The following is a 57,671-nucleotide window of genomic DNA, read 5'->3' as shown; positions in this document are numbered from 1 at the left end:
CAGATCATTCGCAGCGCGGCGATGGTGCAACTGCTGCTGGGTAACGTCGGCATGCCCGGCGGCGGGGTCAATGCTTTGCGCGGGCACTCGAACATTCAGGGCCTGACCGACCTTGGTCTGCTGTCCAACGCGCTGCCGGGTTACCTGACCTTGCCGACCGACGCCGAGCAGGATTACGCGGCCTTCATCCATAAACGCACGCAAGTCCCGCTGCGGCCGGGGCAATTGTCCTACTGGCAGAACTACAGCAAATTCCACGTCAGCCTGATGAAAGCCTGGTACGGCGCCAATGCCACCGCCGAGAATCAGTGGGCCTACCACTACTTGCCGAAACTCGACATCCCCAACTACGACATCCTCAAGGTGTTCGACCTGATGGGGCAGGGCAAGGTCAACGGCTACATGTGTCAGGGCTTCAACCCGATTGCCGCGCTGCCGGACAAGAACCGGGTGATGGCGGCACTGGCCAAACTGAAATGGCTGGTGGTGATGGACCCGCTGGCCACCGAAACTTCGCAGTTCTGGGAACACGTCGGGCCATTCAACGATGTGAAGAGCGCCGACATCCAGACCGAAGTCATCCGCCTGCCAACCACCTGTTTTGCCGAAGAGGACGGCTCGCTGGTCAACAGCAGCCGCTGGCTGCAATGGCATTGGAAAGGCGCCGACGGCCCCGGCGAGGCGCGCACCGACGTGCAAATCATGAGTGCGCTGTTCCTGCGTCTGCGTGAGCGATATCAGGCGGAGGGCGGCAAATTCGCCGACCCGCTGTTGAAACTGTCGTGGCCGTACAAGATCGCCGAAGAACCCTCGCCGGAAGAGATCGCCAAAGAGGTCAACGGCTACGCCACCACCGATTTCACCGACGCCACGGGTGCGGCGATCAAGGGCAATTCGCAACTGGCCGGGTTCGCCCAGCTCAAGGATGACGGCAGTACCGCGTCCGGCTGCTGGATTTTCTGCGGCAGCTGGACCGAAGCCGGCAACCAGATGGCCCGCCGCGACAACAACGACCCTTACGGCATGCATCAGCATCAAGGCTGGGCATGGGCCTGGCCGGCCAACCGGCGGATTCTCTATAACCGCGCTTCGGCAGACGTCGCCGGCAAGCCGTGGGATCCGAAAAAGCGCCTGGTCTGGTGGAACGGCAAGGCCTGGGGCGGCACCGATGTGCCGGATTACAAGGCCGACGTGCCGCCGGAAGCCGGGATGAACCCGTTCATCATGAACCCCGAAGGCGTGGCGCGGTTCTTCGCCGTCGACAAGATGAACGAAGGGCCATTTCCCGAGCATTACGAGCCGTTCGAAACGCCGATCGGCATCAACCCGCTGCACCCGGACAACAAGAAAGCCACCAGCAACCCGGCGGCACGGATCTTCGATTCGGTGTGGGACAGCCTCGGCGTGGCCAAGGATTACCCGTACGCCGCCACCAGCTACCGGTTGACCGAGCACTTCCACTTCTGGAGCAAGCACTGCAAGTTGAACGCGATTGCTCAACCCGAGCAATTCGTGGAAATCGGCGAGGTGTTGGCCAAAGAGAAAGGCATCGTCGCCGGGGATCGGGTTCGCGTGAGCAGCAAGCGCGGGTTCATTGAAGCGGTGGCGGTGGTGACCAAAAGGATCCGGCCGTTGCAGGTCAACAACCAGGTGGTGCACCAGATCGGCATTCCGCTGCACTGGGGCTTCACCGGCCTGACGCGCCACGGTTACCTGACCAACACCCTGGTGCCGTTTCTCGGCGATGGCAATACACAGACCCCGGAATCCAAGTCATTCCTGGTCAACGTGGAGAAGCTCTGATGGAGAATCTTTAGATGGCCAGCCAAGACATCATTGCCCGCTCGGCCACCACCACGCCGGCGCCCTCGATACGCGGCCAGGAACAGGTGGCCAAGCTGATCGACACCACCAAATGCATCGGCTGCAAGGCCTGTCAGGTCGCGTGCTCGGAATGGAACGAGTTGCGCGACGAGGTCGGCCACAACCACGGCACGTACGACAACCCGCAGGACCTGAGCGCCGATTCATGGACGCTGATGCGCTTCACCGAGCACGAAACCGACGCCGGCAACCTCGAATGGCTGATCCGCAAGGACGGCTGCATGCACTGCGCCGAGCCCGGATGCCTGGCGGCGTGCCCCAGCCCTGGGGCGATCATCAAGCACGCCAATGGCATCGTCGATTTCGATCAGGACCATTGCATCGGCTGTGGTTACTGCATCACCGGCTGCCCGTTCAACATCCCGCGCATTTCGCAGAAGGACCACAAGGCCTACAAATGCACGCTGTGTTCGGACCGGGTGGCGGTGGGGCTGGAACCGGCCTGCGTGAAAACCTGCCCGACCGGCGCCATCGTGTTCGGCACCAAGGACGACATGAAAACCCATGCCGCCGAACGCATCGTCGACCTGAAAAGCCGTGGCTTCGACAACGCCGGTCTGTATGACCCGGAAGGCGTCGGCGGCACCCACGTCATGTACGTGCTGCATCATGCCGACACCCCGAAAATCTACGCCGGCCTGCCGGACAACCCGGCCATCAGCCCGTTGGTGGGCCTGTGGAAGGGCATCAGCAAACCCTTGGGCCTGCTGGCCATGGGCGCGGCAGTGCTGGCCGGGTTCTTCCATTACGTGCGGATCGGCCCGAACCGGGTCGAGGAAGATGAACATCCCGATCCGCCCGACACCTCGGTGCACGTCGTCGATCCGGCGGTGCACACCTTCGACCCACGCGGGGAGGGCCGGCCATGAGCAACAAGACGATCCTGCGCTACACCGCCAACCAGCGTACCAATCACTGGCTGGTGGCGATTCTGTTCTTCATGGCCGGGCTGTCGGGACTGGCGCTGTTTCATCCGTCGATGTTCTGGCTGACCAACCTCTTTGGCGGCGGGCCGTGGACGCGGATCCTGCACCCGTTCATGGGCGTGCTGATGTTCGTGTTCTTCCTGGGGCTGGTGTTTCGCTTCTGGCGCTCGAACTTCTTCATCGACAACGACTGGAAATGGCTGCGGCGCATCGACCGGGTGCTGGTCAACGACGAAGAAACCGTGCCGGCGGTGGGCAAATACAACGCCGGGCAAAAGCTGCTGTTCTGGACTTTACTGCTGTGCATGCTCGGATTGCTGTTCACGGGACTGGTGATCTGGCGCGCGTATTTCAGTCATTACTTCGGCATCACCACCATTCGCTGGGCGATGTTGCTGCACGCTCTGGCGGGGTTTGTGCTGATTTTGAGCATCATCGTTCACATCTACGCCGGAATCTGGATCAAGGGTTCGGTGGACGCGATGATGCACGGCTGGGTCAGTCGCGCCTGGGCCAGGAAACACCATGCACTCTGGTATCGCGAGGTGGACAGCAAGGATCCGCCAGAGCGACCGGTCACGAAAAAGGGCTGACGTTTGCCAACCATCCTCGAACCCGGAGAAATCGAAGCGGCGGCCAGTTCGCCGCCGTTTCTGCACCTGCCGCCGCACAACCTGTTCATGTTGCGGGCCCAGCGTCTTGAGCGTCTGGCCGAAGGGCATCCGCTGGCCGATTACCTGCATTTGATCGCCGGTTTGTGCCGTGTCCAACAGCAAATCCTCGATGATCCGCCCTCGACCGCGCCGCTCGATGAACAGCGGCTGGAAGTCTGCCGGCAACACGGCATGCCACCGTTTGCGGCCGACACATTGGTTCGCGAAGACAGCTGGCAGCTGTATCTCGAGACCTTGCTCCAGCGCTATGTCGCCCCCGAGCAACCGGCGGTGGTCGAGGCCGTGACCACGCTGCGCATCGCCAGCCCCGGCCAGTTGCGCGCCTGGGCGGTGGCGTTGGTCAGCGGCCAGTATTCTCTGGTGCCGGCGGCGTTGGTGCCATTTCTCGGGGCGGCGCTGCAAGCGGCGTGGAGTCATTGGTTGCTCAGTGCGCAAAATCTGCAACTGACGCCCGGCGACAGCCTTAGCCAGTGCCCGGCCTGTGGCTCGCCGGCCATGGCCGGGGTGATCCGCCATCGCGGCAAGCACAACGGCCTGCGTTATCTGGTGTGTTCGCTGTGCGCCTGCGAATGGCATGTGGTGCGGGTCAAGTGCGTGTATTGCGAGCAGAGCAAAGGGCTTGAATACCTGAGCCTTGAGGATGACCGTCACGCTGCCAATCAGGCGCCGTTGCGCGCCGAAGTCTGTCCGGGCTGCAACAGCTACCTGAAGTTGCTGTATCTGGAAAACGACGGGGAGGGCGAGGCGCTGTCGGCGGACCTGGCCAGTCTGCTGCTCGACATGCGCCTGGCTCAGGACGGTTATCAGCGTCTGGCGCCGAATCTGCTGCTGGCGCCCGGCGACGGATAGACCTCAGCGATGCGGCAATTCAACCCGTGCGCGTAAGCCGCCACTGCGGCGATTGCGCAGACTCAGCTCGCCACCCTGTTCACGAATGATTCCCCGGGCCGCCGAAAGACCGAGCCCGACCCCGCCGGTGTCGCGGTTGCGCGAGGTCTCGAGTCGGAAGAACGGATCGAACACCCGCTCCAGCGCGTCCTCGGGAATTCCCGGCCCCTCGTCAATGACCTCGATGCGAATCGACGTGTCATTGCTGCTCAGCACCACGCTCGGACGCTGTCCGTATTTCACCGCGTTATCCAGCAGATTGACGATGACCCGCTTGATGCCCAGCGGCCGGCCGTCGTACACCACATGCGCCGGGCCGATGAAACCGATGTCGATATGCTGGTCGCGGTAGTCATCGACGATGGTTTGCAGCAACTCCGACAGATCGAACGCGGTGGATTGCTCCAGGTGGGTGTCTTCCCGGAAGAACGCCAGAGCGGCGTTGATCATCGATTGCATTTCCTCGATGTCACGGATCAGCTTGCCCTGATGGTCGAGGTCTTCCATGAACTCGCTGCGCAGGCGCATTCGGGTCAGCGGGGCGCGCAAGTCGTGGGAGATGGCCGCCAGCATGTGGGTGCGCTCGCCGATGAAATGCTGGATCTGCGCCTGCATCGTATTGAACGCGACGATGGCCTGACGGATCTCGTGCGGGCCTTCGAGGTGGATCGGCGGCGCTTTCAGGTCCCCGCCGAAACGCCGCGCCGCATGGGCAAAGCGCTGTAACGGCTGGGCCAGTTGTCGTGTGGCCAGCCAGGCGACCAGCAGCGTGGCGACCAGCCCCAGGGCAACGATCACGGCAATCCGCACGTTCAGGCTCAAGCCCCAACTGCGCTCCGGCGGCGTGAACGACAGCCAGCTGTCATCGGCCAGCCGCACCAGTGCCATGTAATGCGCGCGAGGGCTGCCGGCGGGCCAGTCGTCGGGGTTGAACACGTCGATCTGTCGGTCATCGCCAAGCAATTGCCGCAGCGCCGGCACTTTTCCGGCCTCGACCTGTTCGCCATCCCCTGGCAGACCGAAGTCGGCTCGACGGGGTTTCCACACCACTTCAAGCATCGGGCTGCTGGCGGCACTGGCCAGTTGCGGGCGCAAGGTCGCCGGCGCTGCCTCGATCACTCGGGTGGTGGCGGCAATCTGTTCCAGCAGCCCGGTGCGCTCGATCGGCGGCCGAGCCCAGATCCCCGCGACCTGAACGAACAGCGCATTGAGCAGCAGCGACGCGAGCATGGCCGCGACGATTGTCAGGGCAATCCGCCGGCTGAGGGTGTCGCGCCGCAGCATCCGGCCGATCATGAGCGGCTGACCTTGGCAGTGAACATGTAGCCGCCGTTACGAACCGTGCGGATCAGGTCCGGACGTTTGCTGTCCGGTTCGATCTTGCGTCGCAGCCGACTGATCTGCACGTCGATGCTGCGGTCATAGGCGTCGTGGCCCTGACCGTGGGTCAGGTCGATCAGTTGTTCGCGGGTCAGGATGCGTTGCGGATGTTCGAGCAATACCAGCAGCAGGTCGAATTCGCCGGCGGACATCGGAATCATCACGCCCTCCGGCGAGCGCAGTTCACGGCAGGTGATGTCCAGATGCCAACCGGCGAAGGCCATGACCGGCCGTGAAGGCTCGGCGCCGGACGGCGTGCTCTCACCGACCCGCCGTTGCAGGGCGCGCACCCGGGCCAGCAGTTCCTGCGGGGCGAAGGGTTTGGTCAGGTAGTCGTCGGCGCCCAGTTCAAGGCCGACAATGCGGTCGCTCAACTCGGCCATGGCCGTGAGCATGATGATCGGGATGCCCATCTGCGCCCGGACCTTCTGGCACAGGCTCAGGCCACCCTCGCCGGGCAGCATCAGGTCGAGGATGATCGTGTCCGGTCGCGCCTGCGCAATGGCCGCCCACATGGCCTCGCCATGGGCGGCGACATCGACCTGATAGCCGTGCTGAACGAAGAACTTCTTCAGCAAGGACAGAATTTCCCCGTCGTCATCGACGATCAGCAATCTGCTCACGTTTGCGCAATCCATGAACCCAAAAGAAGCGCATCTAAAACCATTTCGATGCGTCGGTCATATATTTCAATCCTGCAACATTCCTTCAGCGCGGACATCAGCCGGACATCGTCGGGCAAACATCCGCAGGCACTCTGCACGCCTTCCAACCAAGGGGGCTCAACATGAAGGACATGAACAGCGGCTACATCACCCGGGACCATGGCGCCGTGCGCCCGTTGATCCTGACCCAGCGCACCACCGCACCGGGCCCGGACACGCCGATCCTGTTCCAGGAGACGTGCCTGGGGCTGGCCAACGATCAGAGCCAGTTGATCCTGCGCCGCTATTTCGAACGGTTCAGCCCGACCGAGGCCCATTGGGTCGAATACCTGCACACGATTCCTACCGCCGAATTCATCCAATGGATCATGACCCACGGCCAGTTGCGCATCGAATGCTCCGACAACACCCCGGACAACCACGTCCACGCCTGAACAAGGAAACACCATTGATGAGTAGCCATCGCTCACTGGCCGTGTTGTTTGCCGCCACCCTCAGCCTGTCGGGGTGCAGCAGCAAGAAGCTTCCGACCGAGCCGCAGGCCGGGTTTTTACGGGATTACAGCGTGCTCAAGGAAGGGCAGACCGCTTCGGGGCAAACAATATTGAGCTGGGTCAGCCTGGCATTGGCGAGGGGCCGTTACACCCAGGTTTACCTGGCGCCGAGCCAGTTCTATCCACGGCCTCAGCCTTCGCCGCGCATTCCACAAAGCACCTTGTCGGGCGTGACGCATTATTACGACGCAGCCCTCAGGCTGGAGCTGGGCAAGGTGCTGCCGCTGGCGTCGAAGCCTGGCCCGAACACGCTGATCGTCAAACCGGCCATCACCCAGGTCGCCGCCAGTACTCAGGGTCTGCGCTTTTATGAATGGCTGCCGGTGACGCTGGTTGCGGCCGGGGTGAGCAGCGCCACCGGCATTCGTGACCGCGACAGTGAAATCGCCACGGAAGTGTCCTTCGAGGACGGTTCGACCGGGGAAGTCGTGGCCGAGGTGGTGCGCAAGGGCAAGGGCGTGCCGCTGGAGAACGACAAACAGGTCATGACGCCCGATAACGTGAAAGCCGTGCTCGATGGCTGGGCGACGGACTTGAGTCAAACCTATGTGCCGGTTCAGCGGGCCGCGCTGCGCTAGAAGCAGGGTGGTCTAACATCATCAGGCGTATTTCGATTTCGGGAGTGCCTGATGTCCGTAAGTGTTGCCCTGCGGTTACCGTCGATTGACAGCCTGTTGCGCCACCCGGCGTGCCAGCCATTGGCCGAGCGTTACGGGCGTGAGGCCTTGTTGACGGGGTTTCGCCAATTACTGGATGACTTGCGCGAAGCGGTGGTGGCGGGGCAATTGACAGCCGTTGAAATCAGCCCCGAAGCGCTGGCTGGAAGGGTCGCCGAACGTCTGGCATTGAAGCAGCGCAGCCAGGTGCGCCGGGTGTTCAACCTGACCGGGACCGTGCTGCACACCAACCTCGGCCGGGCCTTGTTGCCCGAAGAAGCCATCGATGCTGTGCAACTTGCGGCGCGCCATCCCTTGAATCTGGAGTTCGATCTGGCCAGTGGCAAGCGCGGTGACCGCGACGATCTGATCGAAGGCCTGATCCGCGAGCTGACCGGCGCCGAAGCCGTGACCGTGGTCAACAACAATGCCGCCGCCGTGCTGCTGACCCTCAACAGCCTCGGCGCGCGCAAGGAAGGCATCATTTCCCGGGGCGAGCTGATCGAGATCGGCGGCGCGTTCCGCATCCCCGACATCATGAGCCGCGCCGGCGTGCGCCTGCACGAGGTCGGCACCACCAACCGCACCCATGCCCGCGACTACGAAGCGGCGATAGGCCCACGCAGCGGCCTGATCATGCGCGTGCACGCGAGCAACTACAGCATCGAAGGCTTCACCGCCCGGGTGCCGACCTCCGAACTGGCGGCGTTGGCCCATCGACATGACTTGCCGCTGCTCGAAGACCTCGGCAGCGGCAGTCTGCTGGACCTGACCCGCTGGGGCTTGCCGGCGGAACCGACGGTGCGTCAGGCGCTGCTCGATGGCGCTGACATCGTCACTTTCAGCGGCGATAAACTGCTTGGCGGGCCCCAGGCGGGGTTGATTGTCGGGCGCAAGGACTTGATCGCGAAGATCAAGAAAAACCCGCTGAAACGCGCATTGCGGGTCGACAAACTGACCCTGGCAGCGCTGGAAGCAGTGCTCGGACTCTATCGCGACCCGGATCGTCTGGCCGAGCGCTTGCCGAGCCTGCGCCTGCTGACCCGGCCGCAAGCTGACATTCTGGCCCAGGCCGAACGCCTGCAACCGGCCTTGTCTCAAGTGTTGGGCGAAGAGTGGAACGTCACGGCAGAGCCCGCGTTGGGCATGATCGGCAGCGGCAGCCAACCGGTGGCGCGCCTGCCGAGCGCAGCGCTGTGCCTGCGCCCACAGGTATCGAAACGCCTGCGCGGACGTTGCCTGCTGAATCTGGAAACCGCGTTGCGCGCCTTACCGATCCCGGTGCTCGGGCGCATCGATGACGACGCGCTGTGGCTGGACCTGCGGCAACTCGACGATGAACCGGCGTGGCTGGCGCAACTCGGGCAGTTGCAAACGTGATCGTAGGCACGGCAGGGCACATCGACCACGGCAAGACGTCACTGCTGCAAGCGCTGACCGGGCAAACCGGCGACCGCCGCCCGCAGGAACGTGAGCGCGGGATGACCATCGACCTCGGTTATCTGTACGCCGAACTGGCGCCCGGCGCCGGGCTGACCGGCTTCATTGACGTGCCGGGGCACGAGAAATTCACCCACAACATGCTCGCCGGCGCGCAGGGCATCGATCTGGTGTTGCTGGTGGTGGCGGCGGATGACGGCGTGATGCCGCAGACCCGCGAGCATCTGGCGATCGTCGAACTGCTGGGCATTCCACGGGCGCTGGTGGCGATCACCAAGTGCGACCGGGTCGAGGCGGGCAGAGTGGAGGAAGTTCGCCGACAGGTTGAAAGCCTGCTAGCAACCGGGCCCTATGCCGAAGCGCCACTGCTGACGGTTTCCAGCGTGACAGGTGAGGGCGTCGATGCGCTGCGCGAAGCGTTGCGGCAGATAGAAGGCGAGGAGCGCAGTCGCGAAGGCGGTTTTCGCCTGGCCATCGACCGGGCGTTCAGTGTCGCCGGCGCCGGGATCGTGGTGACGGGGACGGCGCTTTCGGGCTCGGTCGCCGTGGGTGACAAGCTGAGTCTCGGGCCGGCGTGCAAAACCGTGCGGGTCAGGGGCCTGCACGCGCAGAATCAAGCCGCCGAACAAGCCTTCGCCGGCCAGCGCGTGGCCCTGAACATCAGCGCGGATCGTCTGGAACTCGGGCAGATCCATCGCGGCCAATGGTTGCTCGCCGAATGGCTGCACGCACCGACCCAGCGGCTGGATATCGAATTCCGGTTGTTGCCGGGCGAGCGGGTTTTCGAGCATTTCCAGCCGGTGCATCTGCATCTCGGCACTCAGGACGTGATCGCCCGAGTCGCCTTGCTGCAGGGTTCAAGCCTGTCGCCTGGCGAGCGCATGTTTGCACAACTGCTGACGAACGTCCCGGTGCACGGCGTCCACGGTGATCCGCTGATCCTGCGTGACGCCAGCGCCCAGCGCACGCTCGGTGGCGGGCGCGTCCTTGATCCCTTCGCCCCGGCCCGCCAGCGGCGCAGCCCGGAACGGCTGGCGCAACTGCGTGTGCTGGCGATCAGCTGCGAGCTGGAACAGGCCTTGCCGACGTTGCTGGAATACAGCGCAAGCGGCCTCGACCCGCAACGCCTGGAACGTCAGTTCAATCGTCCGCGTGACGGCTGGACGCTGCCGGACAACGTCCGCCTGATCGAAACCCGTCAGGGGCCGGTGCTGTTCAATGCGCAGCGCTGGGGGATGCTCAAGTTCAACTTGCTGGAACAACTGGCGCGCTTTCATGAACTGGAACCCGATCAGATGGGCCCGGATCGTGACCGTCTGCGGCGTTTCAGCGGTTTGAGCCTCGAACGCGCAACGTTTATCAGCCTGCTGGAAGAACTGCTCGGCGCCGGTTCACTGGTCGCCAGTGGCCCGTGGCTGCATTTGCCCGACCATCAAGTGCGCCTGAGTGCCGACGACGAAACCCTGTGGCAGGCGCTGCAGCCATTGTTCGAGCAGGCCGGTTTCGATCCTCCGTGGGTTCGTGACGTGGCGAAAGTCGTCGGTCAGGAAGACGCCACCGTGCGTTTGCTGCTGCGTAAACTGGCGCGCCTTGGCGTGATGCATCAAGTGGTGCGTGACCTGTTTGTCACCGACATCACGCTGCGGCAAATGGTGGCGGTGCTGCTGCGCCTGGCCGAAGAAAATCCGCAGATCGAAGTCACGGCCTTCCGCGATGCGCTAGGCTTGGGACGCAAGCGCAGTATTCAGATCCTCGAATACTTCGACCGGCTGGGCCTGACCCGGCGCGTCGGCGAAGGCCGGCAAATCCGCTCCGACAGTGCGCTGGCCAACCCCGGCGCGGACTGAGTTCATGGAAGGCAATCGCGCCCGGTGGCGCGGCCGGGCTTCAAACCCGGTTGGGGACGGCATCCGTTCCCGGGCAGGTTCGACTCCGGCTGCCTTCCGCCAATTTCCCTCAAAAGCCCAACGGGTACTGGATCACCACATAGATCCGGTCAATGTCATCCCCGGCCTGGGCGCTGTTGGCCCGGTGCGAAACGTGAGACAGCTGCACCGACAGATCCTTGGCCGCGCCGGACTGGACGATGTAGCGCAGATCGATGTCGCGTTCCCAGTGTTTGCCGCCGTCCCCTTGCTGCGGCTGATATTCACCGGAGTCCGCGTCGAACGGGTTGTAGGCGCCGCCCTTGGGCGCGTGAGTGCCGTCGATTTGGCTGCCGGAAACGTAACGGGTCATGAAGTTCAGCCCGGGAATGCCGAAGGCGCCGAGATCCAAGTCATAACGCGCTTGCCAGGAGCGCTCGTGAGCGCCGTTGAAGTCGGCGTATTTGATCGAGTTGGCCAGGTAGATGGAATCGCCACCGACAAAATCGAACGGCGTGTCGCCATTGATGCGTTGCCAGCCGAGCATCACCGCGTGGGCGCCGAAGGTGTATTTGCCCGAGAGGCTGAACGCGGTGTTGTCGATGTCGCCGGCCAGTGCCTGCCCGGTGTCGCGGGTGTGGTAGACGTTGGCGTCGAGCAATAGACCGGACTGTTTGAAATGCAGGTTGGCGTAGTACTGGCGCCAAGTGTCGCTCAGATCGGACGCATACAGCGCGCCGCCGACCGGGCTGTCGCTGAACAGATCGGTGCCGACAAAACTGATGCTTTCGCCTTGGGTGCTGGCGCCATAGCCTTGAAAGTCGCCTTTGCCGGAGGAACGGTCCTGGTTCTTGAACGCCGTGAAGCGCCCGGCCACGACGCGTGCGTTTTCGATCTCGTGGCTGTCGAGCAGCAACCCCGTGGCGTATTCCGGTTGCAGGCGTTTGTCCGAGGTGTCGAAGACCGGCGTTTCCACGGTCATTTCACCGAAGGCGAGGGTGGTTTTCGAAGTCTTCAACTTCAGCGCACCACCGGCGCTGGAGTATTCGCTTTCGCTACGGCCATCACTGTCCACCGGCAAAAGTCCGGTGCCGGAGTGCCCCTTGCCGCCATCGAGTTTCAGCCCATAAAAGGCGTGGGCATCGAGACCAACCCCGACGATTCCTTCAGTGAAACCGGATGCGAAAGTGCCGATAAACCCCTGAGCCCACTCCTGTTTGTAGTTTTTCCCGGCGGGTGAGGGCGAGCGGTAGTCGTTGCTCAGGTAGAAGTTGCGGCTGAGCACTTCGGCCTTGGCGTCGTCGAGAAATCCGCTGGCAAATGCCGAGTCGGCCATTGCGCAATACAACAGTGCCAGGGCGAAACGCGGTTGCATGAAACCTTTCATGTGTCAGTGACCGGCCGTGATGGAAGTTGCCGGATACTGAAGCAAACCGTCGTGCTGCGATTGAGCGGATGTGCTGAGTCAGCGTCCTCAGGTCACCCGGCCTTTTCGTTGCCTGGAAGGATCGACAGCGGCGGCTCTTGATGCCTGCAAAAGACTGGCGAAGGCCGCCCTGTCGATCGGGCGACTCATGTAATAACCCTGGACTTCGTTGCATTGATCCTTGCCCAGAATGTCCAGTTGTTCCTCGGTTTCAACGCCTTCAGCGGTCACGGTCAGCCCCATCGCTTTACCCAGTCCGATGATGGCCTGCACCACCGCCCGATCATTGGCGCCGGTGCTGATTGAAGCAATGAAACGTTTGTCGATCTTGATGCCATCGAACGGGTAGGCACGCAGATAGCCAAGGGAGGAATAACCGGTGCCGAAGTCATCCATGTTCAGGCGCACGCCCAGTTCCTTGAGCGCGGTCATGGTGGTCAACGCGCCGTCCGTGTCGTTGAGCATTACGTTCTCGGTGATTTCCAGCTCCAGCCGGCTGGCCGGGAAGCGAGTACCCACCAGCACTTCGCGTACATCTTCGACCACATCGCTGATCGCAAACTGCGCAGGTGACAGGTTGACCGACAGGAGAATATCCGCCGGCCAGGTCAGTGCCGTTTCACAAGCCTCACGCAGGACCCAGCGACCGAGGGGAACAATCAGGTCGGTCTGTTCGGCCAGCGGAATGAATAAATCCGGTCCGAGCAACCCTTTTACCGGATGCTGCCAGCGCACCAGAGCCTCGACCGAAACGATTTCCTTGCCATCGACCTTGTATCGGGGTTGAAAGTGCAGCACGAACTCATTGTTCGTCAGGGCCCTTCGAAGGTCGTCCTCCATCTGCCGACGGGTTTGGATCTGATCGCTCATGTGCGCTTCGAAATAGCACCAGGTGTTTTTGCCTTCGGATTTGGCCTGGTACAGCGCAATGTCTGCGCAACGGATCAGCTCACTGGCGACGTACCCGTGACGCCGGCTCAGAGCGATGCCGACACTGGCGCCGATGTGCAACGGTTGCTGTTCGAAGAGGATGGGTTGATGCAGGCTGCCGATCAGGCGTGTGCAGAACCTGTCGATCTCCTGATGCGTGTCCATGCCGCAGAGCACCACGACGAACTCGTCACCGCCCAGACGGGCGACGATATCGTGGTCGCGCGTGCATTCGCGCAGTCGGCCGGCAACCTCTTGCAACACAGCATCGCCGGCGGGGTGCCCGAGCGAATCGTTGATCGGCTTGAAATTGTCCAGGTCAATCATCAGCACCGATAAAGGCGGGGCGTGCTCCTTGAGCAGCAGAGCGTCGTCCAGATAGCGCGACAGTTTGTTGCGGTTGGGCAGGCCCGTCAGCGCGTCATGCAAGGACAGGTGCTGGATCTGCGCATGGGCGGCGACCTCATCGGTGATGTCGCTGGCCGTGCCGCGATAGCCGACCACTGCCGTACTTTCCACGATCGGCCTGGCCGAGAGACGGCAGTGGCGCTGTTGCCCCTCGCGGTCACGGTAGGTGCAACGCAGGTCGCTGGCGTTGCTTTCCTCATCGAGTTTCTTCAGCCACAGATCCAGCGGAGTGGTGTCGCAGACAAGCAAGTGTCCGATGTGTTTCCCGATCCACCGGGCCTGCGGATAGCCGGTGACCGCGCTGAACCGGGTCGACAGATAGGTGATGGACAACGCTTCATCCACCTCCCAGATCCAGTCGGACGCCGCTTCGGCAACCGCCCGAAAGCGCTCCTCGCTGGCTTCCAGTGCGCGGTTGGACGCCAGCAATGCCTGATTCGACGCCTGCATTGCTTCAAAACTGTCGTCGACATACCGCGAGGAACGTAGCGCATGGCGAAAGAACCAGACCGTCAGGGCCATCAACACGAGCAAAGCGGGGCCGAGCGTTGGCAGCAACGACCAGAGCAGATGCCGGCCCGGTCGCTCCAGATCGGCAACGAGGCTGTATCCGGTGCTGTCCAGCGGGACGCGAGGCTGGCCCGGGTCGATGTTGCCGTCCGGTGCCAGCGACAGATTGTTCAGCCCGTACCCGCTGCCGATCTTGCGCAACTTGGTGGGTGTCAGTTTGTCGACGAATACCAGTACCGAAGTCTTTTGTGGATCGCCTACCGGGCGCTCATCGTTGGGAAGGATCGCCGCCGCGGTGACCAGCGCCGGCCAGTCTTCGAACAATGAATAAGTACTGACGGGCCTGGTCAGGTCGGGCTGACTCTGCACTTGCTCCACCAGACTGTTCGCCGAAAGCTGAAGGAACTGGGGCAGTTGCGCATCGAGCATTTGCCCGCGAACGACGGCGTATTTGGTGCGTTCTCGATCCAGCACGAACAGACCGTCATAGCCGTCGCTGGTAAACAGGGTCTTGCCCATGTTCTGCTCGGTGTAGGCCCAGTTCGTGTCGACCGTACCGCTCAAACGCTCATAGGCTGTCGTCCAGTAGGCGTAACTGGTGATGTAGTTCTTCGATGCCGTGATTCGGTTCTCCAGTGCCCGGGCCGAATAGAACCGGACGTCATTGACGTCATCCTCATCCAGTTGAGTGGCAATGCCGAGCAACGCAGCGGTCGCCGCCATCACTCCGGCAATGAACAGCGCACCCACCGCGACGGCCAGACGCCGGGTGACAGAGCCCTGCAGGGTGGGTAACGACGTCGCACGGCTGGAGATGTCCATTTGCTCGTCCTTGATCCGGTATTTCTTCAATCTAGAACATCTTCGGCTTCGAGATGTTCAGAAGTTGCGCCAAGCGTGTCTGCCCGCTCAGGTCCCCTTGCGCAAAAGCACAAGACTTCACGCTCAAAAGCCGGATAATGGCGGCCAATTTGTTTAGCCCGCTATTCTGGTAACCCGCATGGAAATCAAGGTCAATTTTCTCGACAACCTCCGACTCGAAGCCAAGTTCGATGACTTCACGGTGGTGGCCGACCAACCGATCCGTTACAAGGGCGATGGCTCTGCTCCGGGTCCGTTCGACTATTTCCTGGCGTCTTCGGCCTTGTGCGCGGCTTACTTCGTAAAGTTGTACTGCAGCACCCGCAATATCCCGACCGAAAACATTCGTCTGTCGCAGAACAACATTGTCGATCCGGAAAACCGCTACAACCAGATCTTCAAAATCCAGGTCGAGCTGCCGGCGGACATTTCCGAAAAGGATCGCCAGGGCATCCTGCGCTCGATCGACCGTTGCACGGTGAAGAAGGTGGTGCAGGCCGGGCCGGAGTTCGTGATCGAGGAAGTCGAGAACCTCGACGCCGATGCCCAGGCCTTGCTGATGCCGGCGTCCACGTCCGGCGCGGGCACCTGCATTGCCGGCAAGGACCTGCCGCTGGAACAGACCATCGCCAACATGTCGGGGATTCTGGCCGACCTGGGCATGAAGATCGAAATCGCTTCGTGGCGCAACATCGTGCCCAACGTCTGGTCGCTGCACATCCGCGATGCGCAGTCGCCGATGTGCTTCACCAACGGCAAGGGTGCGACCAAAGAGGGCGCGCTGGCCTCGGCGCTGGGCGAGTTCATCGAGCGGCTGAACTGCAACTTCTTCTACAACGATCAGTTCTGGGGCGAAGAGATCGCCAATGCCGAGTTCGTGCATTACCCGGACGAGCGCTGGTTCAAGCCCGGCGCCAAAGACGAGTTGCCTGCGGAAATCCTCGACGAATATTGCCTGGGCATTTACAACCGCGACGGCGAACTGCGCGGCTCGCACCTGTACGACACCAACTCCGGCAACACCCAGCGCGGTATCTGCTCGCTGCCGTTCGTGCGTCAGTCTGACGGCGAGGTGGTGTACTTTCCGTCCAACCTGATCGAAAACCTGTTTCTCAGCAACGGCATGAGCGCCGGCAACACCCTGGCTGAAGCCCAGGTGCAGTGCCTGTCGGAAATCTTCGAGCGGGCGGTCAAACGCGAAATCCTCGAAGGCGAAATGGCCCTGCCGGATGTACCGCAAGAGGTGCTGGCGAAGTACCCGGGCATCCTCGCCGGGATCAAGGCGCTGGAAGAGCAGGGTTTCCCGGTGCTGGTCAAGGACGCGTCGCTGGGCGGTGAGTTCCCGGTGATGTGCGTGACGCTGATGAACCCACGCACTGGCGGCGTGTTCGCCTCGTTCGGCGCCCATCCGAGCTTCGAAGTGGCACTGGAACGCAGCCTCACCGAGTTGCTGCAGGGCCGCAGCTTCGAAGGCCTCAACGATCTGCCGCAGCCGACCTTCTCGGGCCAGGCCGTGACTGAGCCGAACAACTTTGTGGAGCACTTCATCGATTCCAGCGGCGTGGTGTCGTGGCGTTTCTTCAGCGCCAAGGCCGACTTCGAATTCGTCGAGTGGGATTTCTCCGGCAACGGCGAAAACTCCAACGCCGAAGAGGCCGCGACACTGTTCGGCATCCTTGAAGACATGGGCAAGGAAGTCTACATGGCGGTCTACGAGCACATCGGCGCCAAGGCGTGCCGCATTCTGGTGCCGGACTATTCGGAGATCTACCCGGTAGAAGACCTGATCTGGGACAACACCAACAAGGCACTGCAATTCCGTGCCGACATCCTCAACCTGCACAACCTGAGCAAGGTCGGCCTGCGCAACCTCGTCAAAGGCCTGGAACACAGCGAGCTGGACGATTACACCGACATCACCACGCTGATCGGCATCGAGTTTGACGACAACACCCCATGGGGCAAGTTGACCATTCTCGAACTGCGCCTGCTGATCTACCTCGCCTTGCAGAAGTACGAGCAGGCCAAGGATCTGGTCGAAGCCTTCCTGCAATACAACGACAACACCGTCGAGCGCGGCTTGTTCTATCAAGCGGTCAACGTTGTGCTGGAAATGGAGCTGGACGAGGATCTGCAGTTGGAAGACTACGAAGCCAACTTCCGCCGCATGTTCGGCGACGAGCGCATGGATGCGGCGATCGGTTCGGTCAACGGCAGCGTGCGCTTCTACGGCCTGACGCCGACCAGCATGAAGCTGGAAGGGCTGGATCGGCACCTGCGCCTGATCGAGAGCTACAAGAAACTGCACGCAGCGCGGGCCAACTTCGCGGGTTGATTCCGTTGGCAGCAGGCACAAAAAAAGCACCTTCGCGGGTGCTTTTTTTGTGGTCGGCAGATGATGGTGTCAGAGCGCGGCCTTCACCTGCAATCCAAACACCAATGCATTGTCGATGTCCTGCCCGGAGAACGCGCCTGGCTCGATGATGTACTGCACATTCGGACGCAGCGTCAGCCATGGAGTGGCTTGATAGCCGTAGCCGAGTTCGATCAATTGCTCGGCGCTGTCCAGATTGGGGAACGCGGCGCCATTGGCAGTGGCGGTGTCCTGCAGCACATCGCGGCTGCGCGGGTTCGGCACTGCGCGGCCGTAACCGAGCGCCACGGTGTCGCGAGGGCGGCCTTCAAAGGGTTTGTACAGAACCAGGCCGGTGCCGTACCACTTGCTGAATGGCGAGGCCGCTTCGCTGGCCGCCGAGTATTGGCCGAAGGCGTGCAGGCTGCGGCCTTCGGAGACGTCCGAAGCCCACACGGCCTGGTCGATCAGGACGTAATGGCCGCCGCGCCCGGACACTTCCTTGTCACTGCCGATGCGTTTGACGTCGGAGCTGTCGTAGTAATAACCGAGCTTGTACTCGCCGGGCAGTTTGCCGGCCTGCTTGTAGACCAGCTCAATCGGCACCACGGTACCGGTGGTGTGTTTCGGGCCCAAGTGCCAGGCACGGCTGGAGTTGCCGTTACTTTCCGGATCGACATTGAACGCGGCTACGCGTAGTTGCCAGGCCGGGGAGAGGTCATATTTCACCCGCACACCGAGGTGGGCGTTGGGGTAGTTGGTCCAGCCGCTGCCACCGGACATGTTCAGCGGATGGCCGCAGAAGCCGGCGTTCATGAAATTGCAGAGAATGCCGCTGTCGAGGCCGCCGAGGTCGTTGCCCATGGCCATGTAGCCGAGTTTGACGTTCAGCGCCGGGGTAAACAGGCTGCGCTCGTAGCTCAGCTCGGTCAGGCGGGTGTAGAGGCCGCCGTAGTTTTCCTGGATGGGCAAACGGTTGCCGACCAGATCTTCAGAAGCACTGTTGCCGCGACGGTCGTTGATGGTCAGTTGGATCTTGCCGGCGTTATCGACGCCGTACAGTTTGCTCAGGTCGAACTGCGCGCCGAGCTTGATGTTCTGCGAATAGCGCGCCGAGCGATGCAGACCGCCGTCGGCGTTGTAGGCGGTTTCGCCGGTGTAATCGCCGGTGAACTTGATGCCGTCTTTATCGAGCTGGTGGCGCAGGCCGCCCCAGTCGCCGGTCAGGGTATTGCGGGTGAACACGTTCGAATCGGTATCGGCGAGAGCGGGCAGGGCAGCGCCGCAGGTGAGACCGAACAGCATGCCGGTGAAGACCCCGGCGTGGGAAAAGCGAACAGCCAATGACATTGCTGAAATCCAGAGCGAAGGACATGAAACGACGCGGCACCCGAAGGTGCCGCGCACAAGTGAAGTGAAGGAGGGCGCTGCGGTTTACGGCAGGGCGTACGCCATCACGTAGTCGCCACGGTCGGTCGACTGGCGAGCACCACCGGCGGTGATGACCACGTATTGCTTGCCGGTTTTCGGCGACACATACGTCATCGGGCCGCCCTGGCTGCCGACCGGCAGACGCGCTTTCCAGATTTCTTCACCGTTGCCGCTGTTGAACGCGCGCAGGTAGAAGTCCTGGGTGCCGGCGATGAAGATCAGGCCACCTTGGGTCGACAGGGTGCCGCCGAGGGTTGGCAGACCGATCTTGATCGGCAGGTGCATGCGGATGCCCAGGGGACCTGTGTCTTCAACGGTGCCGACCGGAACTTGCCAGGCGACTTTCTGGGTTTTCATGTCGATGGCGGTCAGCGTACCGAACGGTGGGGCCTGGCACGGAATGCCGGCAACCGACAGGAAGCGGTTCTTGTTCACTGCGTAAGGCGTGCCTTTCAGCGGAACGGCGCCCATACCGGTGTTCAACGCTTCACCACCGGAGGTTGCCTGGCCTTTATTCTGCGACGGGATCATCTGAATCCACAGGCCCAGACGCATGTCGTTGACGAAGATGAAGCCGTGCACCGGGTCAGTGGAGATGCTGCCCCAGTTCATGCCGCCCAGCGAACCCGGGAAGCTCAGGGATTTGTCAGTGCCCGGCGCGGTGTACAAGCCGTCGTAACGCATCGACTTGAAATCGATCCGGCACAGCAGCTGGTCGTAAGGCGTGGCGCCCCACATGTCCGATTCGGTCAGGTGCTGGGCACCGATTTGCGGCATACCGACCGATTTAGGCTGGGTAGGCGAGTACGGCTCGTTGGGGATATTGGCTGCCTTGACCGGCACTTCTTTTACTTCGGTCAACGGTTTGCCGGTGGCGCGGTCGAGCACGTAAATCTGCCCGGCCTTGGTGCCGATGACCAGCGCCGGCACGGTTTTACCGTCCTTGGTGAAGTCGATCAAGCTTGGCTGCATCGGCAGGTCGAAGTCCCAGAGGTCGTTGTGGACGGTCTGGTAGACCCACTTTTCTTCGCCACTGTTGGCGTCCAGCGCCAGGATGGAGGCACCGTAGGTGTGATCGAGTTTGCTGCGCTCGACACCATAGATGTCGGTGGACGAACTGCCCATCGGCAGGAATACGGTGTTGGTCGCCGGGTCGTAGGACATCGGCGCCCAGCTGTTCGGCGTGCTGCGCACATAAGTGCTGCCGTCTGCGGGTGCCTTGCGATCGGTTGGATTGCCCGGGTCGAATGCCCAGCGCATGGCACCGGTCATCACGTCGAAACCACGGATCACGCCGCCCGGCATGTCGGTCTGCACGTTGTCGGCCACACGACCGCCAACCACCACAGTGGTGCCGGCCATCAGCGGCGCGGAGGACAGTTGATAGTAGCTGTCCGGAACATCACCCAGACCGGCCTTCAGATCCACTTGGCCGTTGTTGCCGAAACCCCGGCAGAACTCGCCGGTGTCCGCATCGACCGCGATCAGGCGGGCGTCGATAGTGTTGGTGAGCAAGCGACGTGTGCAGTTGGCGATTGGAGCGGTCGGGGTTTCGCTCACTGGCGCGCTGGCCGGTTTGGCGACGGCGGTGCTGGCGTCGAAATACGCCATGCCCCGGCAGCGCTGCCAGACTTTGGACTGAGCGTTGATCGCGTTTTTCCAGAGTTCTTTACCGGTATCGGCATCGAGTGCGATCAGGTTGTTGTGCGGGGTGCAGATGAAGACTTTATTGCCGATCTGCAGCGGAGTCAGCTGGTCTTCGGCACCATTGCCATCGCTCTCGGCGATGTCGCCGGTGTGGTAGGTCCACGCGACTTTCAATTTGTCGACGTTGCTGCGGTTGATCTGGTCCAGCGCGGCGAAGCGGCTGCCACCCTCGGTATTACCGTAGTGGGCCCAGTCTTTCTGCGCCTTTTCCGGCTCGACCGGCGTCAGGCCCGGGCCAGTGCCGGTAGGGGCGACGGTCGGGTGCGCGACGAACATGTTGCCGGCAGCTACCGCGAGTCCAACCGCCAGAACAGCCGCAACGCCGTAAGCGCCGCGACCTGCAACGTCACCATTGGCGCGTTTGAGCAGCGGATAGACCAGCGCAACCACCAGACCCACGGCGCTGAACATGAACAGGCGCGAGAACACCGGCCAGAACACCAGCCCTGCATCGATCACGGCCCAGATAGCGGTTCCAACCAGAAACGCCGCGAACAGCCAGGCACCGGCAGGCTTGCGCCGCGCGATCAGCAGACCGGAGACGGCCATCACCAGACCACCCACCAGGAAGTACCAGGAGCCTCCCAGGCTGACCAATTTCACACCGCCAGCAGCCAGTGCCAGGCCGAGCAGGGCGATGATCACGCCCAGCCCGACCAGAATGAATGTTGATATGCCCGAGAGGCGTTGACTCTGCTTCACGTTGAATGTCCCGTTGAAATGAGGCGAGCATTATATAGTTAGGTAACTACCTAGTTAAATCACTAAATCAGAATGAAGTGTAGTTTGCTGCTCAGCGGAGCGTCGGATCAGAGAACGGTTTGCGCCTGTTAGGCTGCAAGCGATATTGAAATGCGGTTGAAAGTCGCTTTTCTGTCAGGGGAAGTGGGATTTGTGACAGGCATGGCTCGCGCAGTGAATACGCCGGTGCCTGGGCTGATTAGACTAATGGCTAACAGCGCCGCCGTCTGAGCGACGGCTGGGCAATGATCACTTTTCTCATTACGCTGAAAAACTTCGTCCGACCCTACAGAATTTCGTGATCGTGAAGAAAATAGTCCGCGTAGATGACCTTCAGGTATTCGTCACCACGGCTGCGGCCGGCAGTTTCTCCGCCGCTGCCCGATTGCTGGACATTTCTCCAGCCTTGGCCAGCGGAGCGGTTCAGCGTCTTGAGGGCAGTCTTGGAGCAAGGTTGTTCGTTCGCTCGACCCGGCGCTTGAGATTATCGGACGATGGCGAACGCTACCTTTCCCATGCCCGGCAGGCACTCGAAGCGCTTGAAAATGGCGAGATCGCACTCAGTGAAGGTCGCGGTGAAATCGCCGGCACGATTCGCTTGTCGATACCGTCGGATATCGGCCGAAACGTGCTGTTGCGATGGCTCGACGAGTTTCAGCAACTGCATCCGAAGGTGCTGTTGCAGTTACGGGTCAGCGATCAGATTGCCGACCTGGTCGGCGAGCAACTGGATGCCAGTATCCGCTATGGTTTGTTGGCCGATTCCAGCCTCGTCTCTCTGGCCCTGGCGCCGACGAACAGAAGAACGGTCTGCGCCTCGCCGGACTATCTGGCCCGCCACGGCCGGCCTGCCGCACCGGAAGAATTGGGCAACCATAATTGCCTTCGGTTTGTGATGGGCGAGCAGACCTACGAACGCTGGAGCTTTCATTCGGCGGACGGTGTCAGGACCGTTCAGGTGACCGGCGACCGGGTCAGTGATGATGCCGATATCGTCCGGCGCTGGGCGGTTGCCGGTTTCGGAATCGTCTACAGGTCGAAAATCGATGTGCTGGATGACTTGCGCAGCGGTCGACTGGTGGAGCTTTTCCCGGCAGACGTCGGACAGCCGGCGCCACTTCAGCTCGTGTGTCCCCATCGCACCTCACTCACACCGGCTGTACAGGCGTTGAGAACTTTCCTGGCGCAACGATTCGAACGTTACGTAGCTGAATGAGAACCTGACGAGGCTGGGGTGCCGCGTCAGGTTCAGGCCGTTGAGCCAGACCTCAATGCTCTGACGGTGCTCTAGTACGTCGCTGCAGGCTTGGCGCCGATCTTCACACGCATCAGGCTGTACGGTTTGACGCGTTTGTCCTGACCGTCATTAAAACCTGCCGAGCGATGAAGCTGGTTGGCGGTGAAATACAGGTAGCCGTCCGGGCCGATCGACAACGTATCGGGCCAAAGCACTCGCGAGTCTTCGACCAGCGTCTGCCAGCGACCGTCCGGCAGGCGTTTGCGAATCGCGTTGTGCTCGTAGTCACCGGCGTACACGGCACCGTCGGCATCGGCTTCAAGACCGTCGGAAGCACCTTTTTCACCGAGGTCGACGACGGCTTTTTCCAGTTCGGCATCGCTCACACCCGGATCACGCAACAGGGCAGTCGGCACGGCGTACAGGCGTCTGCTCGATAACGGGCAGAAGTAGAGCGTCTTGCCATCACTGGACAGGGCAATACCGTCAGACGCCACCGTCAACAGGCCGGTTTTGCCTTGAGCATCGCGCGTCACCAGTGCGGGCTTGCCTTCAACCTTCGGGATAAAGGACGGGTCGGCCGAGGTGGATTGGGCACCAGTCAGTTTGCGGCTTGCCTGGCCACTCGCGAGATCGACCACAATGATGCCGCCAGGGCCGCTGACCGAAGAGTCGGTAATGTAGGCGGTCCCTTCCTTGCCTGTACGGAAGTCAAAGCGCACGTCATTGACATAGGTGGTCGGCAGGATGACGTCGTCAGGGAACACAATCGTTTTTGTGATCTTGTTGGAGGTCAGGTCGATCGCCACCAGCTTGGCTCCGCCCGCCTGAGGCGCGGAAAACTTCGGTGCTGCCGTGTCGAGCACCCAGACGCGGCCTTTGCCGTCGGCAACCACACTTTGCACGCTGATGAATCCCTTGGCCGGGTTCTGCGGATCCGCGACATTGGTTCTCAGATCAGGGTAGGGCACAAGCTGACCGTTGGAAATTTCCGCAACGGTGTAGGGCACGTCATCACCCCACCGGGGGAAGTTCACGAAGATACGGCCGGTTTCGGTTACCGTCACGCCTGTCGGCATGGCCCCGTTGAACGCGTAAACACGTTCGATGGCGGCGCCTTTGCCCGTATCACTTTGCGCGACGGCCAGGCCGCTTACGGATACCGCAAGGGCCAGGCCTGCGATTTTAAATAATCTGTTCATGTTCAAGTCCTTGAGCGCCAGTGATGTGAGGAGCCTTCAAGCACGAGTCGCGATAAATCAGTGAGCACGAGAAGGCAGTGACAGGCTATGCGCGACGACCTTCTTCAGACAGAAGCAGATCGCAGGAAGACTTTCCGCATTTTGCGGAAAATACAAAGCTGCCAGCCTTCCATCAGGGAGGGCTGGCAGCTTGACGACAGATGGCTTTAGCGATCAGTTGGCGTTGTAGCGCGGTGCGAGCCGGTTGCTCGAGAGCTCGGAGAACAAGGCCTGGCGGCTGGCTTCGTAACGCTCGTAACCTTGCAGGTCGTGCATCGAGGGGATGGAGATCAGCACGCCGTTGTCGAAATCCTGCAGAGCGCCGGCGACCAGGTCCTGGGCCGACATCACGATGCCCGGATCCAGATGCTCGACAGGCAATCCACCGATTTGCCAGAAGTCCGTCGCGGTTGCGCCGGGCAGGACGGCCTGGATCCGGATGCCTTTATCCGAGAGTTCCTTGTGCAGGGACTGGGTGAACGCGGTGACGTAGGCCTTACTGCCGCCGTACACGCCGTTGAGCAACTCCGGCGCCAGGCTGACGATCGAGGAGATATTGATCACGGCGCCTTGTTCGCGGGCGACAAAACCTGGAATCGCGGCGTAGGTCAGGCGGGTAAGGGCGGTGACGTTCAGCGTGATCATCTCGGCCATCCGCTCGACATCACTCTCCAGCAGGCCGGTATGGGTGCCGATGCCGGCATTGTTGACCAGCAAGGTGATGCTGGCGTCCTCACGCAACTTGCGTTCTACCTTGGCGAGGTCCTCGGGGCGGCCAAGATCGGCCTGCAACACTTCGATGTTCTGCCGGGTTTCGCTGGTCAGACGACTGGCCAGTGCGTTCAGACGTTCGCGGTTGCGTGCCACCAGCACCAGGTCGTACCCGCGACGGGCAAGGTGTTCGGCGTAAATCGAGCCGATTCCGGTGGACGCGCCGGTGATGAGCGCAGTGCCTTTGTATTGTTGCGTCATGATCAAGCTCCGTGGGTTGTGTGTGGAGCCATGATGAAGGAGGGGACTGATGTCTTAAACGACGTATATGGTAGTGTTTAAGGACATTCAAAAAGGAGTTCAGTCATGCATCGCGTCGGCTATCTGATTACCGAGGGTTTTCAGGTGATGTCCCTGGCAACCCAGGCTGTATTCGAGTTCGCCAACATCGTTGCAGGGGAAGAGATCTACAAGGTCCAGAACTTCTCGATCGGCGGTGGAACCGTGCGTTCTTCGTTGGGCATGTACATCGACACGCTCCCTCTGGGCGCCCCGGGATTGGCCGACACGTGGATGATTACCGGTACGCTGACCCCCTTGAACCCGCCAGGTGAAGAGGTGCTGGCCAGCGTGCGCGCCTTCGTCGATGGAGCCCGACGCACAGCAGGTCTGTGCACCGGCTCGTTCGTTCTGGCGCAGGCAGGGGTTCTGGACGATCGAAGGGCGACCACCCACTGGTCCTATGCGAACAAGCTCCGTGAGCTGCATCCAAGAATCGAGGTCGAGGAAGACCGGATCTTCATCGTCGACGGTCCCGTCTGGACGTCGGCAGGCATGACAGCTGCGCTGGACATGGCGTTGGGCATGGTGGAAAAGGATCTGGGCACCGACATGGCCCGGTCGGTGGCGCACAAACTGGTCATGCATCAACGGCGTTCGGGTGGGCAATCCCAGCATTCGGAATTGCTCACGCTTGCTCCAAAGTCGGACCGTATTCAGAGTGCGCTGGAGTATGCGCGTACGCACCTGAGCCGCCCGCTCAGCGTGGAGGAACTTGCCGACGTCGTGCACTTGAGTCCCAGACAATTCACCCGGGTATTTACCGCCGAGACAGGCCAGTCACCGGCCAAGGCTGTTGAAAGCCTGCGTCTGGAGGCCGCTCGCGTGATGATCGAGCAAAGTCGTCACAGCCTTGATCGCGTGGCGAAGGAAACGGGGTTTCGAGACCGTCGCCACATGCGCGAAGTATTCATGCGAGGGTTTGGCGTTCCGCCGCAGGCGGTTCGACGAGATGCCAGGCGGATTGGCTAAGGCAATACGTCTGATCGGAGCGCTTGTTCCTATGCACCCCGATCAGCCAGCGGTCATAGCCAGGACTTGATTTGCGCGCAGACGGCGTCGGTGGAAATGCCGTAGCGATCATGCAGTGTCGGCAGTGCGCCGGCGTCGAGGAACGCGTCGGGCAATGCGATCTGCCTGAACGTCGGCGTCACTCCGTTGCGCAGCAGTACCCCGGCAACCGCTTCACCCAGCCCGCCAATAATCGAGCTGTTTTCTGCGGTAACCACCAGCCGGCCAGACTTGCGGGCCTCGGCGAGAATGGTCTGTTCATCCAGCGGTTTGATCGTCGGCACATGCAGCACCGCGACATCGACGCCATCGGTCTGCAGCGCCTTGGCGGCCTCCAATGCGCGCATGGTCATCAAACCGGTCGAGATGATCAGGACATCGTTACCGGTGCGCAGGGTCTTGGCCTTGCCGATCTCGAATTGATAGCCGTATTCATCCAGCACCAGCGGCACGTTGCCGCGCAGCAGGCGCATGTAGACCGGGCCCTGATGCGCGGCAATGGCGGGCACGGCCTGTTCGATTTCCAGCGCGTCACAAGGGTCGACGATCATCAGGTTGGGCATCGCCCGGAAGATCGCCAGGTCATCGGTGGCCTGGTGGCTGGGGCCGTAACCGGTAGTGAGGCCGGGCAATCCGCAAACGATTTTGACGTTGAGGTTTTCCTCGGCAATCGCCATGCAGATGAAGTCGTAGGCGCGACGCGAGGCGAACACCGCATACGTGGTGGCGAACGGCACGAAGCCTTCGCGGGCCATGCCTGCGGCAGCGCTCATCAACAGTTGTTCGGCCATGCCCATCTGATAGAAACGATCCGGGTGGGCCTTGGCGAAAATATGCAGGTCGGTGTACTTGGACAGGTCAGCGGAGAGGCCGACGATGTCCGGACGCTGATCCGCCAGTGCAGCCAATGCATGGCCAAAAGGTGCTGAGCGGGTGGCTTGGCCTTCAGAGGCAATCGAGGCAATCATCGCCGAGGTGGTCAGGCGCTTCTTGATCGGTTCGCCAGTCGAGGTCGGTGTGTTGGCGGCGTTGCTCATTGGTTTTTTCCTTCTTCAAGCGTGGTCAGTGCCAGATCCCATTCGTGTTCGTCCACGCGGATGAAATGGGTCTTTTCGCGGTTTTCGAGGAAGGGCACACCTTTGCCCATGGTGGTGTCGCAGATGATCACCCGTGGCTGAGTACCGGGGTGGTGGCGGGCGGCATCGAAGGCTTTGACCAGTGCGTCCAGGTCGTTGCCGTCGACGCGCTGGCTGAACCAGCCAAACGCTTGCCAGCGATCAACGATGGGTTCGAACGACAGGATCTCGCTGGAATGGCCGTCCGCTTGCTGGTTGTTGACGTCGACGATGGCGATCAGGTTGTCGAGCTTCCAGTGCGAGGCCGACATCACGGCTTCCCAGGTCGAGCCTTCGTTCAGCTCGCCGTCCGACAGCAGGTTGTAGACGAACGATGTCGAGCCCTTGCGCTTGAGACCCAGGCAAGCCCCGACGGCGATACCCAGCCCCTGACCCAGCGAACCACCGGTGATTTCCATGCCCGGTGTGTAGGCGGCCATGCCCGACATCGGCAATCGGCTGTCGTCCGAGCCGTAGGTTTCAAGCTCATCGAGCGGAATGATCTCGGCTTCGATCAGCGCCGCGTACAGCGCAATCGCGTAGTGACCGATCGACAGATAGAACCGATCACGCGGCTCCCACGCCGGGTCTTCGGGGCGATAGCTCAGCGCATGGAAGTAGGCGACCGCGAGCAGGTCCGCCGCACCGAGGGCCTGGCCGACATAGCCCTGGCCCTGCACCTGGCCCATGCGCAAGGCATGGCGGCGAATGTTGTGGGCGCGCTCGGCCAGCGTCTGGGGTGTTGTGAATGAAAGGTTGGCAGTCATGGTGAATTCTCCTGTGAATCAACGATTGACCAGGGCGGCGGGAATGCGCAGGACCAGCGAGGCGCCGATCAGCAGCACGCCGGTGATCAGATACATGCCGATAGCGCTGGAGCCGGTGAGTGTGGTTATCCAGCCAATCAGGTAGGGCGAGCAGAAGCCGGCAAGGTTGGCGAAGCTGTTGACGGCGGCGATGCCGGCCGCGGCGGAGACACCACCAAGCAGCGTGGTGGGGAGCATCCAGAACAGCGAGGTCGCGGAAAGGATGCCGGAAGCCGCCAGGCACAGACTGAGAATGGACAGCATCACATTGCCTCCCATCAGCGCCGCGAGGGTCAGGCCGATGGCCCCGGCGATCATCGGGACGATGAGATGCCAGCGGCGTTCGCGATGTTTGTCGCCACTGCGTCCCACCAGCAACATGGCGGCGATGGCACAGAGGTAGGGCAGGCTGGTCAGCAAACCGATCTTCATCGGATCGGAGACCCCGGCATTACGCACAAGGGTCGGCAGCCAGAAGGTAATTGCGTACTGCCCCATCACCACACAGAAATAGATCCCCGCGAGCAGCCAGAGGCGACGGTCACGAATGAATTCGCCCACGGATGCATGCGTCACTTTCTGCTGGTCATCCTCCGCCAGCTCACGGGTGATCAGGGCTTTTTCGTCGTCGTTGAGCCAACTGGCCTGATGCACGCCATCCTTGAGGTAGCTGAGCACCAACAGTCCGACAACCACCGTAGGCACGGCCTCCAGCACAAACATCCATTGCCAGCCGGCCCAGCCGTGCATGCCGGCGAAGTGGTTCATGATCCAGCCGGAGAGCGGGCCGCCGACCATGCCCGACAACGGGATGGCGATGAACCACAACACCGTCATGCGCGCACGCCGGTAGGACGGAAACCAGTAGGTGAGGTACAGCAGCAGACCCGGCGCCAGGCCGGCTTCGGCAATGCCCAGCAGAAAGCGCAGGGCGTAGAACTGCCAGGCGGTTTCGACGAAGGCGAAGAGGGCGGAGACAATGCCCCAGGTGATCATGATGCGCGCGATCCAGACCCGCGCGCCGACCTTGTGCAGGATGATGTTGCTGGGCACTTCGCAGAGAAAGTAGCCGATGAAGAACATGCCGGCGCCCAGCCCGTAGACTGTTTCGCTGAGCGCCAGATCGTTCATCATTTGCAGTTTGGCAAAGCCGACGTTGACGCGATCGAGGTAGGCGCACAGGTAGCACAGCATCAGGAACGGCATCAGGCGCCAGGCGGTTTTACGGTAGGCGTTGGAACGCACCGCCGAAACGGCTTCGAGCGACAGGGTAGTCATGGTCTGATCTCTTGTTTTTATTGACCGCCGGGCAAGTCTGCCCGGCCGTATCATCGATCCAGAACCGCACGGGCCGCGAGGCCCGCCACGTGTGTCAGTGAATCAGCATGCCGCCGTTCACATCCAGGGTGATGCCGGTCAGATAGGAGGACAGGTCGCTGGCCAGGAACAGCGCCGCATTGGCCACATCCTGCGCCTCGCCCAGACGTCCCAGCGGAATGCCGTCGATGATCGCGTGGCGGCGTTCGTCCTGCATCAGGCCGCCCGTAATGTCGGTGTGAATCAGGCCGGGGGCGATGGAGTTGACGCGCACGTTGTCCGGCCCCAGCTCACGCGCCATGGCCTTGGCCAGACCCAGCACACCGGCCTTGGCGGCGCTGTAATGAGGCCCGCCAAAAATGCCGCCGCCGCGCTGCGCGGAAACCGAAGACATGCACACAATGCTGCCGCTGGCTTGCTGGCGCATCAGCGGAATCACCGCCTGGGACATCAGCAACGTACCGCGCAGGCTGACGTCCAGCACCTTGTCGTAATCACCGGGGCGGATATCGAGGGTCTTGAGGGGTTGGGTGATGCCGGCATTGTTGACCAGTATGTCGATACGGCCAAAGTGTTCGATGACGGTCGCGACAGCCTGCTGCACCTGAGACTCGTCGGCGACGTTGGCAGCCAGGCCGAGATGACCCTCGCCCAAAGAGGCAGCGGCATCGCGGGCAGCGGATGCGTCCAGATCCAGAATCACCACCCGGGCGCCATGTTGAGCGAAGGTCGTAGCTGTCGCGCGGCCGATACCACGTGCGGAGGCAGCACCTGTGATGATCGCGACTTTGCCTTGAAGAAGCATGGGAGAAACCTCTGATTGTTGTTATTGAGTCGGTCCGTGCAGAACCGATGACTCAGCTTGTCTCCCGGAACGACCCTGAGCAATAACGCGAACTTCACTGGATACTGAAAAAAATTCAGCACTCGCCAACATGCGAATGCGGTGTTTGAATAGCCGAACGCCCGGCCTCAGCCACTTGCAGCGGAACAACCCTCATCATGAGTTCATCTGGCGAAACACCGCCAATCCTGCCACCCCTGAAAGCCATTCAGGCCTTTGAGCAAACTGCGCGCTTTGGCAACGTCGCGCGAGCGGCCGAAGTGCTGGACCTGACGCCCTCGGCAGTCAGTCACCAACTGGCCAAACTCGAGGCGATGATCGGGCGGCAGCTGTTCCTCAGAACGGCCAGGGGAGTGACGTTGACGCCCGTGGGCGAGCAATACCTGTCCGAGATATCCGGCATCCTGCACAGCCTGGCGGTGGCAACAGAGCGCGCGACCAGTGATGTCAGCCTCGACTGTCTGCGATTGCATTCATCACCCAGCTTCGGCCTGTTGTGGCTGATGCCGCGCCTGGAACAGTTTCGCGAGAGCCATCCCGACATTCAGCTCAATCTCTCATGCTCCTATGAGTCGCTGCACTTCAGTCGGGACAAGATCGACGTGGACATCCGCCACGGCATGCCGAACTGGCCAAGTTTCGAAGTGCGCACGTTGCGCAACGAAAAAATCGCAGTCCTCGCATCACCCAAGCTTTTGGAAAAACGCCCGATCCGCGCCGTCGCTGACTTGCTGGACTGCAACCTGATCCTGTCGGAGGCGACGCTGATCAAGTGGCCGCAACTGTTTGCTCAACACGGGCTGTCGCGCCCTGAAAGCCCCTATACCTTGAGCTTTGATCGCTCCTACATGACCCTCGAAGCCGCCAGCCACGGGCTTGGATTTGCATTGGAAAGCACGCTGCTGGCGCAGGACTACCTGGCGCGCGGCGAGTTGGTCGAAGTCATTCCCGGGCTGAGTGCCCCGATCACCGCACACCACTTGGTTTTCCCGAAGGCGCATGCGGGATTTCCACGGGTGAGGCGTTTTCTGGAATGGATGCAGCGTGAGTTGGGGCATGACTTCAGTTACTGAAGCACATCCATATTGATCTTGCGCCAACACGCTTCCGAGAAACTGTAAACCGAGAAGGCAATCAGCCCCAGGGCCATCACCATCAGGACAAGCCATCCGGCGGGCAGATTCTGCAGCGCGTCCAGCGCTTCCTTCATGCCAGGCGGGTCCATGGCTTGATAAGCGGAACCGCTGACGGCCAGCAGCAAAGCAATCTCCATAAACACGACGCCGCGTGCGATCAGACCGAAGCGAGACACCGGACGGACATAGCGCATGACCTCTTCGTCGGCCTCAAAATACTTCTCGAACGAGGCCTTCCATCCCTTGATGATGTGAGCAACGCCAACCCCCAGCGGAATGAGCGCAATCAGGTACAACAATAGATTCGAGTGTTCCCAAGACAAAAGATGCGCCAGCCAGTCTTTGGTCTGCTCTGCGGAATGGCTCGAACGGCGGCTACCGCTCACAAGCAGTCCCAATGCAAAAAACGCCAGAGCACCGTTGACCAGACCTCCTGCAAACAGGCCTGCACGAATCACCAGCCCTTTGAGCTGCGTGCCGTGATGATCGACATCGCGTATCGCTTGCAGGACACGCCAGGCTGCAAACGCAAGCAGACCCGCCACCACAAGGCCCACCAGAAAATAGCCGAACGGCTGGCTCAGCAAGGCTTCCAGACTCTTGTGACTGTCCTTGGGTTTTGTCGAATCATGGGCTGCCAATAGCGCGAATATGCCGATGATCAAATAAAGCACTCCGCGAGCGGCGTATCCGCCCCGAGCGAGTATGACGAGACTGCGTTGCGCGGACATTGGATAGATTTCCGAGGTGTATTAAGAGAGCAGACCCTTGTTGCTGAAAGGGGTTCTGTTACAAATCGGAGTCCGGACGTTTACCCGGAGTGCGATGGATGAAGGGGACGAGCTGCCGTTGCGAGCCGGACGATCCTGACCCATCATTCAGATTCATATTGATGCCGTGGTGAAAATGGACAAGCAACTGGCTGGTTACTCGATTGTATTGACCATCATCTGGGTTTCAGCGGTTATCGCGGTCATGTACTGGATGTCTAATTGAACGTATTGGGTGGCGATGTGGAAGGCGTGGTGTTGGGCGACAAGATTCAGCGAGAAGCGGACCGGCTGCTGGCGCAGATTGTCCGGGCAGACTCGATGATCATTGCTGTCAAGGCAGGGGCGCGGGCGGATGGTTTCGTGCTGGGACTGGAAACCGGCGGGGCTTTGCGTGCCGGCGATGCCGAGAGGCTGTACATCATTTTCGAAGCCGCGCTGGTGGAGCGCTTGAAGTCATTGTCGCGAGGCTGATCAGATCGGCTGATTGAATCGATATTCATGAACAGCCATCTACTTGAACTATAAGCTGATCACTCAATGTTCATTTTTGTACGGGGCGAGGGCATGGACTGGAGTGACATGCGGATCTTCCTGGCGATTGCCCGCAACGGCTCGCTGGGCGGAGCCGCCAGGGAGTTGGGGGTCAGTCACCCAACGGTCGGACGGCGCTTGCAGGTGCTTGAACAAACCAGTGGGCAAGCCTTTTTCCTGCGGACCGCTCAAGGGCTGGTGCTCACGGACAGTGGCGAGAGGATTCTCGGTCTGGCGCAGGACATGGAACACAGTGCGTTGGCCATCGAGCGGCGTCTGGCGGGGCATGGTGATCAGCCTGAAGGCCTGTTGCGGATATCCTCAGCCGACTGGTTCGCCTGTCATGTTTTGTCGCCGGTTCTCAGCGAACTGGTGCACCGCTACCCGTTGATCGTTCCCGAAGTCATCGCCGGGCATCGACTGTTCGACCTTGCCCGCCGGGATGCCGACATCGCTTTCCGGATCGTGCCTTTCACCGAACCCGACATCGTGCACCGCAAGCTGACAACTCTGTCGTACGGCCTATACGCGGCTTCGCATGCCCCGACGCCGCAGCCGGACGGCGAGGGGCTTGGCCTGATCCTGATGAACATCGCCCAGGCCCATTACCCGGACGTGCAATGGCTGCAGCAACGCTATCCGCTGGCCCGCACCGTGTTCACCAGCAGCAGCCGTACGGTTCAGGCACAGATGTGCGCGAAGGGGCTGGGCGTTGCCGTCTTGCCCCGCGTCCTCGGTGACTCCGTGTCGGGACTGCGACTGCTGGATGAGGACGAGCCACCGCCAGGGCGGGACATCTGGATGGGGTATCACCAGGACATGCGCCAGATGGACCGGCTGCGCGCACTGGCCGACCTTGCCTCCAGCATGATCGGTACGGGGTAGCGCGCCTCAGGTCGGGCGTACAGCCGAGGCTTGCGCTACCGTCGCTGGCTCGCGCGCTAACGTCAGGCTTATCGCTGTCCCTACGGCCAGGCAGACGGCGATGCACAGAACAGCGATCGTGAACGCATGAGTGATGCTGACCGCCGTTGCCGGTTCTCCCAGCAAGGTATAAAACACACCGCCAATCAGTGCCACGCTCAGCGATGTGCTGATCTGCAGCGTGGCGCTGGTAATGCCTGCGATCATCCCGGCATACGCCGGCGCTACCCGGCCCGTGACCATGCGCATCAACGTCGGCAGGCCAAGCCCCTGTCCCAGACCGATCAGGAACAGGATGACCGTCAGAGAAGTGAAGGGCGGGGCGAGGGTAGTCGGTGTCACTGACACGAGCCAGCCCAGCCATAGTAATCCGACTACTTCCAGTCCCATGCCTACAGGATTCACGTAGCCCCCGAGGATGCGCCTGAGGAGCGGAACCGACAGGGGACCGAGCAGAAATCCCGCGCCAAACGGCAGAAAGATCAGGCCGGCGTGCAGTGCGCTCATATGCAATGCGCTTTGCATGTACATCGAGAACATCAGAAAAAACACACCGATTGAATAGAAGCAAAGCGCGACCAGAAGCGCTCGCCCCAGGCCCGGTGCATTCAGTACGGCCGGGGCGAGGATGGGCGTTCCTCCGGCCCGGTGCAAGCGGCTCTCGTAGCGCCAGAACGCTACCGCCAGCGCAGGGCTGGCGGCCAGCGACAGCCATGCCCACCACGGCCATCCGGCCTCGCGGCCTTCAATCAATGGCACGACCAGGGTGGTCAGGGTCAGCATCGACAACGCAGTGCCCACCAGATCCAGCTTGCTCGCGTGCTGCGCACGGGTTTCTTTGAGCACACGGATGCCGAACGCAATCACCAGCAACGCGATCGGCAGGTTGACCAGGAAGATCGCGCGCCATCCCATGCCCAACACGTCGACCTCAATCAAAAAGCCGCCCAGTGCCTGACCGATCACAGACGCCAGTCCAAATACGGCCCCGTAAATGCTCAATGCCAATGGTCTTTCCGACACTGGGAAAATCGCCTGCACCGATGCAAGTGCCTGAGGGGCCATTACGGCGGCGGTCACACCCTGCAAGGCGCGTCCGAGGATGAGCATCCACGGCGAAACCGCCAGGCCGCACATCAGCGACGCGGCGGCGAAACCCAGCAGACCAAGGAAAAACATCCGCCCGCGGCCGTACAGATCGCCGAGTCGTCCGCCGGTAATCAGCGTCACGGCATAGAGCGTTGCATAGGAGGAAATCACCAACTGCTCGGCAGAGGAGGCTGTCCCCAGATCCTCTTGTATCGAGGGGAGGGCGACGTTGACGATAAAAAAATCCAGGGGCGGCAGAAACGCTCCGACGAGCAATATGGCAAACATCAACCAGCGCCGGGGTTCGGGCACTTCGATTTCGATTCGAGACATGACAGGCATCCTGTAGGGAACTCAGGTTTGACGACGACTGAAGGGCAAGGCTTCGCGCCTGCCCGGGTCAGGTCGCCGGGTCCCAATTTAGGGAATCGCTCCTGCGTTTTCGCCTTACAAAACTGCACGGCCAACGTTCATTCGTGTCAGTGCCATCGTCTGCCGATCCCGGCAGGCCGACTGCATTGACCTCAAAGCGTGGTGGTCTGCCCGTTGCGATCCAGTTCATACACCTTGTTGCCCTGCAACTTCTCCTTCAGCCATCGCTCTGCCTTACCCAACGGCCGCTGCCGCGCCCAGAGCAAATCCACACCAATCTGCCAGTCCGTATGCGGATATGCCGAGAGCTGCAGTTCCACCAGCTCACCCTTGGCCAGTTCACGCTGAACGAGCTGGCGGGGCAGGGTGGCCCAGCCGAGTCCGGCGCGGACCATTTCCAATAACGCCAGATAACTTTCCGCCTGCCACAGCTGGGTCGAACGCAGGTATTCGCTGCTCGGCAGTTTGCTCGCGTGGGCGCTGAAGGCCAGGCGGCGATGGACGTGCAGATCCTCGAACGTGACGTTATCGAGTTGCGCCAATAGGTGCCGGGGATGGCAGACGTGCAGCATGATCAGTTTGCCCAGCTGCTGGAACGCCAGCTCCTTGGGGTAGCCGGGCTGTGAGAACGCCACACCGAGCACCGCTTCGCCGCTGCTGACCAGTTCACTGACGTCGCCATGGACCGGATGACGAATGATCAGGTCGACAAAGGGGAAGGCTGCTTCGAAGGCTTTGAGCACCGGCATGATCGGGCCGTACGGCGTTTCAATGGCCAGTGTCAGGCTGGGCTCTACGTTTTCCGACAGACAATTGGCGTGGGCTTCGAAGGTCATGCAGCGTTCAAGCACGGCTTCGGCCTGCACCAGCAATTTGTGGCCGCTGGCGGTGAGGGCAGGGCTGCGGTTGCTGCGGTCGAACAGGTCGACGCCAAGGTCGGTTTCGAGGTTGGCAATCGCTGCGCTGATGGTCGATTGGGTCTTGCCCAGTTTGCGCCCGGCGGCGGAAAACGATCCGCTTTTGACCACTTGGACGAACATCAACAGTTGATCGAGTGAGAAGCGCAAGCGTTGAACTCCCGGTTCGAAAATGAAGGTTTGGAGCGGCTAACGGATGCCAGATCCGTGCCATCGGAAAAAGCGATGGTTGCTAATTTGTTTCATCGCAATAAACGTTCAAATATGGCCCCGCTTCAAACGATCTCCGGGGCGGATGCACCTTTCAAACGCCTTGGGCATGCCCGCAATCTCAACAGATGCCGCACCTTCAGGAGCGTGGGAAATGACCACACAACGCATTCATCCGGTGGACGAGGTTTTGCCACTGCGCCAGTTGTTCACGTTTGGCTTGCAGCATGTTCTGGTGATGTACGCGGGAGCGGTGGCGGTGCCGCTGATTCTTGGCAGCGCGATGGGGCTGACCTCGGCGCAAGTCGTGTTGCTGATCAACGCCAACCTGTTGACCTCTGGTGTGGCGACGCTGATTCAAACCCTCGGTTTCTGGAAGTTCGGCGCCCGCCTGCCGCTGATTCAGGGCTGCTCGTTCATTGCCCTGGCGCCGATGATCATGATTGGCAAGGAGTTCGGGCTCAGCCAGATTTTCGGTGCGGTGATCGCGGCGGGATTTATCACCGTTGCGCTGGCACCGGTGTTCAGCCGCTTGCTGCGGTTTTTTCCGCCGGTGGTGATTGGCAGTCTGATCACCATTATCGGCATCTCGCTGATGCCGGCAGCGGCGATCTGGCTGGGCGGTGGCAATCCCGATTCGGCAGATTTTGGCAATCCCGCCAACCTGTTGCTGGGTTTGGCCACGGTCAGTGTGACCCTGGTGATCTACGCCAGATTCAAGGGCTTCATCGGCAACCTCAGCGTGCTGATTGGCCTCTTTGTCGGCAGCCTGATCGCAGCGGCTTGCGGCATGACGCACTTCAATCGGGTCAGCGAAGCGGCCTGGTTTGAGTTGAGTGCGCCGATGGCTTTCGGCGCGCCGGAATTCGCGCCGGTGCCGATTCTGATCATGACCCTGGCGATGCTGGTCATCATGGCCGAGACCACCGGCAACTGTCTGGCGATCGGCAAATTGACCGGCAAACCGACCACGCAGCAGACCCTCGGCAACGCATTCCGCGCCGATGGCTTGTCGACCATGCTCGGTGGCTTGTTCAACAGCTTTCCTTACAACGCCTTTACTCAGAACACCGGCTTGATTGCGCTCTCCAACGTTAAAAGCCGCTTCGTTGTGGCCGCTGCCGGGGCAATCATGGTGCTGATGGGCCTGTTTCCGAAACTCGGCGCGTTGATCGCCGCGGTGCCGACGCCGGTGCTCGGTGGCTGCGCGATTGTGATGTTCGGCATGACCACGGTGGCGGGGATTCAGGAACTGTCACGGGTGCAATTCGAGGGCACGCGCAACGGCATTATCGTCGCCGTGTCAGTGAGTGTCGGGGTGCTGCCGATGTCCTTTCCGGCGCTGTTCGAACACGTCGGCCCGACCCTGAAACTGGTGCTCGACAGCGGGATTTTTCCCGGAGCGATCACCGCCATCGTCCTCAACGTTCTGCTCAACGATGAAAAAAAATCGACCGAAACCATCGGCGCTACATCGGCTGAACTGGCCGACTGACTTTTGTTTTCCACTGCCCTGGAGTTACCCATGAATCAATTGAATGAACTCATCCCGGCTGGCATCAGCGCGCTTGATCTGACGTTGCTGCGCCAGACCATTGCCTTGTCCGATGCATCGAAACAACGCGGTCGCCATCCGTTCGCGGCATTGGTGGCCGACCACAACGGCAAGGTGATTGTCGAAGCGGGGAACAACTCAATGCCCCCGGAAGGTGACCCAACGCAGCATGCCGAGTTGGTGGCAGCGGCGGCAGCGGCAAAACTGCTGTCGCCGCAGGAGTTGGAACTGTGCACGCTGTACACCAGCGCCGAACCTTGCTGCATGTGCGCCGGCGCCGTGTATTGGACTGGGATCGGGCGGGTGGTCTATGCCTTGTCGGAGCATGCCTTGCTGGGACTGACGGGGGACCATCCGGAGAACCCGACGTTCTCGCTGCCGTGCCGCGAGGTGTTCGCCAAGGGGCAACGCAAGGTCAGCGTGTTGGGGCCGATGCTGGAGGGGGAGGCGGCTGAACCGCACAGGGGTTTTTGGTCGTAACAGGTTTTGAAACGAAGCTCGAGTGATGTGAGGCCGCGCACTCGCATGCGACGTCTGCAATAATGACGCCCCACTGAGGCGCGAAGGCATCGAGTGCTCGTCTCGGCATCCGGAATCAGGCTTTGGAGGACTTTATGCGTGACATTATTGATGGCTTTCTGCGGTTTCAGCGCGAGGTGTATCCACAACGCGTAGAGCTTTTCAGGCAGCTCGCGACAGAGCAAAACCCAAAGGCGTTGTTTGTCACGTGCTCGGATAGTCGTGTAGTGCCTGAACTGCTCACACAGCGGGAGCCGGGTGAGCTGTTCGTGATCCGCAACGCCGGCAACATTGTGCCATCGTATGGCCCTGAACCCGGTGGTGTTTCGGCCACCGTCGAATATGCGGTTGCAGTGCTTGGCGTACGGGACATCGTGATCTGCGGCCACTCGGATTGCGGAGCGATGGGCGCGATTTCACGCTGCACGTGTCTGGATCATCTTCCGGCCGTTGCCAACTGGCTTCGCCACTCGGACGCCGCGAAAGCGATCAACGCGGCGCATGAGTTCGATACGCCACGCGACAAGCTCGATGGCCTCGTTCGTGAAAACGTGATCGCCCAACTGGCGAACCTGCGGACTCATCCATCGGTGGCGCTTGCACTTGAGCAAGGACGCTTGAATTTGCATGGCTGGGTCTATGACATCGAGGCAGGTTGCATCGATGCGCTGGATGGAGCCACTCGACGCTTCGTTCCACTTTCCGATTCACCGACCACCGTTGCCGTCGCTGCGCGCAATGGTGGTCAGATATAACGGCGACAGACAGGTCGGGACGGGGAAAATTTCGTCCCGGCCGATCGGTCCCTGGCCCGAATCAAAGCCCCACCGATGACTCACAATCGTTTGATATTTCACGTCCTTTCTTTTATTCACACATTTTATGTGGCCAACGCCGTGGTGTTGACATCGTGTTCCGGTAGAGCCACATCGCTATCGCCCGGCGTCAGAATGACCTTGCGGCAATCCTCTTCCTTTTTATCAAAAATTTTATAGCCCTCTGGAGCCTGTTCCAGCGACATACGATGGCTGATGATGACCTCCGGTGAGAGGCGGCCTGCCTCGATGTGATGGAGCAGCTCCGGCAGGAAGCGATGCACGTGGGTTTGACCCATTTTGAAAGTCAGACCCTTGTCAAACGCGTCCCCGAAAAGGAATCCATGTATGAATCCAGAATAGACTCCAGGGACACTCACAACGCCACCACGTCTGACAGCTGCAATACACTGGCGCAGAGCTTTGCCGCTACTTCCCTCGAGCTTGAGTGTCGCGAGAACCGTTTCCGTCGTACTGCCTTTCGCTTCAAACCCGACCGCGTCCACGACGCCGTCGACTCCCCGCATTCCTTTGGTTTGCCGAATGATCGTATCTGCAGGGTCGTCGTCTTCATCGAAGTTGATGGGAATTACGCCGTATGTTTTCTGCGCGTAAGCCAAGCGGTAAGGATGGTGATCGACCATGAAAATCTGGTCGGCCCCGAGCATTCTCGCGCAGGCTGCACTTAATAAACCGACAGGGCCCGCACCATAAATGGCGATGCTGGAGCCGTTGCCAATCCCCGCGTTCGTTACAGCCTGATACGCAGTCGGGAGGATGTCGGAGAGGAAAAGAACTTTCTCATCCGGCAGTGTCCCTGGCACTTTGAGCGGCCCGGTGTTGGCTTTCGGTACACGCACGTATTCGGCCTGCCCGCCAGGCACTCCGCCGTACATATGGCTGAATCCGAACAGCGCGGCTCCCGGGGGTATCGCCTTTTTATTCAAGATCGCTCCACGCCCGGTATTTGTAGTTTCGCAGGCCGCGAACAGATCCATTGCGCAGAAGTAACAGCTGCCGCAGGCAATGACGAAGGGAATGACAACCCGATCGCCCGGCTGCACGGCGGTGACCGCTGAACCTGCCTCCTCGACGATCCCCATGAACTCATGACCGAAAATATCGCCATGCTCGACGGTTGGAATCTTTCCTCGATAAAGGTGAAGGTCAGATCCGCAAATCGCGGTTGCCGTCACTCGAAGAATGATGTCATCGCTGTCCTGGATGACTGGATCCGCAACGTTGTCGACTTTGACGCTGTGCGCGCCGTGATACGTAAGTGCTCTCATGGCGTCCTACCTCTGACTTTCACTGAATGTAAGTGGGAGAGGGCACACAGAGAGCGTAAGTTCATAATGAAAGGCGGGGGAAGTGACTGGCGGTGGTGGGCGCGTGCCTCCTCACAATGAAGAGCGCCATATAACCCTGTCTTGCCTCTCCGTCGTGATCCGCAATTAATCGAAACTTCGCCGTCTGCCGGGCGATCCAGACCTTTACATCTACCGTGCGTGCCGTTGATGCCGGCGCCTGGATGTCATACGCAATGAAAAGATGAGGTTAAACATGGATGATCGCCCTGGTGGGCGATGGCGCGATGCAGATGAACAACATGGCCGAACTGACGCAATATGCCAAACGGCTGACATCGCCGTGGGTCGGTTTCCCGGCTGCGTCGATTCTTTGCGGACTGCTGGCGGGTTTTGCTGTTGGGTTTCGTAGCCGTTTACATTGCCTGCCGTTGTTCGCGGCGTTGAGGGTCTTTGTCCTCGCGTTCGGCCTGGTGCTTGCGGTGTTGTACACGTTGATCATTCCCACCGACCTGACCCTGAAACGGCCGCATCCAGCCCAAAGAGCCAAACGACGGTTTGGTTTCAACCTGCATATCACCAGTGAGTCAGGGCGTCCTGGCGTCAAAGGTGAACCGAGGAAGTTCCGGTCAGAAACACCATTTAACATAATATACATTACACGTAACAAAGTATTACGGAGCCAGCCCGGTTGCGCACGCCATTTCGATCTCCAGCATCGCTTTCAAACGACCTGATCTTTGTTGGCTGTAGATCCCTCTATTTAAAATGTGCCGCTCTCAATCCTCGGCACGCGTCAGCTTTTCAATCAGCGCTCGATGCTGCGGATACCGCGCTGTGAGTTTCTGCCGGTTCCCCATTTCCATATCCGCGAAATCGAATCCTGATGAAACCGCTTCGCTGATCAAACCAAATCCGTTCTCGCCATTCAGCAGTCTGGAGGCTTTCCAGATTCCGCCCGGTACGTGCAATTGCAAATGTTGTCCGGCTAGAACATCGCTGCCCATCACCAACGTCTGCAGTGAACCGTCTTCAAGGATCAAGCTGTACTCAATGGCATCGCCCAGATGGAAATAATGCAGGATGTCCGAATGGTTGAAATGAAACTGGCCGACCGGTGAATCTTCGGTCAGCAGGTAGTAAATCGACGTCATCAGAAAGCGTGAGCCGCTCGTGGTTTCAAGCATGTCCCGGTGATCAGCCTGGTATGTCCTGCGGAAATAGCCGCCCTCAACATGAGGTTCAAGGTCCAGTGATGCAATCAGGTTCGACGCACTGATCTGACTCGGATTCATGGCCTGCTCCATTGATTTTCAATACATTCTGTAATAACTCGACTAAACGGTCATTTAGTCGAGTTAGTTTCTATTAAAGCTGAGGCATGCTTCCTCTCTGCCTAAAACATAACTATTCGTGTACATCATTAATGCTTAACTTTCCCGTTGCGCATGAGCTTTCAATGATCGCTTACGCTCCTCAGTCCGGATTAGAACTGCGTTTTCAGGCATAACTTTCACGGCATTAAGTAACTCGACCGTGGGGCGAGTACAGATGAAGATCAAGCTTCCATTCGCGGCTGCTCACGCCCGTTTTTCCGGGAAGATTAGCGCGGGGGCTCGGGATTCCCAGTCTGCCCCTAACATATAGAGCGGCCCTCCTGCATTTTATACATCCGCGTTTCTATTTCGTGTGAATTTTTTTACCGTGCACGAGAACGTCGCGGTATCACTGGCAGTCAGTGTGATATTTTTTAATAAGTATGTTTTAACTGGCTCTCCTGTTATCAGCACGTCCTTTTTCATACTTATCTATGCCTCCCAAGCAAACGGATTAAAAAGGTAGCCCCTGCCCCAGATCGTCTTGATGAGCTCTGGATTTCGAGGGTTGTCATTGAGCTTTCCGCGCAATTTACTGATGTGAACATCGACGCTGCGGTTGATCCCGTCGAAAGGAATACCGCGGATACGGTTGAGGATTTCGTCGCGAGAAAAAAGTGTGCCCGCCGCACTGGCCAGCAAGGACAGTAGTTCGAACTCCATGGTTGTCAGATCGATTCTCTGATCGGCCAGGCTCACTACCCGGCCACTGCGATCGATCGACAGCTGACCGAATTCGAGGATGTCGAGCGCTGTCGGTTGCTTCGTGGGGATATGGCGTCGCAGTAAAGCGCGCAACCGAGCCAGGAATACCGATGGTTTGACAGGTTTGACTACATAGTCGTCGGCACCGGATTCCAGGCCGAGAACCTGATCCCTGTCATCTCCCTTGGCAGTCAAGATGATGATGGGGATATCGAAACCATCACGAATCCGACGGCACAGGTGCAGTCCGTTCTGATCTGGCAGTAGGAGCTCAAGTACGACGATTTGTGGCTTGAGTTCAGCGATGGCCGCCAATGCCTGGTCACCCCGGCGAACCACTTGCACCGCAAAACCATGCCGGGCCAGGAATTTAGTGATGAGTTTCGCCAGCCTCTGATCGTCCTCAACTAGCAGTGTTTTAACGAGACCTGGGTTTTCCATAAAAGCTCAGCATTAGGACCTTGATTAAGTGTGTGCAGCCTCAGACCCACGGTGCGGTTGAGCGACCGATCATCAGCGAGTGATCACCGGGGCCCCGCCGCAGAGCATCTGCATAGGCCTCCATTGATGATAACATTATTAAGATAACGACTGTTGTGTTTAATCTTATCGCCTGCTAGCATCGAAATCGCCAAGTGGCATTTTCGAGGAGAAAGCTCTCATGCAACTCTCTGTGCGAAAGGCGTTCCTGGAAGACGGGGCCGTCTTGATCAAAGGTTTTCTGAGCAAAGATCAATTGACCGAGTGCCGTGCAGCCTACGACTGGGCTGTTGAGAATCATGGCCCTCATGCGACTCGAATGTTCGACGGAACGGAGCAACAGTCGCACGTCGACAACGCCAATCCCGTTGCAAAGGCCCGTCTCGAAGAACTGGTGGCTTCCCTACCCTTTGGCGAGCTATTTGCTGAGCTGTGGGGTTCGGAGAATGTGTGGTACTTCGCCGAAGAAGTGTTTCTCAAAGCAGGTGGACGCGGTTCTCGCACGCTTTGGCATCAGGACACGTCCTATCTGCCTTGGGCCGGAAACCACTGGGCCAATGCCTGGATCAGTTTTGAGTCAGTGCCGAAGAAAAACGCTTTGGAAATCGTTCGAGGTTCGCACAAAGGACCACGCTACGACGGCACCACGTTTCGCGATCCGAATGATCCGACTCAACCGCTGCATGGCGGCGATGCATTGCCACGCCTGCCGGACATCGAGGCTTTGCGGCAAAACGATCCTGAGGCATTCGAGATCATTTCGTGGGCCACCGAGCCTGGCGATATCCTCCTGCTGCATCCGGGTTCGCTGCATGGCGGCGCTCCGGTGGATGAAGCCTTCCCTGATCGTCACACCTTCGTTTTCCGTTTTTTTGGCGACGACGCCACCTTCCATCCTTTGCCAGAACACAGCATCTCCGGTTATCCGCAGCAAGGAGTGCTGTTCACCGAAGAGCTGTCGACGCTGAAAGCGGGAGACGCCTTCCGCCACCCAACGTTCCGCCAATTAATATAAGAGGAGCACCGCCATGAGCACTCAAGACCTGCAGCGTCAGTCCTTCAACCCTGGTCACACCCAGGCGATCTACGACAACTTCCACTTTTCCCAGGCTACACGCGTCGGCAACATGATCTGGGTGTCCGGCCAGGTCGGTATCGACGAGGCCATGGTTCCAGCCGACGGCATCCAGGCGCAATCCCATCTGGCATTTCAATCCTTGCGGACCATTCTCGAAGCTGCGGGCGCAAGCCTGGTCGACGTGGTCGAGCTGATGACGTTTCATACTGATCTGCAGGCCGAAGTGCACGCCTTTGGACAAGTAAAGGACGAATATTTCCCTGAACGTTATCCAGCCTGGACCGCTGTCGGCATTTCCCAACTGGCAATGCCGGGCTTGCGCGTGGAAGTCCGGGCCGTCGCGGTGATTGGCAGCGGTCGAATCTGAACGATTGCATGATCGCGACGTGCCAAGCCAAAATGGCGTTCGCAGCCACTGTCGACTCAACGCCTTCAACCAACGGAATCACTTTCTCTCATGCATGATGCTCAAGCGCCTTCCACGGATAGTCAGCACTCCATTGACAGTGATTCCGCGCCCGCTCCACGTCGCGGTCGTCCGGTAGGTAATCGTCTGGAAAAACGCGGTGAACTGTTGACCGCAGCCATCGAAGTCATTGCCCAGGAAGGTTATGCCGGGACGTCTCTGCGCAAGGTCGCCAGTCATGCCGGGTGCACCACGGGGGCCGTGACCTATTACTTTGCCAACAAAGAAGAAATGATCACGGCGGCGGCGCAGAGTCTGTTCGACGAGTTCGACCATTTGCTGGATGCCGGTCAGGAAAAAGTCGATGTCAGGGCAATGATCGAGCAGTGGTTGAACCTGACTCAAGCCAACGACTCGGCGCGCTGGCTGGCCTTGTTTCAGATGCTTGCCCACGCTCGGCACGAACCGGTATTTGCCGACGTGATCCAGAAACGTTATTCGCGCTTCCGCGAGGATCTCGCCAGCATTCTGCGCAAGGGACAAAGCCAAGGCATCATCCGCAAGGACATTGCTGCCGATCTGCTTGCCGATCAGCTCAGCGCGCTGAGTGACGGCTGGATGATGATGCTGCCAATCGAGCCAGAGCGATTTGAAGCCAAACGCAGCAAGGCCTTGATGGATGCGGTCATCACGCTGATCAGCCCCGCTCGCTAAACCCTGCCCTCCAGCATCAACAAGGTTCGCTTCATTTGCGCAGCGAACCCTGTTTGGTCACGCCCGCGTTACGCTCATACCCACGGTTAACCGACATCGCGCCGATTTCACTTTGCTGAATTCCTGATCCGTCATATATTCACATAACATCTGTGATTATAAATAGAAAACGGAGGTGAAGATGAGTGCGGATCTCGATCAACTGTCGACGCAATCACGACAGCGACGGTTGTTATTGCAAGCGATCGGAGGCGCAGCCCTCGCCGGAGGGCTGGGTGTCACCGGGCGTGCGATGGCGCAAATCGAACCTGTAGATACCTCGATACTGGATGTGGTGATCATTGGCGCAGGGCTTTCCGGGCTAACCTCCGCCAGAGACCTCCAGGCCGCTGGCTGCGAGTCTTTTGCCGTGCTTGAAGCCCGCGACCGCGTCGGTGGTCGCACGCTGAACCATGATCTGGGCAATGGCGTGATCTCCGAAGCCGGTGGCCAATGGATCGGCCCGGGGCAAACGTCGATCGCCGACTTGGCCAGACAGCTCGATGTCGCCACCTTCCCCACCTACTACAAGGGCAAGGCGGTGTATCTGATGGACGAGGTCAACATCCAGGAAGATCTCAGCGACGGGCCGAATTCCAATACAGAAGTCGTCGCAAAACTGAACAAGCTCGCCGAAGGCGTCCCCAGCAAAGCGCCGTGGAAAGCCAAGGACGCGGCTGAGCTGGACAAACTGTCGATCGGCCAGTGGCTGGCCGGTCAAGGCATCAGCAACGTCGACAAGATCGGCTTCAACATGTCCGTGAGCCTCACCTTCGGTACCACGCCGGCCGGCATGGGACTCCTGCATTACCTGGCGATGATCAACTCGTCGGACTGCCGCCTCGAAAAGCTCGAAGGGGTCCAGGGCGGTGCGCAGGAATCTCGCCTGGCTGGCGGCTCGCAAATTCTCAGTTTGAAGATGGCTCAGGCGCTGGGAGATAAAGTCCGGTTGGCGTGCCCGGTGCGCAAGATTGTCGGATGGGATCGTGATGTCGTCGAGTTGCACACCGATCAGGGCATCATCCGCACGCGGCAGGTAATTGCTGCGCTGAGCCCGGCGTTGTGCAATCAGATCCTCTTCGATCCGCCCCTGCCGTCCGGGCGTGCCGAGCTGCAGCGGCATTGGCCGGCCCATGCACCGATGCGCAAGACCGTGCACGTCTATGAGCGCCCGTTCTGGCGCGACCAAGGCCTCAACGGGCAGATTGTGCCAGTGGAAGGTCCGCTGATCTGGGCCTTTGACAACTCCCCGGCGGACGGCAGCCTGGGTGTGCTCAGCGGCTTCGTCAGGACCGGCCAATTACCCCATGACCCGAAAACGGCGCAGGACACCCTGTCGGCGATTTACGCCCGCGCTATGGGCGAACAAGCCCTGCACCCGATTCAGTTTCATGATCTGGACTGGGGCAAGATCGACCCGTGGAGTTTGAGTTGTATTTCCCCTATGCCCCCCGGTTTCTGGACGCAATGGGGCGAGTACCTGACGCCGGCGGTCGGTCGCCTGATCTGGTCGGGTACCGAGACTGCGGAAATCTGGGCCGGGGCAATGGACGGTGCGGTCCGCGCCGGACATCGCGCGGCAATGGAAGTGCTGCAGGCGTTGCTTCAACCACGGAGGAGCGCCTGATGAAGCGGACTATGGTGTTTGGAGTCATCACCGTGAGCGCGGCGTTGGCCGGATCAATAGCGATTTACGGGCCGGAACTGTGGGCGGGCTATCGTTTCATGCAGGCCGTGGATCAGCACGACGCTGCGTACCAGGCCAACGGCGGTGCGTGGCCACAGTTGCAGGACACCTGCGCGCTTTGCCATGGCGCCAGCGGTCAACCCCGCGACGCTCAATACGCAGCGCTTGCAGGGCAGCCTGCGGCATACATCGAAAACCAGTTGCGCGCGTTTGCCGAAGGGCGTCGCCACAGTGCCCAGATGCAGCCGCTGGCGGCCAATCTGACCGACGAGCAGATCAAGCGCCTGGCCAGTTATTTTGCCGAACAGCGACCAGGCGTGACTGAAGTCCCGGCCAAGGATGATGCGCTGGACCAGCGCGGTCAGCGTGTGGTCGCCGCCAATGGGTGTGCAGCCTGCCACGGTGAAAAACTCTCTGGCGGCCCCCAGGCTCCGCGTATCGCCGGACAAGGGCAGCTTTATCTGATCGATCAACTGAGCGCTTTCAAACGTGGCCAACGCATCGATCCGACGCAGGCCATGAATGCCATGGCGGGCACCCTGTCAGATGAGGACATCAAGGCCGTGGCGCAGTATCTGGCCAAGCTGAACCCTTGATCCTGCCCGGGCAAGGATGCCCACCGCCCTACCCTGCATTACGCAAAAAAGCCGCCAAAACGGCGGCTTCGAGCACTTCAACTATCCTCCTCAGCGCGTTTGCAGAACTGCCATTGCGCCCTTCGCGCGCTCCAGCGCGCAATACGCGTAATACAGGTGCACCAGCAGATAAGCCCAGGTCGTCAGTGCTAGCACGTAGAAGTTGAGCAGCACATTGCTGTCGTCGCCGGGGATCTTGTAGAAATCGTAGATGCACGCAATGGTCAGTGAGGCGAGCATGCCAATCATCACACCGATCGCGTGTAGCGACTCTCCGACATTTGCAAGGCGTACTGCGAAATACACCAGGTAGACCGAAAACATCACCCACATCAGCACGTAGAAATACGGCAGGAGCGTGACCAGAACCTTGGTCGAGATCAACGCGAGTGTGCCCAGCAGAGCGCCGGCAAACATCATGAGCTCCTTGCCCATCGAGGGCTTATAGGCATGCGTTACCGCCATCAGCCCGAGCACCGTAATAATCGGAATCCCGAAGGCTCTGGAGAACGCGTCGCAGAAGTATGAAATCAGGTACGCATGCTCCGATCCTGTCAGGAAAAAGATCAGGAAGTTTGTCGCGGAAAAGGCAACCACAAACCACTCCAGAGCCAGTAGCAGGTTTCTCTTCTTCAGAAACCTGATGCCAAAGGTCAGACCATTGGCAAGCAGCAAGAAACAGGCAAGGCACAGCACAATATTTCTCGGTTCCATAACGATAGCCTCGGTACAGCTGACAGAAAATTTGATGGGTTAACGGGATTGAGGAACCAGTGCAGCCAGGTAAGCAGCAATCGCCTGGCGCTCCTGCGCTGACAGCGCCGCTGCAATGGCTTGCATCGCGCCACTTGGCTCAATGCGCTCGCTGCTGGCAAAAGCGTTGAGCTGGGCCAAAAGGTAGTCCTGACCTTGTGCAGCAAGGCCCGGGAAGGTGTCGTGGCCCATCAGTTGGGCACCATGACAGGCGGTGCAACCTCGGGTTTGCACCAGTTGTTTGCCCTGGTCCTTGAGCCCCTCGTCAGGGCTGCCAGCCGCATGAGCAACGACCGATTGCCGGGCGTAGAACTTCGCCAGCAGATCAACTTCATCCGGGCTCAGGGTCATCGCCAGCGGCCCCATGTTGGGAGCGAGCCGTTGCCCACTTGCAAAGTTGCGCAACTGGGCAGACAGGTACGCGGCGGGTTGCCCGGCCAGGCTCGGATACGTCGGGTTCAGCGAGTTACCGTGGCTGCCATGGCAACCGGTGCAGGCATCGGTCAGGTGTGGCCAGTTTCCGCGTTCGGCCTGATAGGCCTCCGTGGAGGTCGTGATGTAAGTCTGCAGCCGATACAGGTCGAGCAGATCACGGCCGAAAACCACCACCAGCACCGCAATGACCGCGATGACGCCAAGCGCTATGTTTTTTTTCATTGCCGCCTCCTATGCCCGACGTAACGCGTTGAGCACCTGCAATGCGCTATGGCGTCCGGCGCGCACGGCGCCGTCCATGTAACCTGCCCAGATGTCAGCGGTTTCGGTGCCCGACCAGAACAGATTGCCGCACGGCGGACGCAGTGCCTCGCCATGTGTCGACCAGAAACCGGGAGGAATCGGCGACACGCACGTGATGGTCCACGGGTCGAAATGCGCCCAGTCGTGATCGTGGTAGGAAACCGGCTCAAGCGCTGCGTCCCCCAGGGCGCGTGCATAGATTTCGGTCTGCACACGCTTCGCGGCTTCGGGGTCGGTGGGGGCTGCGGCATTCAGAATGAATGCATTGATCACGCCGATTTCGCCGTTTGGCGGCGAGTTGTCGTAGGCCCAGATGACTGGCCCACCGACCTGAATGATGTGGCCGTTCAAGCCCTTGTCACGCCAGAAAGGCCGCGGGTAAACCATTGCGGTCTTGCGTGCCGGCGAGTGCGCTGGCCAAGCCCGCTGCAGGGCGGCGCGAGCTTCGGGCAGCGGTGGATCGAATTGCAGGCGTTGGCACAGCGCGGGATGAATCGCCATGATCACCCGGCGGGCGCGGATCTCGCCCTGATCCGTTTGCAGTCTGACGATGTCGCGGTTCCAGTCAGCAATTTTGCGCACTGGGCACGACAAGCGAACCCTGTCGCCCAACAATTGCGCCATTTTGCTGCTGAGAACCTGTGAACCGCCGACGATCCGCGTGCCTTGCGCGCTATCCTTGATCGAATCGAGCCGCATGTATTCGCTGCCGGCCGAATTGATCATCGACAGAAAATGCAAGAAGCCCATCTTCGCCGGCGTGACACCGCAGGTCAGGAGGAAGCTGGCATTCCACCCTGCGCGATCTTCCGGCTTGATGTTTTGCTGAGCGAGCCAGTCGCCCGCCGAGAGCTTGTCCAGTTCGGCCACCTTGGGGGATTTCCATGGCGCACCGCACGGCACATCACGCGACAGCTCGCTGAGTTTTGCCGAGACGCTTTCGTCGGTACCGAAGGTGCCTTTCAAATCGACAGCGACACGTCCATCGCCCCCGAGGATCACGGTTTCCCCGTCATAGAAACTGGGAAAGGTGCCGACCTCAAGCTCACGGGCCAGATCCGCTACGGCGGTTTGTCCTGGACCGATCCACTGACCTCCGGCTTCGGAGATGTAGCCGGAGCCCAAGTCATGATTGAGGGTGCGGCCGCCGACACGATCACGCGCTTCAAGCACCAGCAGCGACTCACAGCCTGCCAGATGCAGATCACGGGCGGCGGTCAAACCAGCCAGGCCGGCACCGATGATCACCACATCAAATACATCGTCGGAACTGTCCTTTTGCAGCGCATCGGCGGCATTGGCCAGGCCAAGGTTCAAACCGATCGATCCTACGGCGGCGGTTGCACCGGCCAGTTTGAGTAATTGTCTTCGCTTCAGATCGGGAGGGGCGTCAGTACTCATGTTCGATGCCTCACATCACGTTATTGTTGGATTGAACGCCCGTGGCCGAGCGTGGGTGCGGCAGTAAAAAAGTGGTAACGAGAACGCAAACATTCGTTTGTCTTTCTGCAGGCGAACGCCTGCCGGCCCCAGGACTCCAAGGTCAGCTTCACCACGGAAAATCAGCGTGTTGGTTCTATAACCTCAACCGTCAGGCATGAGGGTGCACAACTTTGCGGTTGGTGTATTCGTCCAGCAGATGTGCTCCCTCCAGCGCCACATTCACGGCGCACCACTGCAGCGGTTCGGGCAGGGTTTTCGGAGTTTTATGCCGCAGCGCGGCGAGCAGCGGATGCTCGATACCGCCGATCCTTTCTGCCAGCAGATGGCCGATCAGCGACTGCGAGGCGACACCGTGTCCGGAGCAACCCGCGGTGTAGAGAATGTTGTGGTGCGACCCGGTTTCGCCCACCACCGGCAACGCGTCGTAGGCCATGCTGACGTAACCACTCCAGCACGCTTGAATGCCGACACCGCGTAACGTCGGGAAACGCACGCCAAGGTTGTCTTGCAACGCGCGGTAGGTCACCTCATCGGGAATGTTCGGGGTTTTCGAGCCGTAGGCATAACCCAGCCGTTTGGTGGTCATCAGCAGCGTATTGCGTGCGGTCAGGCGATGGCTTTCCATCACCAGGTGCGGCGTGGTCAACCCTTCCCGCCCTGCCCAGCCCAGCGATGCCAACTGCTGTGGTGTCAATGGCTCGGTTTCGACCGCCGAAACCCGAAACGGTACGACTTTGTCGCGCAGAAGACCGAGTTGCGGCGTATAGGCATTGGTGGCCAGCACCACTATTGGCGCACTCGCCCGCCCGCGTGGCGTCCGGCAGGTGATCGTCGGCCCGTCGGAGTACGACTCAAGCGTGGTGTTTTCATACAGCCTCACCCCCGCCTGGAGTGCAGCGCGGCGCAGGCCCATCACGTATTTGCCTGGGTCCAGGGTACCGCCGTGGCGTTGCAGACAGCCAAACAGAAAGGCCGGTGGAATCCCCCGCGCGCGCATTTGTGCCTGATCCAGAAACTCGGTTTGCGAACCCAATTCGTGGCCCACGGCCATGCTTTTGCGCAGCCTCTTTTCTTGCGACGGATGGATCCCCGCCCTGATGATGCCCGAGGCGTTGTAGTCACAGTCGATCCCCAGTTCGCGCAGTCGACCTTCGACGTAGGCGACCGCTTCGTCATAGAACCTGACGATATTTTGCGCTTTTTCCTTGCCGACACGTTTCAAGAACAACTCGAACTCAATGCCGATGCTCCCGCCCAGATAACCGGCGTTCCGGCCGCTGGCGCCGAAACCGGCAAACTCCTGCTCGAGGATAATGACCTTCGCTCCCAGCGCCGTAAGCTCCAGGGCGGTGGACAGCCCGGCGAAACCGGCACCGATCACGATGACGTCCGCGCTTACATCGCCTTCGAGCTCGGGCTGCAGATCAACCGGACTTTCGACCCAGCCACCCAACCGACGGAAATGTCCGCCTGCAAAATGGCGTTCCAACTCTTGTGCTTGATAGGCCATGGACATGTGATGCGCTCCTATCGACTCAGGATGTGAATAGCGACTGCTGCTTCCTCGACACCTTGAAGACCGCCACCGTTTTCCTGGATGGCATGCCGCGCGCCGTGGACTTGACGCGGCCCGGCCTCCCCGCGCAATTGGGTGACCAACTCGTACAACTGCCCGATCCCCGTCGCGCCAAGTGGATGACCTTTGGATTCCAGGCCGCCGGAGGTATTGATCGGAAGACGGCCACCTAGAGTGAAATCTCCCCGTTCTGCACAAACCCCACCCTCTCCCAGCGGTGCAAGTCCGAGATTTTCCGACTGGATGATTTCCCCCATTGCCGAGGCGTCGTGTACCTCGGCCACGTGCATGTCCTGCGGGCCGAGGCCGGCGATTTCGTAGGCTTCACGCGCCGCCAACAGGCTGACGTGCTTGTGCGGCTCGTCGAGCCCGCGCAGGGTGAAGCTGCGGATCACGCTGGCGGCGATTCGCACACAACGTTTTGGATCGGCACCAATGCGTTTCAGTCCCGCCTCGGTGCAAAGGATCGCGGCGGCCGCACCGTCGGACAGCGGCGCGCACATGGGCAATGTGATCGGATAGGTAATTGGAGGCGCCGCCAGAACTTCTTCGATGCTGAAGGTCTTGCGAAATTGCGAATAGGGGTTGTGCACCGAGTGTTGATGGTTCTTGGCACACACCGCCGCAATCTGCCGTTGAGTGGTGCCATAGGTCTTCATATGCCAGCGACACATGGCAGCATAAATGGCCATGAATTTACTGTACGGACGATCAGATTCCGAGCCTGGCGGAACAATGATGCCCTCCCCCATTTTCACCAGCGTCGCGTAGTTCTCTTCGGCAGTGGAAACGTCCCAACCGGTTTCGAACAGGGCCAGTGCCCGCGACTTGTCCGGCACGTTCATTTTCTCCGCGCCCAACGCCAGGGCCACGTCGGTAGCCCCTGAGCGCAAGCTCTGCACTGCCAGATGAACCGCTGTACTGCCCGAGGCGCAGGCGTTTTCGACGTTGTACACCGGCACCCCTTCGAGGCCGATCTTGCTGCACAGCACCTGCCCGGGAATCGACAGTTGTCCTTGCAGATGACCGTTGGTGATGCCGGCGTAGAACACCGCACCGATATCAGCGCGCAAGGCGCCGGAGTCGGCGAGTGCGCCCTGCAAAGCTTCCAGCGCTAGATCCTGGAGACTGCGTTCCAGGTGGCGACCGAACTCGGTCATGGCAATGCCGGCGATGTAAATAGGTTCCATCAGATCGTTCCCCTCAGATACGCCGGTCAACGTTTTGCCAGTAATGGGCACGCAGATCTTTCTTCAGCACCTTGCCGACCGGGCTGCGCGGCAATGCATCAATGAAATCCACGGTTTTCGGCGACTTGACCGAGCCGAGCCGGCTCTTGCACAGCTCGATCAACTCCTCGGCGGTGACGGTAAGCCCGGCGCTCAACTCAACCACGGCTTTCACGCCCTCGCCCCATTGCTCATCCGGCACACCGATGACCGCGCAGTCCTGCACCGCAGGATGACTCCACAGCACTTGCTCGACTTCGCTGGGATAAACGTTGAATCCGCCGGAGATGATCATGTCTTTCTTGCGGTCGGTAATGTGCAGGTAGCCGTGCGCATCCACGTGGCCGATGTCGCCGGTGTGCAGCCAGCCATCAATGATGGTTTCTGCAGTTTTCTGCGGGTCCTTGTAGTACCCCTTCATTACCAGATCGCCGCGCACACAGATTTCGCCGGTTTGCCCCTGGCCGAGGATGTCCCCGGCGTCGCTGAGGATTTCCACGCGCACCAGCGGATTGGGCCGGCCCACCGAAGACAGACGCTCGTCCGATGCCAGGCGTCCACCGTGCAGATGCTCGGCGGGCGGCAGGTTGGAGATCGAGGCTGGGGCTTCAGTCTGGCCGTAACCACCGGCCATGACCGGGCCGAAGGTCTCGATGGCTTGCTTGAGTTTGTCCACCGACATCGGCGCCGCGCCGTACAGGAAATACTTCAGCGAACTGAAATCGACCTTCTGCGCCAGATCCGGCACATCCAGCAGTCGATAGATCACGGTCGGCGGCAAAAAGGTTTCGGTGACCTTGTACTTCGGGATCATTGCCAGCATCAGCGCCGGATCCGGTTTGGTAATGATCACCACCGTGCCGCCCCGCGAGGTGCACGGCAGCGACAGCGTGCCAGCGGTGTGGGTCATCGGCGCCGCCGCCAGGTTGACTGGCGGATGGTCATCCCCGTAAGGGAAATTGATCATGAAGTGTGCGCAGAACGTCTGGATGCTGCGATGAGTGTTCATCACCCCCTTCGGCAGCCCGGTGGTGCCGCCGGTTGGCGAGAGTGCCACGACATCGTCCAGTTGATACTCGACCTCCGGTGCCGTGACCGGCTGACCATCGATCCAGGACTTGAGCGACGGTGCCCCCGGCAGGTGCTCGTCGATACAGATCCACAGACGAATTTTCGGCAGGCCAGGACGCAACGCGTCGATGATCGGCGCGAACTCTTTCTGGAAAAACAGCACTTCGCAGTCGAACGCGTCGAGCACGTGACGGTTCTCTTCGGCGCTGTTGCGTGCACCAACAGGAATCCAGCAAAGGTTGGCGCGCCATAACCCCAAGGTGCAGGTCCACGCCACTGCATCATTGGCAGACCAGATGGCGCCCTTGGTGCCGCTGGGCAAACCGGCTGCCAACAGTGCGTTGGCGATCCGGCATGACAGGTTGCGGACTTCGGTAAAAGTGAACACCCGATCGTCCTGGATATACGCCGCGCCATGCGGATTGATCCGCCAGCCACGGTCAAAGAAATCAATAATCGCCATGTCAGTCACTTCACAGTTGAGTAACGGTTGCGCGGGCCAGACCACGTTGCTCGAGGAAGCCCAGCAGATAGCGATGACCGAAGGCTTTGGAGGCCGAAGCGAAACCTGTCTTGGCGGTGTCGTTATTCAACAGCTTGACCACGGCCGCAGCGTGCAAGGCGCCAGTGGCGATGTAAGGCGTGATGCCATGCACGGTTGCACGCACGGCCGTCAGTTGACCGCGACCGATAGCGAAGTCGACGGTGCGTTGCAAGGTGCTGCGTTCACGCGGTGGCATGCTTGGAGTGGTCGATTGAACGAGGCTTTGAATCACCGCGTCCTGCTGCTCCTTAGGCAAGTGCTTGTATTCCGCTTCCCACTTCTCACCCAGGCCGTGGACCATTTTCATTACCGGGTTGTCGTAGAAGCCGACACAGGACATGCAACTGCGGACACGGCCATCATCCTCAAAGAACACCGGCAATGAGGTGCCGCCCCAAGGCAGGCAAAACACCGCTTCCAGCAGATCGGGACAAACCACATTGAAGCTGGCGTTCGGTGCATAAGGCACGAGTTCCTTTTCCCACAGGTAGGCCCCGGGATAGCGGACGCCTTCGAAGATGGTCGCCGTTGAACCGACGGTCACCCCGGCGGCACCGGTGCGTGGGCCACGAGTCAGTGTGGCGGTTTCCAGCGAATCGACGCCCGGAGTTTCCAGGGCCAGCTCGGCGGCTATTTCGGCGTAGGTGTACATATATGCCAGCGATGGCGACAGCAGCAGACCGGCCTGGCGATACAGCTCGCCGAACTGATCGCGCAAGGCGCGAATGTGCGCCTGCTCTCCGGCCGGATCCAGATAATGGCAGCCAGCCTTCAAGGCCGCCTCAACGGCGGTCAGGCCAAAATTGATGAATGGGCCGACTGTGTTGCAAACCACGCGCGCGCCTTTGAATACCGAAACCAAAGCCTCGACCTCATGTGGGCACTCGATGATTTCGTAGGTCGCCGACTCCAGACCGACAACGCGTTGCGCCATCATTTCCTGAGCACGAGCAGCGTTACGAGCTACGGCGGTGAACGGGATGTGCTGGTCGATCAACCAATCCATGATCAGCATGCCGGTGTAACCACTGGCGCCGTAGACAACTACTGGATATTTGGCCATCGGGATTTACCTCATTTGTTGTTTTTGGATGAGTGATGTCGGGTGAATCTGCAGAGTCAGTTGTTCGCCCAGCCTTCGGCATACAGCTGCTGGGCAAGCAGCCCCAGTCGCATGGTCAGGACCCGGTTTTCGCCGTCCTCGATCAATGACGACTGGGTGTCGCGCAGCAGTTTTTCGATCGGGTATTCGCGCGTGGTGCCATTGCCGCCGAACAGGCGGAAAGCCTCTTGCACAACGGCCATTGCCTCTTCGGTCACCGTGACCTTGGCGGAGGCTGTGGCGTACGGGTGGGTTTGCGGCGACAGGCGCGCGAAGCTCAACGAACGTCGGGCAACCGCACGCGCTGCCTCGACCCGACGCAACATTTCGCCGAGGCGCAGACGGGTCATCTGGTGATCGATCAATGGATGACCGCCCTGGCGGCGCTCATGGCAGTACTGCAGCGCCATCTCGAAGGCGGCACGTGCGACACCGGTGAACACCTGACTCATGTGGGTGCCGGCGAAGGACCATGAGGAGCTGACAGCACCGTAGTACTGGTCGCGCTCGGCAATAGCGAAGCGACGTGGCACTCGTACACTGTCGAAGTAGATTTCGCCTTGGGGCAAGGAACGCTGCCCGATCTTGTCCAGGGGCTTGCCTTTGGACACGCCTTTGAGGTCGAGGGGGATAATCAGCGCAATACCGTGCGGCCGGCCGTTCTCATCGTAGAAACCGTCGCCGTAATCAGCGCACATCAAGCCCAGTGCAACCTGTGCAATGGCTCCGTTGGAGACCCACGCGGAGCTTTGGCCATTGAGGATCACTTCATCGCCGACCACTTTAGCGGTCAGATTGCCGATATTGCCGAGCTTACCTGCCGGCCAGTCTCGCGCCATGTCGAAGATCTGGTTGTCGCTGCCACGATCAGGTTGAGTGGCCATCCAGCAGCCGATCCGGCCTTGGCAGAGTTCGACCAACTCGGCATTGCCAGCGGCGATGGCCATTTGCAGAGGGAAGTCGGCGCAACCCAGCGAGACAGCCAGGCCTGCATCGCCCCAGCCGAGTTCTTCGCCTATCAGAGATTCGATCCGCACTGCCATTTCCGGCGGTAACTGCGCCAACAGTGCCGGGTCAAGACCGAGCTTGGCGAATTCGCCGAACAACGAATAGTAAGGCGAGCCCGGGGCAACGACTTCTTCCGGGGTCATCCGGTCCAGCTCTCGACCCAGCGGGCGTAACACCTCTTTGGCGAAGCGGTGGACGGAGGCCTGTATTGCAGCCTCCTCTTCTGTCAGCGGTGTTTCGAATCCGGAGAGTCCGGCGGCTGGCAGGGTAAGTGTCGACTTGAGCGAGATCATCAGAGTACCTCCATCGAAATCGCAGGTCGCTGCGCTTTGCAGCGTTCTGCGTCTTGTTATTTGCAATCGACTCTAACAAGCAAAATTATTTAACGCAACACTTGTTATGTTTATTGTTCGAAACGTAAATGGCAGCCTTCCAGGCACGGAAAATCCGGCCGAAAATCAGCAGGGTTCTAGATGTTTTTTCGCGCTGAAATGCCGGAAAGCGGGCTGGCACCTGTCTTCCGACATATCGATGGCATCAGCGTTGAGGGACGACGCCTCGCCGTGAAAACAGAATCGGTGAAGTGTCACTGTTGAGCAGGATCGCGGTGAGAGAAACACCGTCGCTGCTGGGTTGCTCGTGAAAACTGCTCCCACCGTCGTCACTGCGAACCATCAAACCGTCGAGTCCTACCGCAATCACTGCTCGCCCGGAAACATCTATGGCTGTGACTGAACTCTTGCTTTGCAACGGTACGCGCTGCCAGTTCGAACCGTCTGCAGAGCTGTGCAACAAGGTGCCGCGTTGCCCGCCCACCAGCAGTGAACCGTCGCCAAGCACGGCCCCTGTCCACAACGTGCCGCTGTAGCCCGTATCCAGATAGCGCCAGTGTTTGCCCTGGTCATCGGAGCGCAATACCTGGCCGCGTTCCGCAGTTGCGTACAAATGCCCTGCTCCATCGGCAAACAGTCCCATCAGATTCAAGTCGGCACGACTCGCTCCGGGAGGCGCATCGATTT

Annotated in this window: 50 protein-coding genes and 1 tRNA gene (2 of these 51 only partly in view); 24 read left to right on the top strand and 27 right to left on the bottom strand. The window is 60.2% G+C overall.

The genetic code is table 11. The annotated features are described in order from the left end of the window. The 4 genes in view from fdnG to fdhE are tightly spaced (at most 14 nt apart) and all read left to right on the top strand, a layout consistent with a single transcriptional unit that may run on beyond the window. Positions 1–1,803, top strand: the 3' portion of a protein-coding gene (gene fdnG, locus JKA62_RS16285) for a formate dehydrogenase-N subunit alpha (RefSeq protein WP_201818635.1). Its footprint begins 1,263 nt before the window's first position; only the last 1,803 of its 3,066 coding nucleotides appear in the window; its start codon lies off the left edge, out of view; the stop codon is at positions 1,801–1,803. 14 nt (positions 1,804–1,817) lie between these two features. Continuing rightward, positions 1,818–2,753 carry a formate dehydrogenase subunit beta gene (gene fdxH, locus JKA62_RS16280; RefSeq protein WP_192561084.1) on the top strand — a complete coding sequence of 312 codons (936 nt, stop codon included), beginning with the start codon at positions 1,818–1,820 and terminating at the stop codon, positions 2,751–2,753. Then, entirely contained in the window at positions 2,750–3,403 is a 654-nt protein-coding gene (locus tag JKA62_RS16275; RefSeq protein ID WP_102686175.1) for a formate dehydrogenase subunit gamma, read from the top strand. The genes fdxH and JKA62_RS16275 overlap by 4 nt, the downstream gene beginning before the upstream one ends. Before the next feature lie 3 nt (positions 3,404–3,406). After that, positions 3,407–4,333, top strand: coding sequence for a formate dehydrogenase accessory protein FdhE (fdhE, locus tag JKA62_RS16270; protein ID WP_201818634.1), 927 nt, complete (start codon positions 3,407–3,409; stop codon positions 4,331–4,333). Positions 4,334–4,336: 3 nt separating this feature from the next. Here fdhE and JKA62_RS16265 read toward each other — a convergent pair whose 3' ends face one another. Together JKA62_RS16265 and JKA62_RS16260 are read right to left on the bottom strand one after the other, a co-directional pair. Then, complete coding sequence (locus JKA62_RS16265; RefSeq protein WP_201818633.1) at positions 4,337–5,668, bottom strand: ATP-binding protein; 1,332 nt, start codon at positions 5,666–5,668, stop codon at positions 4,337–4,339. Further along, entirely contained in the window at positions 5,665–6,390 is a 726-nt protein-coding gene (locus JKA62_RS16260) for a response regulator (protein ID WP_074690605.1), read from the bottom strand. The genes JKA62_RS16265 and JKA62_RS16260 overlap by 4 nt, the downstream gene beginning before the upstream one ends. Before the next feature lie 149 nt (positions 6,391–6,539). Here JKA62_RS16260 and JKA62_RS16255 point away from each other — a divergent pair, with 149 nt between their 5' ends. The 5 genes from JKA62_RS16255 (at position 6,540) to JKA62_RS16235 (ending at position 11,016) form a co-directional block, all read left to right on the top strand. Then, positions 6,540–6,851 carry a hypothetical protein gene (locus tag JKA62_RS16255; RefSeq protein ID WP_201818630.1) on the top strand — a complete coding sequence of 104 codons (312 nt, stop codon included), beginning with the start codon at positions 6,540–6,542 and terminating at the stop codon, positions 6,849–6,851. A 17-nt stretch (positions 6,852–6,868) separates the two neighbouring features. After that, positions 6,869–7,549 (top strand): DUF3313 domain-containing protein, encoded by a 681-nt coding sequence (locus JKA62_RS16250; RefSeq protein WP_201818628.1) that lies wholly within the window; start codon positions 6,869–6,871, stop codon positions 7,547–7,549. Between the two features lie 51 nt (positions 7,550–7,600). Then, the gene (gene selA / locus JKA62_RS16245) at positions 7,601–9,007 is read left to right on the top strand and encodes an L-seryl-tRNA(Sec) selenium transferase (RefSeq protein ID WP_201818626.1); all 1,407 of its coding nucleotides are present in this window, start codon (positions 7,601–7,603) and stop codon (positions 9,005–9,007) included. Next, positions 9,004–10,914, top strand: coding sequence for a selenocysteine-specific translation elongation factor (gene selB, locus JKA62_RS16240; RefSeq protein ID WP_201818624.1), 1,911 nt, complete (start codon positions 9,004–9,006; stop codon positions 10,912–10,914). Before selA ends, selB begins: the two co-directional genes overlap by 4 nt. A gap of 6 nt (positions 10,915–10,920) precedes the next feature. Beyond that, positions 10,921–11,016, top strand: a tRNA-Sec gene (locus JKA62_RS16235). Positions 11,017–11,023: 7 nt separating this feature from the next. Here JKA62_RS16235 and JKA62_RS16230 read toward each other — a convergent pair. Both JKA62_RS16230 and JKA62_RS16225 read right to left on the bottom strand, forming a co-directional pair. Continuing rightward, positions 11,024–12,307, bottom strand: a complete 1,284-nt coding sequence (locus JKA62_RS16230) for an OprD family porin (protein WP_041475271.1) — start codon at positions 12,305–12,307, stop codon at positions 11,024–11,026. 99 nt (positions 12,308–12,406) lie between these two features. Then, a complete protein-coding gene (locus tag JKA62_RS16225) occupies positions 12,407–15,028 on the bottom strand; it encodes a bifunctional diguanylate cyclase/phosphodiesterase (RefSeq protein WP_201818622.1) in 2,622 nt (873 codons plus the stop codon). Between the two features lie 178 nt (positions 15,029–15,206). Here JKA62_RS16225 and JKA62_RS16220 point away from each other — a divergent pair, with 178 nt between their 5' ends. Next, positions 15,207–17,402, top strand: coding sequence for an OsmC domain/YcaO domain-containing protein (locus JKA62_RS16220; RefSeq protein WP_201818620.1), 2,196 nt, complete (start codon positions 15,207–15,209; stop codon positions 17,400–17,402). Positions 17,403–17,471: 69 nt separating this feature from the next. On the opposite strand, the gene JKA62_RS16215 is transcribed toward JKA62_RS16220, so the two are convergent. Beyond that, positions 17,472–18,770 (bottom strand): carbohydrate porin, encoded by a 1,299-nt coding sequence (locus JKA62_RS16215; protein WP_201818618.1) that lies wholly within the window; start codon positions 18,768–18,770, stop codon positions 17,472–17,474. A gap of 84 nt (positions 18,771–18,854) precedes the next feature. Further along, on the bottom strand, positions 18,855–21,260 hold the full coding sequence (locus JKA62_RS16210; protein WP_201818616.1) for a glucose/quinate/shikimate family membrane-bound PQQ-dependent dehydrogenase: 2,406 nt from the start codon (positions 21,258–21,260) through the stop codon (positions 18,855–18,857). Positions 21,261–21,612: 352 nt separating this feature from the next. Between JKA62_RS16210 and JKA62_RS16205 the strand changes: the two genes are divergently transcribed. Continuing rightward, on the top strand, positions 21,613–22,515 hold the full coding sequence (locus JKA62_RS16205; RefSeq protein WP_201818673.1) for a LysR family transcriptional regulator: 903 nt from the start codon (positions 21,613–21,615) through the stop codon (positions 22,513–22,515). A 71-nt stretch (positions 22,516–22,586) separates the two neighbouring features. On the opposite strand, the gene JKA62_RS16200 is transcribed toward JKA62_RS16205, so the two are convergent. Next, a complete protein-coding gene (locus tag JKA62_RS16200) occupies positions 22,587–23,738 on the bottom strand; it encodes a major royal jelly family protein (RefSeq protein WP_236676566.1) in 1,152 nt (383 codons plus the stop codon). A gap of 213 nt (positions 23,739–23,951) precedes the next feature. Beyond that, positions 23,952–24,749 (bottom strand): SDR family NAD(P)-dependent oxidoreductase, encoded by a 798-nt coding sequence (locus JKA62_RS16195; protein ID WP_064381600.1) that lies wholly within the window; start codon positions 24,747–24,749, stop codon positions 23,952–23,954. Between the two features lie 105 nt (positions 24,750–24,854). Here JKA62_RS16195 and JKA62_RS16190 point away from each other — a divergent pair, with 105 nt between their 5' ends. Next, the gene (locus JKA62_RS16190) at positions 24,855–25,799 is read left to right on the top strand and encodes a GlxA family transcriptional regulator (protein WP_201818614.1); all 945 of its coding nucleotides are present in this window, start codon (positions 24,855–24,857) and stop codon (positions 25,797–25,799) included. Between the two features lie 53 nt (positions 25,800–25,852). Here JKA62_RS16190 and JKA62_RS16185 read toward each other — a convergent pair whose 3' ends face one another. The 4 genes from JKA62_RS16185 to JKA62_RS16170 all read right to left on the bottom strand — a co-directional run bounded on the left by JKA62_RS16185 (position 25,853) and on the right by JKA62_RS16170 (position 29,881). Further along, positions 25,853–26,875, bottom strand: a complete 1,023-nt coding sequence (locus tag JKA62_RS16185) for a transketolase family protein (RefSeq protein ID WP_011334131.1) — start codon at positions 26,873–26,875, stop codon at positions 25,853–25,855. Continuing rightward, positions 26,872–27,720, bottom strand: coding sequence for a transketolase (locus tag JKA62_RS16180; RefSeq protein ID WP_201818612.1), 849 nt, complete (start codon positions 27,718–27,720; stop codon positions 26,872–26,874). Before JKA62_RS16180 ends, JKA62_RS16185 begins: the two co-directional genes overlap by 4 nt. 18 nt (positions 27,721–27,738) lie before the next feature. After that, on the bottom strand, positions 27,739–29,037 hold the full coding sequence (locus tag JKA62_RS16175; RefSeq protein ID WP_041475274.1) for an MFS transporter: 1,299 nt from the start codon (positions 29,035–29,037) through the stop codon (positions 27,739–27,741). A 94-nt stretch (positions 29,038–29,131) separates the two neighbouring features. Beyond that, complete coding sequence (locus JKA62_RS16170; protein WP_064381592.1) at positions 29,132–29,881, bottom strand: SDR family NAD(P)-dependent oxidoreductase; 750 nt, start codon at positions 29,879–29,881, stop codon at positions 29,132–29,134. Positions 29,882–30,078: 197 nt separating this feature from the next. Here JKA62_RS16170 and JKA62_RS16165 point away from each other — a divergent pair, with 197 nt between their 5' ends. Further along, on the top strand, positions 30,079–30,993 hold the full coding sequence (locus JKA62_RS16165; RefSeq protein WP_201818609.1) for a LysR substrate-binding domain-containing protein: 915 nt from the start codon (positions 30,079–30,081) through the stop codon (positions 30,991–30,993). On the opposite strand, the gene JKA62_RS16160 is transcribed toward JKA62_RS16165, so the two are convergent. Beyond that, positions 30,987–31,787, bottom strand: a complete 801-nt coding sequence (locus tag JKA62_RS16160; RefSeq protein ID WP_011334136.1) for a DUF1206 domain-containing protein — start codon at positions 31,785–31,787, stop codon at positions 30,987–30,989. The genes JKA62_RS16165 and JKA62_RS16160 overlap by 7 nt on opposite strands. A 282-nt stretch (positions 31,788–32,069) precedes the next feature. On the opposite strand from JKA62_RS16160, the gene JKA62_RS16155 reads away from it, so the two are divergent. Together JKA62_RS16155 and JKA62_RS16150 are read left to right on the top strand one after the other, a co-directional pair. Then, on the top strand, positions 32,070–32,300 hold the full coding sequence (locus JKA62_RS16155; protein ID WP_011334137.1) for a hypothetical protein: 231 nt from the start codon (positions 32,070–32,072) through the stop codon (positions 32,298–32,300). Positions 32,301–32,393: 93 nt separating this feature from the next. Continuing rightward, positions 32,394–33,245 (top strand): LysR family transcriptional regulator, encoded by an 852-nt coding sequence (locus JKA62_RS16150; protein ID WP_011334138.1) that lies wholly within the window; start codon positions 32,394–32,396, stop codon positions 33,243–33,245. A 6-nt stretch (positions 33,246–33,251) separates the two neighbouring features. Here the strand turns inward: JKA62_RS16150 and JKA62_RS16145 are convergent, their stop codons facing one another. Beyond that, positions 33,252–34,706: an MFS transporter gene (locus tag JKA62_RS16145; RefSeq protein WP_201818607.1), complete on the bottom strand. Its 1,455-nt coding sequence runs from the start codon at positions 34,704–34,706 to the stop codon at positions 33,252–33,254. 191 nt (positions 34,707–34,897) lie between these two features. Further along, positions 34,898–35,812 (bottom strand): LysR family transcriptional regulator, encoded by a 915-nt coding sequence (locus tag JKA62_RS16140; protein WP_201818605.1) that lies wholly within the window; start codon positions 35,810–35,812, stop codon positions 34,898–34,900. A gap of 214 nt (positions 35,813–36,026) precedes the next feature. On the opposite strand from JKA62_RS16140, the gene JKA62_RS16135 reads away from it, so the two are divergent. The 3 genes from JKA62_RS16135 (at position 36,027) to JKA62_RS16125 (ending at position 38,701) form a co-directional block, all read left to right on the top strand. Then, positions 36,027–37,367 carry a nucleobase:cation symporter-2 family protein gene (locus JKA62_RS16135; RefSeq protein WP_201818603.1) on the top strand — a complete coding sequence of 447 codons (1,341 nt, stop codon included), beginning with the start codon at positions 36,027–36,029 and terminating at the stop codon, positions 37,365–37,367. A gap of 30 nt (positions 37,368–37,397) precedes the next feature. Further along, complete coding sequence (locus JKA62_RS16130) at positions 37,398–37,907, top strand: nucleoside deaminase (RefSeq protein ID WP_201818602.1); 510 nt, start codon at positions 37,398–37,400, stop codon at positions 37,905–37,907. Between the two features lie 134 nt (positions 37,908–38,041). Continuing rightward, on the top strand, positions 38,042–38,701 hold the full coding sequence (locus JKA62_RS16125; RefSeq protein WP_011334144.1) for a carbonic anhydrase: 660 nt from the start codon (positions 38,042–38,044) through the stop codon (positions 38,699–38,701). Between the two features lie 125 nt (positions 38,702–38,826). On the opposite strand, the gene JKA62_RS16120 is transcribed toward JKA62_RS16125, so the two are convergent. Further along, entirely contained in the window at positions 38,827–40,050 is a 1,224-nt protein-coding gene (locus tag JKA62_RS16120; protein ID WP_039768396.1) for a zinc-dependent alcohol dehydrogenase, read from the bottom strand. 278 nt (positions 40,051–40,328) lie between these two features. Here JKA62_RS16120 and JKA62_RS16115 point away from each other — a divergent pair, with 278 nt between their 5' ends. Beyond that, positions 40,329–40,805 (top strand): hypothetical protein, encoded by a 477-nt coding sequence (locus JKA62_RS16115; protein WP_201818600.1) that lies wholly within the window; start codon positions 40,329–40,331, stop codon positions 40,803–40,805. Positions 40,806–40,847: 42 nt separating this feature from the next. On the opposite strand, the gene JKA62_RS16110 is transcribed toward JKA62_RS16115, so the two are convergent. Both JKA62_RS16110 and JKA62_RS16105 read right to left on the bottom strand, forming a co-directional pair. After that, positions 40,848–41,363, bottom strand: a complete 516-nt coding sequence (locus JKA62_RS16110) for a cupin domain-containing protein (protein ID WP_103385272.1) — start codon at positions 41,361–41,363, stop codon at positions 40,848–40,850. Between the two features lie 513 nt (positions 41,364–41,876). Next, positions 41,877–42,590, bottom strand: a complete 714-nt coding sequence (locus JKA62_RS16105; RefSeq protein WP_011334147.1) for a winged helix-turn-helix domain-containing protein — start codon at positions 42,588–42,590, stop codon at positions 41,877–41,879. Between the two features lie 220 nt (positions 42,591–42,810). Between JKA62_RS16105 and JKA62_RS16100 the strand changes: the two genes are divergently transcribed. The 5 genes from JKA62_RS16100 (at position 42,811) to JKA62_RS16080 (ending at position 47,149) form a co-directional block, all read left to right on the top strand. Next, positions 42,811–43,644 (top strand): phytanoyl-CoA dioxygenase family protein, encoded by an 834-nt coding sequence (locus tag JKA62_RS16100; protein ID WP_201818598.1) that lies wholly within the window; start codon positions 42,811–42,813, stop codon positions 43,642–43,644. Between the two features lie 13 nt (positions 43,645–43,657). Beyond that, on the top strand, positions 43,658–44,074 hold the full coding sequence (locus tag JKA62_RS16095) for a RidA family protein (RefSeq protein ID WP_103385270.1): 417 nt from the start codon (positions 43,658–43,660) through the stop codon (positions 44,072–44,074). 90 nt (positions 44,075–44,164) lie between these two features. After that, on the top strand, positions 44,165–44,827 hold the full coding sequence (locus JKA62_RS16090) for a TetR/AcrR family transcriptional regulator (RefSeq protein WP_011334150.1): 663 nt from the start codon (positions 44,165–44,167) through the stop codon (positions 44,825–44,827). A 181-nt stretch (positions 44,828–45,008) separates the two neighbouring features. Next, positions 45,009–46,493: a flavin monoamine oxidase family protein gene (locus JKA62_RS16085; protein ID WP_103385269.1), complete on the top strand. Its 1,485-nt coding sequence runs from the start codon at positions 45,009–45,011 to the stop codon at positions 46,491–46,493. After that, positions 46,493–47,149 carry a c-type cytochrome gene (locus JKA62_RS16080; protein ID WP_103385268.1) on the top strand — a complete coding sequence of 219 codons (657 nt, stop codon included), beginning with the start codon at positions 46,493–46,495 and terminating at the stop codon, positions 47,147–47,149. Before JKA62_RS16085 ends, JKA62_RS16080 begins: the two co-directional genes overlap by 1 nt. A 90-nt stretch (positions 47,150–47,239) precedes the next feature. On the opposite strand, the gene JKA62_RS16075 is transcribed toward JKA62_RS16080, so the two are convergent. The 9 genes from JKA62_RS16075 to JKA62_RS16035 form a co-directional block, all read right to left on the bottom strand. Continuing rightward, complete coding sequence (locus JKA62_RS16075; protein ID WP_011334153.1) at positions 47,240–47,902, bottom strand: hypothetical protein; 663 nt, start codon at positions 47,900–47,902, stop codon at positions 47,240–47,242. A 39-nt stretch (positions 47,903–47,941) separates the two neighbouring features. Beyond that, positions 47,942–48,598 carry a c-type cytochrome gene (locus JKA62_RS16070; RefSeq protein ID WP_201818596.1) on the bottom strand — a complete coding sequence of 219 codons (657 nt, stop codon included), beginning with the start codon at positions 48,596–48,598 and terminating at the stop codon, positions 47,942–47,944. A 9-nt stretch (positions 48,599–48,607) separates the two neighbouring features. Further along, positions 48,608–50,080 carry a flavin monoamine oxidase family protein gene (locus tag JKA62_RS16065; RefSeq protein ID WP_201818593.1) on the bottom strand — a complete coding sequence of 491 codons (1,473 nt, stop codon included), beginning with the start codon at positions 50,078–50,080 and terminating at the stop codon, positions 48,608–48,610. A gap of 190 nt (positions 50,081–50,270) precedes the next feature. Then, positions 50,271–51,638, bottom strand: coding sequence for an NAD(P)/FAD-dependent oxidoreductase (locus JKA62_RS16060; protein ID WP_011334156.1), 1,368 nt, complete (start codon positions 51,636–51,638; stop codon positions 50,271–50,273). A gap of 11 nt (positions 51,639–51,649) precedes the next feature. Beyond that, the gene (locus tag JKA62_RS16055; RefSeq protein WP_011334157.1) at positions 51,650–52,888 is read right to left on the bottom strand and encodes a thiolase family protein; all 1,239 of its coding nucleotides are present in this window, start codon (positions 52,886–52,888) and stop codon (positions 51,650–51,652) included. 13 nt (positions 52,889–52,901) lie between these two features. Beyond that, positions 52,902–54,461, bottom strand: coding sequence for an AMP-binding protein (locus tag JKA62_RS16050; RefSeq protein WP_039768480.1), 1,560 nt, complete (start codon positions 54,459–54,461; stop codon positions 52,902–52,904). Positions 54,462–54,471: 10 nt separating this feature from the next. Beyond that, positions 54,472–55,605, bottom strand: coding sequence for a saccharopine dehydrogenase family protein (locus tag JKA62_RS16045; protein ID WP_011334159.1), 1,134 nt, complete (start codon positions 55,603–55,605; stop codon positions 54,472–54,474). Between the two features lie 56 nt (positions 55,606–55,661). Further along, a complete protein-coding gene (locus tag JKA62_RS16040) occupies positions 55,662–56,945 on the bottom strand; it encodes an acyl-CoA dehydrogenase family protein (RefSeq protein WP_011334160.1) in 1,284 nt (427 codons plus the stop codon). 244 nt (positions 56,946–57,189) lie between these two features. Beyond that, positions 57,190–57,671: the 3' portion of a WD40/YVTN/BNR-like repeat-containing protein gene (locus JKA62_RS16035; RefSeq protein WP_201818591.1), read on the bottom strand. The gene runs 463 nt beyond the window's last position; the window shows 482 of its 945 coding nt (coding positions 464–945); its start codon lies beyond the right edge, outside the window; it ends in the stop codon at positions 57,190–57,192.

Origin of the sequence: Pseudomonas sp. B7 (genome assembly GCF_016735645.1) — a bacterium.
In the GTDB taxonomy this organism is placed as follows: domain Bacteria; phylum Pseudomonadota; class Gammaproteobacteria; order Pseudomonadales; family Pseudomonadaceae; genus Aquipseudomonas; species Aquipseudomonas glycinae.
Note: the sequence above shows the minus strand (reverse complement) of the source record. Positions and strands in the feature narration are given on the sequence as shown.

Bases quoted from the DNA above. Each gene is read 5' to 3' on its own strand.
- JKA62_RS16085 (WP_103385269.1), top strand. From the start codon at position 45,009: ATGAGTGCGGATCTCGATCAACTGTCGACGCAATCACGACAGCGACGG.
- JKA62_RS16040 (WP_011334160.1), bottom strand. From the start codon at position 56,945: ATGATCTCGCTCAAGTCGACACTTACCCTGCCAGCCGCCGGACTCTCC.
- JKA62_RS16070 (WP_201818596.1), bottom strand. From the start codon at position 48,598: ATGAAAAAAAACATAGCGCTTGGCGTCATCGCGGTCATTGCGGTGCTG.
- JKA62_RS16060 (WP_011334156.1), bottom strand. From the start codon at position 51,638: ATGTCCATGGCCTATCAAGCACAAGAGTTGGAACGCCATTTTGCAGGC.
- JKA62_RS16100 (WP_201818598.1), top strand. From the start codon at position 42,811: ATGCAACTCTCTGTGCGAAAGGCGTTCCTGGAAGACGGGGCCGTCTTG.
- JKA62_RS16055 (WP_011334157.1), bottom strand. From the start codon at position 52,888: ATGGAACCTATTTACATCGCCGGCATTGCCATGACCGAGTTCGGTCGC.
- JKA62_RS16075 (WP_011334153.1), bottom strand. From the start codon at position 47,902: ATGGAACCGAGAAATATTGTGCTGTGCCTTGCCTGTTTCTTGCTGCTT.
- JKA62_RS16225 (WP_201818622.1), bottom strand. From the start codon at position 15,028: ATGGACATCTCCAGCCGTGCGACGTCGTTACCCACCCTGCAGGGCTCT.
- JKA62_RS16125 (WP_011334144.1), top strand. From the start codon at position 38,042: ATGCGTGACATTATTGATGGCTTTCTGCGGTTTCAGCGCGAGGTGTAT.
- JKA62_RS16050 (WP_039768480.1), bottom strand. From the start codon at position 54,461: ATGGCGATTATTGATTTCTTTGACCGTGGCTGGCGGATCAATCCGCAT.
- JKA62_RS16230 (WP_041475271.1), bottom strand. From the start codon at position 12,307: ATGCAACCGCGTTTCGCCCTGGCACTGTTGTATTGCGCAATGGCCGAC.
- JKA62_RS16150 (WP_011334138.1), top strand. From the start codon at position 32,394: ATGGACTGGAGTGACATGCGGATCTTCCTGGCGATTGCCCGCAACGGC.
- JKA62_RS16175 (WP_041475274.1), bottom strand. From the start codon at position 29,037: ATGACTACCCTGTCGCTCGAAGCCGTTTCGGCGGTGCGTTCCAACGCC.
- fdxH (WP_192561084.1), top strand. From the start codon at position 1,818: ATGGCCAGCCAAGACATCATTGCCCGCTCGGCCACCACCACGCCGGCG.
- JKA62_RS16180 (WP_201818612.1), bottom strand. From the start codon at position 27,720: ATGACTGCCAACCTTTCATTCACAACACCCCAGACGCTGGCCGAGCGC.
- JKA62_RS16195 (WP_064381600.1), bottom strand. From the start codon at position 24,749: ATGACGCAACAATACAAAGGCACTGCGCTCATCACCGGCGCGTCCACC.
- JKA62_RS16265 (WP_201818633.1), bottom strand. From the start codon at position 5,668: ATGATCGGCCGGATGCTGCGGCGCGACACCCTCAGCCGGCGGATTGCC.
- JKA62_RS16145 (WP_201818607.1), bottom strand. From the start codon at position 34,706: ATGTCTCGAATCGAAATCGAAGTGCCCGAACCCCGGCGCTGGTTGATG.
- JKA62_RS16130 (WP_201818602.1), top strand. From the start codon at position 37,398: ATGAATCAATTGAATGAACTCATCCCGGCTGGCATCAGCGCGCTTGAT.
- JKA62_RS16220 (WP_201818620.1), top strand. From the start codon at position 15,207: ATGGAAATCAAGGTCAATTTTCTCGACAACCTCCGACTCGAAGCCAAG.
- JKA62_RS16065 (WP_201818593.1), bottom strand. From the start codon at position 50,080: ATGAGTACTGACGCCCCTCCCGATCTGAAGCGAAGACAATTACTCAAA.
- JKA62_RS16165 (WP_201818609.1), top strand. From the start codon at position 30,079: ATGAGTTCATCTGGCGAAACACCGCCAATCCTGCCACCCCTGAAAGCC.
- JKA62_RS16095 (WP_103385270.1), top strand. From the start codon at position 43,658: ATGAGCACTCAAGACCTGCAGCGTCAGTCCTTCAACCCTGGTCACACC.
- selA (WP_201818626.1), top strand. From the start codon at position 7,601: ATGTCCGTAAGTGTTGCCCTGCGGTTACCGTCGATTGACAGCCTGTTG.
- JKA62_RS16120 (WP_039768396.1), bottom strand. From the start codon at position 40,050: ATGAGAGCACTTACGTATCACGGCGCGCACAGCGTCAAAGTCGACAAC.
- JKA62_RS16105 (WP_011334147.1), bottom strand. From the start codon at position 42,590: ATGGAAAACCCAGGTCTCGTTAAAACACTGCTAGTTGAGGACGATCAG.
- JKA62_RS16080 (WP_103385268.1), top strand. From the start codon at position 46,493: ATGAAGCGGACTATGGTGTTTGGAGTCATCACCGTGAGCGCGGCGTTG.
- JKA62_RS16135 (WP_201818603.1), top strand. From the start codon at position 36,027: ATGACCACACAACGCATTCATCCGGTGGACGAGGTTTTGCCACTGCGC.
- JKA62_RS16110 (WP_103385272.1), bottom strand. From the start codon at position 41,363: ATGAATCCGAGTCAGATCAGTGCGTCGAACCTGATTGCATCACTGGAC.
- JKA62_RS16250 (WP_201818628.1), top strand. From the start codon at position 6,869: ATGAGTAGCCATCGCTCACTGGCCGTGTTGTTTGCCGCCACCCTCAGC.
- JKA62_RS16255 (WP_201818630.1), top strand. From the start codon at position 6,540: ATGAAGGACATGAACAGCGGCTACATCACCCGGGACCATGGCGCCGTG.
- JKA62_RS16190 (WP_201818614.1), top strand. From the start codon at position 24,855: ATGCATCGCGTCGGCTATCTGATTACCGAGGGTTTTCAGGTGATGTCC.
- JKA62_RS16185 (WP_011334131.1), bottom strand. From the start codon at position 26,875: ATGAGCAACGCCGCCAACACACCGACCTCGACTGGCGAACCGATCAAG.
- JKA62_RS16275 (WP_102686175.1), top strand. From the start codon at position 2,750: ATGAGCAACAAGACGATCCTGCGCTACACCGCCAACCAGCGTACCAAT.
- JKA62_RS16215 (WP_201818618.1), bottom strand. From the start codon at position 18,770: ATGTCATTGGCTGTTCGCTTTTCCCACGCCGGGGTCTTCACCGGCATG.
- JKA62_RS16170 (WP_064381592.1), bottom strand. From the start codon at position 29,881: ATGCTTCTTCAAGGCAAAGTCGCGATCATCACAGGTGCTGCCTCCGCA.
- JKA62_RS16090 (WP_011334150.1), top strand. From the start codon at position 44,165: ATGCATGATGCTCAAGCGCCTTCCACGGATAGTCAGCACTCCATTGAC.
- JKA62_RS16115 (WP_201818600.1), top strand. From the start codon at position 40,329: ATGATCGCCCTGGTGGGCGATGGCGCGATGCAGATGAACAACATGGCC.
- JKA62_RS16160 (WP_011334136.1), bottom strand. From the start codon at position 31,787: ATGTCCGCGCAACGCAGTCTCGTCATACTCGCTCGGGGCGGATACGCC.
- JKA62_RS16200 (WP_236676566.1), bottom strand. From the start codon at position 23,738: ATGAACAGATTATTTAAAATCGCAGGCCTGGCCCTTGCGGTATCCGTA.
- JKA62_RS16260 (WP_074690605.1), bottom strand. From the start codon at position 6,390: ATGGATTGCGCAAACGTGAGCAGATTGCTGATCGTCGATGACGACGGG.
- JKA62_RS16045 (WP_011334159.1), bottom strand. From the start codon at position 55,605: ATGGCCAAATATCCAGTAGTTGTCTACGGCGCCAGTGGTTACACCGGC.